Origin of the sequence: Bradyrhizobium liaoningense (assembly GCF_018130785.1) — a bacterium.
GTDB classification, from domain to species: domain Bacteria; phylum Pseudomonadota; class Alphaproteobacteria; order Rhizobiales; family Xanthobacteraceae; genus Bradyrhizobium; species Bradyrhizobium liaoningense_A.
Genome location: NZ_JAFCJT010000015.1, coordinates 112,863 through 163,169 on the forward strand (window position 1 = coordinate 112,863; position 50,307 = coordinate 163,169).

Consider the following 50,307-nt stretch of genomic DNA (forward strand, 5'->3'; position numbering starts at 1 on the left):
AGCCGACCGAGCCGGCGATCGCGCGGATCAAGCAAACCGGCAGCGAGGTCGTTGCGGTCAAGCGGCTGTAGGGCGTGGACTCATCATTCGCCGCGTCCGCTTGACTCCCGGAAGGCGGCGTTGAAATCGAGGTCGCCGCATGTCGGCCTTGGGCCCGAAGCGGATTCGCATCTGATGGATGTCAGAGGTCGCCATGTTGCTTGGGCACATTGCCGGCGCCGGCCTTCGGCTTGGAAATCGGAGGGATGCAGCTACCGAAGCATGGATCGAGCGGATCGTAACGCGACCTCGTTCTCGCGACGATATACAGCGCCGCCAGTGCGAAGGAACCGAGCAGCAGCAATATCCACGCAGGTGGCTGACTTGCGATCAAAAGCACTGTTGCTCCAACCAGGAGCAAGGCAACCGTGCCAGAAGACAGCTTTGCAGCCATCGCCGACTCCGCGGTAAGCTCTTGGGGCGGATATTACCGTGGATATCGATATATTTGCGCGAAGCCGACTGCGACACTCCAGCACAGATGAAGCCGGAAGCCTCGTTCGTTCCCGAGGCTCATTTTCAAGGGAACATACGCACGATCATTCGGGCAACCCGTCACTCGAAAAGGCAACGCGCCCCGGGCTAGCAGGCATCTCGCAGCGCAACTACGGAACAACGTTACAACTGAGGGATTTGCGGAACGAAACGCGTCGTCAGTCTTTCTCTGCCTTTGGGAGGTGCCCATGAATTCTCAGGCCAGAGAAGGCGCATGTGCGTTCGCTTGGCGGAACTACTTGCTGCTCCACAGTGGCATCGGCGAGAATGATAGCAGGCGCGCCGCCCTCTACCGCTACATCACCAATCTTCGCGATACCGGCGAAGATGATTTCGATCTCTTGCAAATTGCCGCAGTCACCTATTTGAAAAAAATGGATGAATTGCATGACGACCAGTGTGCGCGACTCGCGGCAGATCAAATTTTGGCCGGGTGTTTGGAAGCACGCAATTCACAACCCGAGAGGTGACTTTAGACCATCACGCCAGAGCGAAGGAGCGAGCGCCATGGTAGACAAGACCGGTACTGCAAACCATCTCGCACACGACCCGCAACGGCGCATCGCCGCAGCGACAGCAATCGGCATGAACGCCTTGAAACCGATGATCCACTTTCAGGTCTCAATGCTGAGGATGTGGGCCGATGGTATTGAGAGGCTCGCGGGCAATTACGAAAAGAGGTTGGAAGAAACAGCGACCACGGTCGAGGAACAGTCGGACAAGGAACGCGCCGCGTAGATTAGCGCGACCGGCTGATGCAAGCGCGCTTTGGCCGCAAGCAGAAGCGTCCCGGGGTTCGCACTATCGCGCGCCCGGGAACGACGGATCAGGTCGCCACCGACCCGTTCCCCGCCGTCTCCAGCCGGAACGCCGCCGCGAACAGCGCGCGCGTGTAATCCGTCTTCGGGCTCTTGAACAGCTCGGCGGCCTGTCCCTCCTCGACCACCTTGCCGCCGCGCATGACGATGAGATGGCTGGCGAGCGAGGCGACGACGCGTAAATCGTGCGAGATGAACATGTAGGTGAGATCGCGCCTGCGCTGGAGCTCCCGCAGGAGGTCGACCATCTGCGCCTGGATAAGCATGTCGAGCGCGCTGGTCGGCTCGTCCAGCACGACGAAATCCGGCTCCAGTACCACCGCCCGCGCGATGCTGATGCGCTGGCGCTGGCCACCGGAGAATTCATGCGGATAGCGGTATCGGGTGTCCGCCTTCAGTCCGACGTCTTCCAGCGCCTTGACGACACGCGCCTCACGCTCCTCACGCGACAGCTTTGGCTGATGCACGGACAGGCCTTCGGCGATGATGTCCGCGACCGACATGCGTGGACTGAGCGAGCCGAACGGGTCCTGGAACACGATCTGCATATCGCGCCGGTACGGCCGCATCTCCTTGAAACGCAGGCCCTGGATGTCCTTGCCGAGGAACACGATGCGGCCGTTCGAGGAAATCAGCCGCAGCAGAGCGAGCCCCAGCGTGGTCTTGCCCGAGCCGGATTCGCCGACGACCCCAAGCGTCTCGCCCTTGCGCACGGCGACGCTGACGCCGTCGACCGCCTTGATGTGGCCGACCGTCTTGCGCATCAGGCCGCGCTTGATCGGAAACCAGACCTTCAAATCGTCGGCGGACATCACCACCGGTGCATTCGGCTGCGGCGGCGCCGGATCGGGCTTCGGCTCCGCCGCGAGCAGGTCGCGGGTATAGGGATGGTTCGGGGTCCTGAAGACCTGCTCGACCGGCCCCTGCTCGACGATCTCGCCGCCCTTCATGACACAGACCTGGTCCGCGATGCGGCGCACGATGCCGAGATCATGGGTAATGAAGAGCAGGCTCATGCCGAGCCGGGCGCGGATCTCGGCGAGCAGCGCCAGGATCTGCGCCTGCACGGTGACGTCGAGCGCCGTGGTCGGCTCGTCCGCGATCAACAGGTCCGGCTCGTTGGCGAGCGCCATCGCGATCATGACGCGCTGGCGCTGGCCGCCGGAGAGCTGGTGCGGATAGCTCTTCAGCCGCGTTTCGGGCTCGGGAATGCCGACCTGCGTCAACAATTCCAGCGTCCGCTTGCGCGCCTCGGCATTGCTGGTCGGATTGTGGAGCTGAATGATCTCGCCGATCTGCGCCTCGATTGTATGCAGTGGATTGAGCGAGGTCATCGGTTCCTGGAAGATGATGGAGATATCGCTGCCGCGAATCTCCCGCATCTGCTGCTCGGACTGGTTGATCAGCTCCTGTCCCTTGAAGCGGATGCTGCCCGAGGGATGCGAGGCATTCGGATAGGGCAAGAGCTTCAGGATCGAGAGCGCGCTGACCGATTTGCCGGAACCGGACTCGCCGACCAGCGCCACGCATTCGCCGCGCTTGATCTGGAACGAGACCTTGTCGACCGCGAGCGTGGTGGCGCCGCCCTGGTGGAAAGCCACCGAGAGGTCGCGCACGGCAAGCAGGGGCTGGTTGATCGCGTCCATCACGCCCTCACTTGAACGTCTTGCGCGGATCGAAGGCGTCGCGCACGGCTTCGCCGATGAAGATCAAGAGTGACAGCATGATCGCGACCGAGAAGAAGCCGGTGAAGCCGAGCCACGGCGCCTGTACGTTCGACTTGCCCTGCGACAGGAGCTCGCCGAGCGAGGGCGAACCGGGCGGCAGGCCGAAGCCGAGGAAGTCCAGCGCCGTCAGCGTCATCACCGAGGACGACACGATGAACGGCAGGAAGGTCATGGTCGCGACCATGGCGTTCGGCAAGAGATGCCGGAACATGATCACCGCGTTCGACACGCCGAGCGCGCGCGCCGCCTGGATGTATTCGAAGTTGCGCCCCCGCAGGAATTCGGCGCGCACGAGACCGACCAGCGAAACCCATGAGAACAGCAGCAGGATCCCGAGCAGCACGAAGAAGCCGGGCACCAGCACCGACGACAGGATCAGCAGCAGATAGAGCGAGGGGATCGCCGTCCATATCTCGATGAAACGTTGGAATCCAAGATCGATCCAGCCGCCGAAATACCCCTGGATACCGCCGGCGGCAACGCCGACGACGGAGGAGACGATGGTGAGGCAGAGGCCGAACAGCACCGAGATACGGAAGCCGTAGATCAGCCGCGCCACCACATCGCGGCCCTGATCATCGGTACCGAGCCAGTTGTATTCGAGATCGCGGCAGCTCTTCAGGCCCTTCTTCTCGACCACCGGCTTGCACTGCGCCTCCGTCAACATCCAGGTCGGCGGCGACGGCGCCGGCGTCGGCAGATCGAGATTGTGGGTGTCGTAGGAGTAGCGGATCAGCGGCCAGACGATGCTGCCACCCTTGTCCTTGATCAACTTCTGCAAATAGGGATCGCGGTAGTCGGCCGCCGTCTCGAAGTCGCCGCCGAAGGTCGTCTCCGAATAGGTGACGAAGGCCGGCCAATAGAGATGCCCGTCATATTTTATCATGAACGGCCGGTCGTTGGCGATCAGCTCGGCAAACAGCGACACCACGAACAGGACCAAGAAGATCCAGAACGACCAGTAGCCGCGCCGGTTGGCCTTGAAGTTCTCCCAGCGCCGCCTGTTGAGTGGCGATGGCGCGAACGGCTTGCGTGTGGCCGGGACGGCTTCGCCGAGCGGCGACGTCGTCGTGGTCTCGATCGGGGTTGGGGCGGTCAGCGTCATCAGACCTCCCGTGCCTCGAAGTCGATCCGCGGGTCGATCCACATATAGGTCAGATCGGAGACCAGATTGACCACGAGGCCAACGAGCGAAAAGATATAAAGCGTGCCGAACACCACGGGATAGTCGCGGTTGAGCACGCTCTCGAAACTGAGCAGCCCGAGCCCGTCCAGCGAGAAGATGGTCTCGATCAGGAGCGAGCCGGAGAAGAAGGCGTGGATGAAGGCGCCCGGGAAGCCCGCGATCACGATCAGCATCGCGTTGCGGAAGATGTGGCCGTAGAGCACCTGCCCCTCGCTGCAGCCCTTGGCGCGCGCGGTCATGACATACTGCTTGCGGATCTCGTCCAGGAACGAGTTCTTGGTGAGCAGCGTCATGGTCGCGAATGCGCTCAGGCCCATCGAGAGCAGCGGCAAGGTCAGGTGCCAGAAATAGTCGATGATCTTCCAGTACCAGGGAAACTGCGACCAGCCGTCCGAGGTCAGGCCACGCAACGGGAACAGATTCAAGAATGAGCCGCCGGCGAACAGGATGATCAGGAGGATTGCGAACAGGAAGCCCGGGATCGCGAAGCCGATGATGATCACCGCCGAGGTCCAGGTGTCGAAGCGCGTGCCGTCCTTCACTGCCTTGCGGATGCCAAGCGGGATCGAGATCAGATAGGTGATCAGCGTGAGCCAGATGCCGAGCGAAATCGAAACCGGCAGCTTCTCCTTGATCAACTGGATCACGCTGACGTCGCGAAAATAGCTCTTGCCGAAATCGAAGCGGGCGAAGTTCCACACCATCAGAGCGAAGCGTTCCGGCGCCGGCTTGTCAAAGCCGAACTGCACCTCCAGCTTCTTGATGAAATCAGGGTCGAGCCCCTGCGCGCCGCGATATTTCGAGTTGATGGCATCGCCGCCGGCGCCAACCTGCCCGGGCGCGCGCTGCGCGAAATCGTTGCCACCGGAGATGCGCGAGGTCCCACCGGTGTCGGCGCCCGAGAGCTGCGCGATCACGCGCTCGACCGGACCGCCCGGCGCGAACTGCACGACGACGAAAGACACAAAGAGGATCCCGAGCAGGGTCGGGATCATCAGGAGAATGCGACGGGCGATATAGGCGCTCATGGCTATTTCGCCTGCTCGAGCTTGGCCGCCTTGGCGTGGTCGGACCACCAGATGTCGGGAGCGCCGACGCCGTTGGCATAACGTGGCAGCTTCTGCGGATGAGCGAATTGGTCCCAATAAGCGAGCCGGTGCGTCTTGTTATACCATTGCGGCACCCAATAGCGGCCGGCGCGGAACAGGCGGTCGAAGGCGCGGCAGGCGACGGTCAAATCCTCGCGGTTGTCGGCCGCCATGATCTTCTCGATCATGGCATCGATCGCTGGGCTGGCGACGCCCGCAAGGTTGTACGAGCCCTTGGTTGCCGCGACCTGTGAAGAGAAAAATGCGCGCATGGCGTCGCCCGGGGTCGCCGACATGCTGAAGCGCTGGATCGTCACGTCGAAGTCGAAATCTTCCTGCCGCGCCTTGTGTTGCACGGCATCAACGAGGCGCACGCTCGCTTCGATGCCGAGCGTCGCAAGATTCTTGATGTAGGGCGCATGGTGCGGCTGGAACGAAGGCTCGTCCAACAGGAACTCGATCCTGAAGACGTCGCCATTCGGCAGCACCCGTTTGCCGTCCTTGATCGGCACGCCAGCCTCGTTCAGCAGCTGCTGGGCCTTGCGCAGCAAGCTGCGATCCTGGCCGGAGCCGTCCGAGACCGGAGGCGTGAACGGCGCGGCGAACACTTCGTCGGGCACCTGGCCGCGAAACGGCTCCAACAGCTTCAGTTCGTCCGGCGGAGGAGGACCTTCGCTCGCCATCAGGTCCGAGTTCTGGAACGGCGACACTGTACGGGCATAAGCGCCGTACATGATGGTCTTGTTCGTCCACTCGAAGTCGAAGGCATCGATCAGGGCCTCGCGCACGCGGGGATCCCTGAACTTGTCGCGCCGCGTGTTGATGAACCAGCCCTGCGCACCGGACGGCGTGTCGTCGGGCACGACCTCCAGCCTGACGCGACCATCCTTCGCGGCGGAAAAATCATAGCGTGTCGCCCAGATGCGTGAGGTGAATTCCTCCCGGTAGAGGTAATTCTTGCTGGTGAACCCCTCGAACGCGACATCGCGGTCGCGATAGAATTCGTAGCGCACGATATCGAAATTGTAGCTGCCGCGGCAGGGCGGCAGATCGGCGGCCCACCAATCCTTGACGCGCTCGAACTCAATGTAGCGATTGACCTCGAACTTGCCGACCTTGTACGGCCCCGAGCCGAGCGGAGTCTCCAGAGACGATTCATCGAACGGCCGAGACACGTAGTACGCTTTCGAGAAGATCGGCAGGCTAGCGACATAGAGCGGCACGTCGCGCGCCCGCCCCTTGGCGAAGGTGACGACGAGCGTCGCGTCGTCGACGGCTTCCGCACTGACCATGTCGCGCATCTGCACGACGATCAGCGGATGTCCCTTGGTCTTCAGCGATGTCAGCGAAAACGCTGCATCGTGGGCAGTGAGCTTGCTGCCGTCATGGAATTTCGCTTCGGGCCGCATGGTGAAGCGATAGACCAGCCTGTCCGGCGATATCCGCACGGATTTGGCGGCAAGGCCGTACATTCCATCAGGTTCGTCATTTGCGCGCGCCATCAGCGGCACAAACGTCATGTCCATGCCCTGCGCGCCGTCACCCTTCAGGATGAAGGCGTTGAGCGAGTTGAAGGTCTGGTAGGACTGGTTATAGGCGCGCACCGAGGGAATGAGCGAGAACGTGCCGCCCTTCGGCGCATCGACATTCACGTAGTCGAAGTGGTGGAAGTCGGCGGGGTATTTGAGATCGCCGAACGCCGAGATGCCGTGCGCCTCGGTCCCCGCTTCCGATGCACGAGCGCTGCGCAACAGCGGTGCGCCGAGGGAGGCACCGAGAGTGCTGCCGACACCAAGGGCCAGCACATGGCGGCGTGACATCTGCGTCATGCGGGGGATGTCCTTCACGACTTCTTTGCGATCCGTGCCGCCTTGTCTGCGTCGTACCACCAGATGAACGGGAAGCCGGACTGACCGTATTTGGGCAATTCCGCCGGTCGGCCGAAGCGATCCCAGCGCGCGGTGCGGACCTTCGAATAGGTCCATTGCGGAACGACGTAGTGATTCCACAGCAGTACACGGTCAAGCGCTTTGGTCGCCGCGACGAGATCGTCGCGACCCGTGGCGTAGATCAGCCGCTCGATCAGCTTGTCGATCGCCGGATTCTTGATGCCGGCAATATTGCGCGAACCAGCGATGTCGGCCGTCTTGGACGACCAGAACTCGCGCTGCTCGTTGCCCGGCGACTGCGACTCGCCCCATGAGTTGGTGACGACGTCGAAATCCCAGTCCCTGGTCCTGTTCTCGTATTGAGTCGGGTCGACCGTGCGCACGCTGACCGCGATGCCGAGCCGTTCCAGAGACGGCTTGTAGAACAGCGTGACCCGCTCGAAGCTTGGATCCTGGTTCAGGAGCTCCAGGGAGAACTGGGCGCCGGTCTTGACGTCGACCAGCTTGCGGTCGCGCACCTCGTAGCCGGCCTCCTTGAACAGGCGCAACGCCTCGCGCAGATTGTCGCGCACGGCTTCCGGACTGCCGCCGACCGGATTGGTGTAGGCCGTCGTGAAGACTTCGGGCGGGACCTGGGCGCGGACGGTCTCGAGGATCTCGAGCTCTTTCCCCTGCGGCAACCCGGTCGCCATGAGCTCGTCGATGCCATCGAAATAGCTGCTGATGCGCTTGTACTGACCGTAGAAGATCTGCTTGTTCATCTCCTCGAAGTCGAACGCATAGTTGAGCGCACGACGCACGCGAGGATCGCTGAACTTGGCGCGGCGCAGGTTCGGCACGAAAGCCTGCATCACACCCGAGCTGCGATTGGCGAACTCCTCGAGGATCACCCGCTTTTCAGTCACGGCCGGGAAGTCGTAGGCGGTCGCCCAGTTCTTCGCACTGTTCTCGGTGCGCCAGTCCACCTGATCGGCCTTGAAGGCCTCGATCGCCACGGTGGCATCGCGGAAATACTCGTAGCGCATCTCGTCGAAATTGTTGCGGCCCACATTGACGGCGAAATCGCGCCCCCAATAATCCTTGACGCGCTCCAGCGCGATCGACCGTCCTGCAACGAATTCCTTGACCTTGTAGGGGCCGGAACCGAGCGGTATTTCGAGCGTGGTGGCGGAGACATCGCGCTTGCGGCCCTGCGCGTCGGTCCCCTCCCACCAATGCTTCGGCAAAACCGTGAGCTGCCCGACGATCTGCGGCAGTTCTCGGTTGCCCGGTGCGTCGAACACGAACTTCACCTCGCGCTCGCCGACCTTCTCGGCCTTCACCACATGGCTGTAATACGCCGAGTACATCGGGTGATGCTTCTTGAAGGAATCCAGCGAGAAGATCACGTCGTCCGCAGTGACCGGCTTGCCGTCATGCCATTTGGCTTGCGGCCGCAAACGATAGGTCACGAAGGAAAAGTCGTCCGGGTGGCTGACGGCTTCGGCCAGCGCGCCGTATTCGGTCGAGACCTCGTCGAGCGACGGCGTCGTGAGGGATTCGTAGATGAACGCGACGGCACCGGCGACCTGTCCCTTCACCCCGGCCACCACGATATTGAAATTATCGAAGGTGCCAACGGCGATCTGGCGCGCAACACCGCCTTTGGGCGCTTCCGGATTGACGTAATCGAAGCGCTTGAAGTCGGCGGGGTACTTGACCTGCCCGAACAGCGACAGCGCATGGCGCCAGGGCGCCTCACTGGCAGACTGCGCGTGCACGGTGCCGATGACGGAAATGTTGCCCAGGGAACCGAGGGCGGGGAGCGCTACGGCTGCAGTGCCGGAGAGCAGGAGATCGCGTCGGGTAATGGCCAAATCAACATTCCTCGTCTTGAAGGAGGTTACCCCTTTAAGTGCTCAATATAGGCGAGGTTTCGACGGAATATGTTGCTTTTTCCTCATGTTGGAAGCCCGGACGGCCTGTCGGATGCGGCCAAACGCCCCGATAAACTCACCGCGAGGCCCGGATAAGGAAACGGCCAGGCTTTTCAGCCTGGCCGCATATTCCAAGATCGGTTTTTGACGCCTTACTTCGAGGCCGTCGGGATCGGCTGAGGATGCTCTGACAGCGAATTCAGATAGGCGATGACGTCGGCGCGCTCGGAGTCCTTCGGGATGCCGGCGAAGCCCATCGCGGTGCCCGGGATGAAGCCCTTCGGGTTGGCAATGAACTTGTTGAGGTCGTCGAACGACCAGGTGCCGCCCTTGGCCTTCATGGCAGCCGAGAAGTTGAAGCCGCCACGGCCCTCACCCCTGGCTTCGCCGACGACGCCATAGAGGTTCGGACCGACGCGATTCGGGCCGCCCTTCTCGAAGGTGTGGCAGGCGCCGCACTTCTTGGCGGCGGCCGCGCCCTTCTCGACGGACGCGGTCTGGAGCAGCTTTTCGATCGGCTCGGAGGCTGCGGCAGCAGCGCCGCCTTCCTTGCCGTGGCCGGCGTCTTCCTTCACGGCAATCTCGAAACCCGGCTTCTCCAGCGGCCTCGGCGTGAACAGCGCCTGGGCGGTGAAGCTCGTCACCAGCATGATGAGACAGGTGCCGAGCACGGCACCGAGAATCTTATTGAGTTCGAAAGAGTCCATTTCCGGCCAGGCCCCACACCGCAGTAACGAAATAGCGGCCGGGCGGCCGCCAGGACGAGCCTCGGGAGAATCAAACGTTCCTTGTTGTTTCCCCGAGTTTTGCCATTGAGATATCGGTTTGCCCGGGGTCTGGCAACCCGTATAAGCGACCCGGCTTTAAGCCCGTCCCCACCCCATTTCTCGACGCGGAAAACGTACCCTTTCCAGGCCCTTGACCCGATGATCGATCCTCGCATCCTGGTGCTGATCCCGGCCCGCATGGCCGCCACCCGCCTGCCCGGCAAGCCGCTCGCGGACATCGCGGGCCTACCGATGATTGTGCATGTGCTGCGGCGGGCAGAGGCTGCCGGCATCGGCCGGGTCGCGGTCGCAACCGATACGGACGAGATCGCGTCCGTCGTGACCGCCCATGGTGGCGAGGCCGTGATGACCCGCCCCGAGCACCCCTCCGGCTCGGACCGCATCCACGAGGCCATGCAGAAGCTCGATCCCGACGGGAAGGCCGAGATCGTGGTCAATCTCCAGGGCGATTTCCCGACCATCACGATCGACAACATCCGCGAGGTGCTGCCGCCGCTGCAAGATCCGGCCGTGGACATCGCGACGCTGGCCTCGCAGATCCACACCCAGGAGGAAGACCTCGCGCCGAGCGTCGTGAAGGCGATCGGAACCTCGCTCGGCGGCCGGCGCATGCGCGCGCTTTATTTCACCCGCGCGACCGCGCCGACCGGCGACGGACCGCGCTACCACCATATCGGCCTCTACGCCTATCGCCGCGCCGCGCTGGAGCGGTACGTCTCGCTGCCGCCCTCGCCGCTGGAATTGCAGGAGAAGCTCGAGCAGCTCCGGGCGCTTGAGGCCGGGATGCGCATCGACTTCACCATCGTCGATACCGTGCCCCGCGGGGTCGATACGCCGGCGGACCTCGAGACCGCTCGCAGCATCCTTTCCAAATCCTGAGCCGCTGTTACAAGGCCGATCATGAGCAAGCTGAAAATCGCATTCCAGGGCGAATCTGGGGCAAATTCCCACATCGCCATCGTCGAGGCCTATCCCGACGCCGAGCCGATGCCCTGCGCCACCTTCGAGGACGCGCTGTCGGCGATCTCGTCAGGCGAGGCCGACCTTGGCATGATCCCGATCGAAAATTCGGTCGCGGGCCGCGTCGCTGACATTCATCATCTGCTACCGGCCTCCGGCCTCTTCATCATCGGCGAATGGTTTCTGCCGGTCCGCCATCAGTTGATGGCGGTGAAGGGGACCAAGATCGAAGACATCAAGAGCGTTGAGAGCCATGTCCATGCGCTCGGCCAGTGCCGGCGCATCATCCGCAAGCTCGGCATCAAGCCGATCGTGCACGCCGACACCGCCGGCAGCGCCCGCGACATTTCCGAGCGCAACGACAAGTCCGTCGCCGCGATCGCCTCGCGGCTTGCGGCAAAAATCTACGGCCTCGACATTCTGGCCGAGGACATCGAGGACGAGGCCCACAACACCACGCGCTTCGTGGTGCTGGCACGCGAGCCGAAATGGGCCGCGCAAGGCTCCGGCCCGCTGGTCACGACTTTTGTCTTCCGGGTGCGCAACTTGCCGGCCGCGCTTTACAAGGCGCTTGGCGGCTTCGCCACCAACGGCGTCAACATGACCAAGCTCGAAAGCTACATGGTCGACGGCAATTTCTTCGCCACGCAATTTTATGCCGACGTCGACGGCCATCCTGACGACAAGGGCTTGGCGTTCGCGATCGAGGAGCTGAAGTTCTTCTCCCGCGAATTCCGCATCGTCGGCGTGTATCCGGGGCATCCCTTCCGCGCGACGTTCAGCGAGACGCAGCAGGATTGATTGGCCACCCTCCCTGGAGGGGGAGGGTAAGCTACGCCGCGGCCGCTTTCAGCCCGAATGCCTCTGCCAACAGCGAATACGACTTCTTCCGCGCGTCGTGATCGTAGACCGCCGTGATCACCATCAACTCGTCCGGCTTGCTCGCATCGATCAGCGGCTGAAGCTTTTTCTGCACCGTCGCCGGATTGCCGACGAACAGCCGCGAACGGTTGCGCGAGATCGAGGTGCGCTCGGAATCCGTATAGGGATAGGCCAGCGCCTCCTCGACACTCGGCAGCGGCAGATATTGCCCGCGGTCACGGCGCAGGCGGTTGAGATCGAACGAGGTGGCGAGCTTTTCGGCCTCCTCATCCGTGTCGGCCGCGATGACGGCGACGGCGAGAATCGCGTGCGGGCTCGCGCTCCAGGCCGAGGGCTGGAAACGATTGCGGTAATGCACCATCGCATCGATCGCGTCATGGGACGCGAAATGATGCGCGAAGGCGAAACCCATGCCGACTTGAGCTGCGAGCTCCGAGGAATAGTCGCTGGAGCCGAGCAGCCAGATCGGCGGCAGCTTGGTGTCGTCGGGCATCGCGACAACATTGTGATAGGGGTGGCCTGAGGGGAATTCGCGGGTCTCCCACAGGATCAGTTCGTGGAGCCGCTCCAGGAAGTCGTCGCCCTCCCGGCGGTCGAGCCGGCTGCGCAGCGCGTAGGCGGTGGCGCCGTCGGTGCCGGGGGCGCGGCCGAGACCGAGATCGATGCGGCCCGGAAACAGCGCTTCCAGCATCTTGAAGCGCTCGGCCACCACGAGCGGGGCGTGGTTGGGTAGCATCACCCCGCCGGAGCCGACGCGGATGTGCTTCGTCACCGCTGCGATCTGCCCGATCATTACGTCGGGCGCGGGGCTCGCCACCGAGGCGAGGTTGTGGTGCTCGGCGAGCCAGTAGCGAACATAGCCGAGACCATCGACATGCCGCGCGAGGTCGATGCTGTTACGCAGCGCCGCGGCGGGTTTTGTACCTGTTGTGACGACGGAGAGGTCGAGGACTGAGAGCGGGGTCATGGCGCGCTAACGTAGTGAAGGCCGGCGCGGCGGCAATGGGCAGACTGCGCAGGTCTGGCGTGTGCGGGCCGCGAGCCCACGCGGCAAGGCCAGATGAGATGTTGGGACAATACCTGTCGTAGCAACACCATATTCATACTGCCCACTCGATTTACTCGCTTCAGCCGGCTACTAAAATCGCCATAAAATACTGATTTTTTTGCATATTTATCAAAATATCGAACTTCCCACTTGCCCCTCTAGCTGCGCAATAATTCTACTGCTACTGGTGAAAGTGGGCCATTTCCCATTCCCGATGGGCTGTCGAGTGCAGCCGCTTTGGCTTATCTTGGCCATATCCAATCGAGACCTGACCTTCGGCCGCCAAAAACCTGACGAGCCCCTGGAGTGAGTGGTGCCATGACCGATCTGACAACGCCTGCCCGAGCTGAAGGGCAAGACGGGCACCTCCAAAACGGGCACCTGTCCGCGAAGCGGCCGGCGATCTCCTTCGAGTTCTTTCCGCCCAAGACGGAAGACATGGAGCGCAATCTCTGGGAGACCATCAACCGGCTCGCCCCGCTCGACCCGAAGTTTGTCTCGGTCACCTACGGCGCAGGCGGCTCGACCCGCGAGCGCACCCACTCGACCATCGCCCGCATCCTCAAGGAGACCGCCCTGCTGCCGGCCGCGCATCTGACCTGCGTCGGCGCTTCGCGCGGCGAGATCGACGAGATCGTCGATCGCTATCACGAGGTCGGCGTCCGCCACATTGTCGGCCTGCGCGGCGATCCGGCCGGCGGCATCGGCACGCCCTATTCCAGCCATCCCGACGGCTACCAGAGCTCCGCCGACCTCGTCGCGGGCATCAAGAAGCGGCACGGCGACATCGAAGTGTCCGTGTCCGCCTATCCCGAGAAGCACCCTGAAGCGCGCGACTTCGACGCCGATATCGACACACTGAAGGCCAAGGTCGATGCGGGTGCGACGCGCGCGATCACGCAGGTGTTCTTCGATAACGACCTCTACTTCCGCTATCTCGATCGCGTACGCGCGCGCGGTATCGACATCCCGATCGTGCCGGGCATCATGCCCATGCACAATTTCAAGCAGGCCCGCAATTTCGTCACCCGCGCCGGCACGTCCGTGCCGGACTGGTTCGCCGCGAAATTCGAAGGCCTCGACGATGACGCCGAGACCCGCAAGCTGGTGGCCGCCACCGTTGCGGCCGGCCAGGTGCAGAAGCTGGCAAAGCACGGCGTCGACACCTTCCATTTCTACACCATGAACCGCGCCGATCTCGTGTTCGCGATCAGCCATTTGCTCGGCATTCGCGCCAAGAGCGCGCAGAAGGCGGCGTAAGAAGACAATGACCGTATCCACCTCACCGAAGCGAACTGCCCTGCTCAATGCCGCGCGCGAGCGCATCCTGGTGCTCGACGGCGCCATGGGCACGATGATCCAGAACCTCCAGTTCGACGAGGCCGCCTTCCGCGGCGAGCGCTTCAAGGATTTCCATCGCGACCTGCGCGGCAACAACGATCTGTTGATCCTGACCCAGCCGCAGGCGATCGAGGACATCCACGCCGCCTATTTGCGCGCCGGCGCCGACATCGTCGCGACCAACACCTTCTCGACGACCTCGATCGCGCAGGCCGATTACGACCTCACCGACATCGTCTACGAGATGGCGCGCGAAGGCGCCCGCCTCGCCGGCAATGCGGCAAGGCGCGTCGAGGCCGAGGACGGCAAGCCGCGCTTCGTTGCGGGGGCCATCGGCCCGACCAACCGCACCGCCTCGATCTCGCCCGACGTTTCCAATCCCGGCTACCGCGCCGTCACCTTCGACGATCTGCGCAAATCCTATGGCGAACAGATCAACGGCATGCTCGACGGCGGTGTCGATCTGCTGCTGGTCGAAACCATCTTCGACACGCTGAACGCCAAGGCGGCGCTCTATGCGATTGCCGAGATCACCGAAGAGCGCGGCATCGACGTGCCCGTGATGGTGTCAGGTACCATCACCGACAAATCCGGCCGCCTGCTCTCCGGCCAGATGCCGGAAGCGTTCTGGAATTCGGTGCGTCACGCAAAACCCGTCACCATCGGCTTCAACTGCGCGCTCGGCGCGGAAGACCTGCGCGCGCACATCGCCGACATCGGCCGCGTCGCCGACACGCTGGTGTGTGCCTATCCCAATGCCGGCCTGCCCAACGAATTCGGCCAGTATGACGAGACCCCGGAGTACATGGCGCGCCTGGTCGGCGAGTTCGCGCGCGATGGTCTGGTCAACATCGTCGGCGGCTGCTGCGGCACCACGCCGGACCATATCGCGGCGATCGCCGCAGCCGTCGCCCCGCACAAGCCGCGCATCGTGCCGGAGATCGCACCAAAGCTGCGCCTCTCCGGCCTCGAGCCCTTCATCCTGACCGACGCCATTCCCTTCGTGAACGTCGGCGAGCGCACCAACGTCACCGGCTCCGCCCGCTTCCGCAAGCTGATCACCGCCGGCGACTACACCGCCGCGCTGCAGGTCGCCCGCGACCAGGTCGAGAACGGTGCGCAGATCATCGACGTCAACATGGACGAGGGGCTTCTGGATTCGGAAGCCGCGATGGTGACCTTCCTCAACCTCGTCGCCGCCGAGCCCGACATCGCCCGCGTGCCTGTCATGGTCGATTCCTCGAAATTCTCGGTGATCGAAGCCGGCCTGAAATGCGTGCAGGGCAAGCCGGTCGTCAACTCGATCTCGATGAAGGAGGGCGAGGAGAAGTTCATTCACGAAGCCAAGATCGCCCGGCGCCATGGCGCAGCCGTGGTGGTGATGGCGTTCGACGAGGTCGGCCAGGCCGACACGTTCGCGCGCAAGACCGAGATCTGCAAGCGCGCCTACGACATCCTGGTCGACCGCGTCGGCTTCCCGCCGGAAGACATCATCTTCGATCCGAACATCTTCGCGATCGCGACCGGCATCGAGGAGCACAACAATTACGGCGTCGACTTCATCGAGGCGACGCGCTGGATCCGCCAGAACCTGCCGGGCGCGCACATCTCGGGCGGCGTCTCGAACCTCTCCTTCTCGTTCCGCGGCAACGAGCCGGTGCGCGAGGCGATGCACTCCGTGTTCCTGTATCACGCCATCAAGGCCGGCATGGACATGGGCATCGTCAATGCCGGGCAGATGATCGTCTATGACGACATCGATGCCGAGCTGCGCCAGGTGTGCGAGGACGTCGTCCTCAATCGCGACCCCGGCGCCTCCGAGCGCCTGCTGGCACTTGCGGAGAAATTCCGCGGCAACAAGACCCAGGCCAAGGAAGCCGACCTCGCCTGGCGCGAATGGCCGGTGGAGAAGCGGCTGTCGCATTCGCTGGTGCATGGGATCACCGAGTTCATCGAAGTGGACACCGAGGAGGCCCGCAAGAATTCGTCGCGTCCGCTCGACGTGATCGAGGGACCGTTGATGGCCGGCATGAACGTGGTCGGCGACCTCTTCGGCGACGGCAAGATGTTCTTGCCGCAGGTGGTGAAGTCCGCCCGCGTGATGAAGCAGGCGGTGGCGTGGCTAATGCCCTTCATGGAGGAAGAGAAGGCGCGCAACCTCGCCAACGGCATCGGCACCGAAGGCTCCTCGTCCGCCGGCAAGATCGTGCTCGCGACCGTCAAGGGCGACGTCCACGACATCGGCAAGAACATCGTCGGCATCGTGCTCCAGTGCAACAATTTCGAGGTCATCGACCTCGGCGTGATGGTGCCGGCCGCCAAGATCGTCGAGACCGTGAAGGCGGAGAAGGCCGACATCGTCGGCCTGTCCGGCCTGATCACGCCCTCGCTCGACGAGATGGCATTCTTCGCCGGTGAGTTGCAGCGTGAAGGCCTCAACCTGCCGCTGCTGATCGGCGGCGCGACGACGAGCCGCGTGCACACGGCGGTCAAGATCGACCCGAGCTATCGCGCCGGTCCCGTCGTGCATGTGAATGACGCCAGCCGCGCCGTCGGCGTTGCCTCCTCGCTGCTGAGCCCTGAGAAGCGCGAGGCCTACGCCGCCGAGGTGCGCGCCGAATACGCAAAAATCTCGGATGCGCATCTGCGCGCCCAGGCCGACAAGAAGCGCCTGAAGCTCGCGGCCGCGCGTGCCAACCGCGTGCCGGTGGACTTCGCCGCCAACAAGCCGGTGAAGCCGACCTTCTTGGGCATCCGCAGCTTCGACGAATACGATCTCGCCGAACTCGTGCCCTATATCGACTGGACGCCGTTCTTCCAGACCTGGGAGCTCGCCGGCCGCTTCCCCGCCATCCTCGACGATTCCAAGGTCGGCGAGGTCGCGCGCTCGCTCTATGACGATGCGCGCAAGATGCTCGACACCATCGTCAAGGAAAAATGGTTCCGGGCGCGCGCGACGGTCGGCTTCTGGCCGGCGAACGCTGAAGGCGACGACATCGTGCTCTATGCCGACGAGAACCGGACCAAGCGAATCGCGACGCTGCACACGCTGCGCCAGCAGCTCGAGAAGCGTGAAGGCCGTTTCAACGCGGCGCTCGCCGACTTCATCGCGCCCGCAGGTAGCGGCGTGCCCGACTATGTCGGCGGCTTCGTCGTCACGGCCGGCATCGGCGAGGACGCGGTCGCCGACCGCTTCAAGATGGCCAATGACGACTACTCCTCGATCCTGTGCAAGGCCTTGGCCGATCGCCTTGCGGAGGCCTTCGCCGAGCGCATGCATGCCCGCGTGCGCCGCGAGTTCTGGGCTTATGCACCGGACGAGGCGCTCTCCAGCGAGGACCTGATCCTCGAGAAGTACCAGGGCATCCGCCCCGCCCCCGGCTATCCCGCGCAGCCCGATCACACCGAGAAGGCGACGCTGTTCGAGCTGCTCGACGCGGAAGCAACTGCCGGCGTGAAGCTGACCGAGAGCTTTGCGATGTGGCCGGGCTCTTCCGTGTCCGGGCTCTATTTCGCGAACCCCGAGAGCTATTATTTCGGCGTCGGCAAGATCGAGCGTGACCAGGTCGAGGACTATGCCGCGCGCAAGGGCATGACGGTGGCCGAGACCGAGCGCTGGCTCGCGCCGGTGCTGAACTACATCCCGTCGCGGGAGGATACCGACAAGGCGTTCGCGGCAACGCCCGCGAACGACGAGACGTCGAAGGACCTCGCCTCGCATCCGCCCGGCTGCACCTGCGCGGTGCATCTGGTCTGGCAAAAGAAGCGCGCGGGGGCGGGTTAGGCCCTCCCCTTCGCCCCCAAAACCAAAAAAGTGAAAAACAACCCCATGCACAGTAGAGATGGGGTTGAAAAGGCTTGAGAAATTTCGGTCTTGCCGAAACGGCTTGCTCCGTCGGGCAAAACACCCGGTAACATTCGATCATCGCCTGCCATGCCGATGGATGCCACACGCGCGTCCCCATCCTCCCCCTCCAGGGAAGGGTAAGAGGCATCCGGGCTACAGCAGGCGAACGTGCAACCGTTGCGAAAGCGACGCCGCCCTGCAACTCGGCTCACCGGCTTTTCGCGCGGGAACCTGACACTGTGAACTCGTTCACTTGTCCACTCAACCTTGATTCGCTACTCTATCGGCCTACTACCTTCAAACCGATGGTTTGCTTGGGATCGAACATATGACGCAGTTCATTGCACTGTTCGTCGCCGCGATCGCCCTTGTCGTGCTGCCTACGATTGCCGCGGCTGACTGCCCGAAAGGCTACGTGCCATGCGGCGAGCGAAATCAGTTGTGCTGCCCGCGAAAGTAGCAAGCCGCAAATGGCTTTGGCTTGGTAGCGGCGTCTTTCTCGCGATAGGCCTGGTGATGGTTGCGGCCTGGGTCGGGTTCCCGCGAAAGAAGCAGACGATCACGGCCATCCTCTCCGAGACCGGATATTTCGAGGTGGTGCCGCCGAGCACGTTCGGCGGTCCCGGTACGATCAACACGATCGAGTATCTCAGCAATGGGCGGCTGGAGCTGCATCCGACCTGCGAAGTCGACCCTGCCCTCCTGACCGGCAAGATTCAGAAATCCCGGACCATGGACCGGGACTTGAAGCAGTCGCTGGAGAAGAATCTCGACGTGTCCGCACAGGTCAGGGACAAGCTCTCCGCCGTCGCCGGGATGGAGCAGGTCGATTCAATTCACCTCAAGCTCGAGAACGCCAACATTCTGCTGATTTCCGACGAATTGCTGATGTCGACCCGGAATGCATTGCTGAAGGCCGACTGCGAGGACGCGGTCACCCAGAACATTTCGAGCGGCAGCCTCGTGTGCCAGACAAGGTCCGTGTTGGAGGCCGATGTTGTCTACGAGATCAAATACCACAACAAGATTTCGATGGAGGAGCGGGCCAAGCTGACATCCGAGATCGCAGCGAAGCTCGAGCTGGAGGCACACGAGGGATCGGACGACAAGGTGTCCGGCTCTCAATTGTTCTTCGGCATCAGGCTGTCGCCGAATCCGATTGTCCTGAAGACTGCGGCGGGCGAGATCAAGCCCTGTAACAGGAGATAGGAACGCCGCTTTCAGCCCTTCGGCGGGGCGAGCGGCTGCACGATCTCCCTGAACGGCGCCAGCGCCTCGCAGCGTTCGGCGTGTGCCGACAGCGCCGGATAGCGCGATAGCTTGAACAGAAGCGGATGCGCTTCGCGGGTGAAGCGGACGACGCAGGCAACCGCAACGTCGGCGTGGCCGATCCGGTCGCCCAGCCAATACGGCGTCGTCACCCCGGCGCGTTCGGCTTCGAGCACCGTCAGCACGTCGGCGATCTGCGCCTGGCAGCGCTCGACCCACAGCGCAAGCTGCTCCTTCCGGAGCACGCGCTCATACAATAGGCTCACCGCCTTGTCGCCGAGACCGGAGGCGAGCGCGCAGATCCGCAGGTGCTTCCGTCGCTCGGCGCCGCCGCGCGGCAGCATCGCCTTCTCCGGCCCGACCAACTCGTCAAGATAGTCCAGAATGATCGTGCTCTCGATCAGCGCCTCGCCGTCGTCGAGCACCAGCGTCGGCACGCGCCGCAGCGGATTGTACGGCGCGATCTTGTCGGCATCGCCGAACGTCGACCACGGCCGGTGCTCGAAGGCGAGCCCGTAAAGCCGCAGCGCGATCGCGACGCGGCGGACGAAGGGAGAGTCGTATTGGCCGATCAGGAACATGGTCTCGCTCGTCTGTTGGATTAGCTAGTAGCTAGCGACGTAATGAAGCGGAAATGCGGGGACTTCTTTTGAGCGCTTCCCCGGATATCGCTTCGCTCATCCGCGCTACGACACCGTCGCGCATTGACGTGCCGATTCGAAGAGCGACGGCAGCGCCACATTCCGTCATTGCGAGCGCAGCGAAGCAATCCAGGATCTTTCCGCAGAGACAGCCTGGATTGCTTCGTCGCAAGGGCTCCTCGCAATGACGATGGGGAGGCAGCCGCGTACTATTCAATGATCGGCACATGCCTCGCCACGTCGCGCGGCGCCGTGCCGTCGAGGCGCGGATCGTCCGCAACCTCGATCTGCCGACGGAACGGACGAAATCCCGAGCGCTGGTAGAACGCGACGGCCGAGGGATGGTCGAAGGTGCAGGTGTGCACCCAGACCCGGCGAACGTCACGCGGCCACGCAATCTCCAGCGCGCGGTTCATCAGGAAGCGGGCGGCGCCCGTGCCGATCAATCCGGCGGTGACACCGAAATAGACCAGCTCGCACTGGCCGGCTTCGCGGAAATCCAGCTCCAGCAGGCCTTCGTCGCGGCCGTCCACGACCAATGCGTAGGCTTCCACCCCCGGCGCGTGGATGATCGCAGCAAGCTCCTCATCATTCATGCGCGCACGCGAGAACCACAGCCACTCCTCGCCGACGCGGCGATGGAGATCGCGATACCAATGAAGCGCGGGCGCGTCGACCTTGCGCAGGGACCACGCGCCTGGAGGATCGCCGCGGCGCGCGGGAGGTGCGGTCATCTCCAGATGGGTGACGACCGCCGCGATCTTGCCGGCGGGGATGTCGGAATAGCCGTCGGGGATGATCATCGCGGCGTCAACATGATCGCTTCCGCGGTCGCGGCTTCGACGGCCGGGCGGCTGTAGAGCAGCGGGACATATTGGCCCGTGGCCCAGAGCGGCGCGAGGTCGCGATAATGGGCGCTGAAGGGATCGCCGGATTGGCCGGGCGTGTTGATGGTGCGGCTCGCATCCCAATTGCCGACGTCCAACACCATGCGGAACGAAGCGCCCGCGAACAGCTGGTAATCGGCGCGGCGATAGGTCGCCGCGCGCGGCACGTTGGCGGCACCGCCATAGGCGAGCGGGCCGACCGAGAGCTGCGCCGCGGTCGCCTTGTCGGCGAGCGGCATCAAGGCATGATCGAATTTCGCGACATGCAGCCGGCCCCAGCGCCAGGTCGAGGCATCAGGCCCGAGCTTGCCCGTGACGTCGGCCACCGCGGCGCCGAGGCTGTCGCGCAGGATCTGGTCGCGCGCCGCAGCGGGATCGGCGCCGAATGACGCATCCGGAGATTCCAGATAGGCAACCAGCGCCGAAATGCTCGACGCCTCCGGCGCGATCAGATCGGCGGCCTTGGGCGCGGTGGTCTTCAGCAGCACCGGCCCAAGATGATTGGCGATCCAGACCTCGAACACGGCGGCCGCCGCGCTGTCGGCGGCATCGCGCGCGTCCCACGGCTTGAGCAGATCGAGACCCTTCTTCACATTGGGATCGTCGGAGGTGAGCGGCTGCAACAGCTTGACGAGGCGCCGCCCCAGCATCGCGGTGTCGTCGTTCTGCAGATCCATGGCATCGGCGAGCGTCACCTTGCTGTTGGCCGCGAGCACCTCGGTGATGCGCTGCCAGCGCGCGCTGTCGGACCATTCGAATCCGACCTTGCGTTCGCCTATCGGGTAGTCGGCCGGCAGGTTCATCTGGTTGGCCGTGGCGAGAAACCCCTGCTTGGGCTGATAGGCCTTCGGCAATTCGTCGAGCGAGAGAAAGCCCTGCCACTCGTAGCGGCCGTCGCCCGGCACCGGCATCAGGCCGTCGAAGTTGGCGCGGCGCGGCGTCTTGCCGGCGGCGACCCAGCCGATATTGCCGCGGGTGTCGGCATAGACCTGGTTCTCCGACGGCGCGCCCCAGCGCCGCATGGCGGCGAGGAAGCCGTTCCAGTCCTTCGCGGTCATGTAATCGGACGAGCCGAATAGGCTGACGTGCCGGGCTCGAACCAGATCGAGCGCACCGCGAAGGCGCGCTTGTTGCCATCGTCGACATAGATCACCGGACCGTGCCGGGTGAATTTCAGCTCGAGGTCGCGATCGGCCTCGCCCTTGACCTGTTCGGTCTCATGGACGATGCGCATGTCTTCCCAGCCATTGCCGTAGCGGTACTGGTTGGGGTTTTGCGGATTGAGCTCGTAGACGTAGAGGTCTTCCTGGTCGACGTTGAAGATGGTGAGGCCGAAGGCGATGGTGCCGTTGTGGCCGATCGAGATGCCGGGCAGCGCCGGCTCGCCGGCACCGATCACCGAGAGGCCGGGCGCATTGAGGCCGACGATGTAGCGCAGCGAGGGCACGCTGTGCTCGCGATGCGGATCGTTGGCGAGGATCGGGCGGCCCGTCGCCGTGCGCGAGGCCGCGATCACCCAATTGTTGGAGCCGATGGTGTCGCGCTGCTGGTCGGCCTCGGTGAGGTATTTGTCGGGATCGTGCGTGAGTGCGGCCTGCTTGTCCCTCGGTGCCGCGAAGGCCACCGGGCGCGTCGCGAGATCGTAGGCCGCGAGCACGGCCTTCGGCACGCTGCAGGGGTCGAGACCATCTGGGACTTTCGTTGTCCATGCCGGCTCGAGCTTGACGCGGAAACGATCGGCATCGAGGCCGGCCGCGCAGGCGACCAGCGAGCGCTTGACCTCGGAGGCGACATTGCGCGTCAGGCCGTGGCTGCGGATGCGGACGACGTCATCCGCCGTCCACGGATCAGGCATGGTGCCGGCGATCCTGAACTCGATCGGCAGCGGACGCTTGCCCGCGCGCACATCGGCGACATAGGCATTGACGCCTGCGACGAACGCGTCCGCATAGGTCTTCGCCTTGGGACCGTAGGCCGCCCACTCCGCGTTCATGTCGCCGCGATAGAGGAACAGCCGCAGCGCCTTGTCCTGCTCGGCATAGGCAGGGCCGAAATCCCTTGCGAGCTGGCCGAGGCCGCGCTTGCGCCAGAGATCGATCTGCCAGAGCCGGTCGCGCGCGGCGTTGAAACCTTGCAGGAAGAACAGGTCGTGCTCGTTGCCGGCATAGATGTGCGGGATGCCCCAGACGTCGACCAGGATCTGGGCGGGGGCGTCGAGGCCGGCGACGTCGGTCTTGAGCTGCCGTGCGCTTCCGAGCGGATTTGGCTTGTCGCGCGCGATGGCTGTCGAGGTCAGCAGTACGGCGCAGATCGCTGCGCCGCAGAGTTTTTGGATGACCCGGTTGATATCCGCGTTCATTGTCTTCTCCCGTTGTTGTTGATTGGGCGCGTTGGCGCGCCTGTTATTCGCCCTCGTCGCTCGCGAGCACGCCTTTCACCGCGCGCGCCCAGCCCGCGAGCTTCCGCTCCCGCGTGGCCTGGCTCATGTTCGGCTTGAAGCGGTGCTCGAGCCGCCAGTTGTCGGCAAACTTCGTCGGCTCGGGATAGACGCCGGCCTGGAGGCCGGCGAGATAGGCGGCGCCCAGCGCCGTGGTCTCCTGGATCACGGGGCGATCGACCGGAGCGTCCAAGAGATCGGCGAGGCGCTGCATGGTCCAGTCGGAGGCGGTCATGCCGCCGTCGACGCGCAGCACGACGCTCGCGACTTCCGAGCTCGGCCAGTCCGCGCGCATCGCGGCCCAGAGGTCGAAGGTCTGGTAACAGACGCTCTCCAGCGCGGCGTGGGCGAGCTCGGCCGGGCCGGTGTTGCGGGTGAGGCCGAACAGCGCGCCGCGCACGCGCGGATTCCAGTAGGGCGCGCCCATACCGACGAAGGCGGGGACCAGATAGACGCTCTGCATGGAGTCCGATTGATCGGCGAGAGGTCCGGTCTCGGCGGCGTGCTTGATGATGCCAAGGCCGTCGCGCAGCCACTGCACCGCCGAGCCGGCGACGAAGATCGAGCCTTCCAGCGCGTAGGTGCGCTTGCCGTCGAGCTGGTAGGCGACGGTGGTGAGCAGCTTGTTCTTCGACACCACAGGCGTGGTGCCGGTGTTGAGCAGGGCAAAACAGCCGGTGCCGTAGGTCGACTTCATCATGCCCGGGCGGAAGCAGGCCTGGCCGATGGTCGCGGCCTGCTGGTCGCCGGCAATGCCTGATATCGCGATCGCGCCGCCGAACAGGTCCGGCGTGCTCTCGCCGAAGCGGGCGGAGGAATCCTTCACCTCGGGCAGCATCGAGCGTGGCACGCCGATGATCTCCAAGAGCTCGTCGTCCCACTGGCCGGTGTGGATGTTGAACAGCAGCGTGCGCGAGGCGTTTGTGGCGTCGGTGGCGTGCACCTTGCCGCCGGTGAGGCGCCAGAGCAAATAGCAGTCGATGGTGCCGAACATCAGCTCGCCGCGCGCGGCACGCGCCCGCGCGCCGGGGACGTGGTCGAGGATCCAGGCGACCTTGGTGCCGGAGAAATAGGGATCGATGATCAGGCCGGTCTTTTGCGAGATCACGGGCTCGCGGCCCTCTGCTTTCAATTTAGCGCAGATGTCGGCGGTGCGGCGGTCCTGCCAGACGATGGCACGGTGCACGGCCTGGCCGGTGGCGCGGTCCCACACCACGGTCGTCTCGCGCTGGTTGGTGATGCCGATCGCGGCGATGTCCTTTGCGGTGATGCCGGCCTGCTCGATCGCGTCGCGGCAGACCATGACGGTCGAGGTCCAGATGTCCTCCGGCTCGTGCTCGACCCAGCCCGAGGCCGGAAAATGCTGCGGAAACTCGGCTTGCGCCTTCGCCGCGATGGAAATATCGCCGCGAAACACGATCGCGCGCGAAGAGGTGGTGCCCTGGTCGATGGCGAGGACGAAAGACATGGAAGCTACCTTGGCGTTTCCCGAGAGGGATCATTGTGTCGCGCCAAAGGGAGCGGATTGGAGGCGGAAGGTCAAGGTTGGATGCGGGGGACTGGTGCCCCTTCCTTCTCCTCTTGTGGGAGAAGGTGGCGCGCGAGAAGCGCGCCGGATGAGGGGTTCTATCGGCGAAGAATAATGCGAGGGTGGGTCACGCGCGGAGGCATATCCCTCACCCGTCTCGCCGCTACGCGGCGATCCACCCTCTCCCACAGGGGGAGAGGGGAAGAAAGCTACACCGCCGCGGTCGTTACACCGCCGTCGATGACAATCGTCTGCCCCGTCATGAAGCTCGACGCATCCGAGGCGAGATAAGCCACCGCACCCGCGATCTCGTCGGGTTCGCCGATGCGGCGGAGGGGCGTGGTGGCGGTGCGGCGCTTGAGGTTGGCTTCGTCTTCCCACAGCGCGCGGGCGAAATCGGTCTTGACGAGGCCGGGCGCGATGCAGTTGACGCGGACGCCCTTCGGGCCCCATTCGCCGGCGAGCGAGCGGCACAGCGCGAAGTCTGCCGCCTTGGAGATGCCGTAGGCGCCGATCACGGTGGAGCCGCGCAAGCCGCCGATCGAGGAGATGATGACGACGGAGCCGTTGCCGCGCTCGGCCATTTGCGGGATCGCCAACGCCGAGAGCCAGATGTTGCTCTTGACGTTGCTGCCCATGATCTTGTCGAAGGCCTCGTCGGTGATGTCGAGCAGCGGACCGTAGTAAGGATTGACGGCGGCGTTGCAGACGAGGATGTCGATCTTGCCGTAATGCTTGATCGTGCCCGAGATCAGCGCCTCGACCTCGGCTCTGCGCGCGATGTTGCAGGGGATGACGGTTGCATCGCCGCCGGCCGCGATGATGCCGTCGGCGACTTCCTTGCAGGCGTCGGCCTTGCGTGAGGACACCACGACCCTGGCGCCGAGCTTTGCGAGCAGCTCCGCGGAAGAACGGCCGATGCCGCGACTGGAGCCGGTGACGATTGCGACCTTGCCGGTGAGATCGAACGGTGTGTTTTTCATTGTTGTTGCTCCGCTACGTCCACTTGTTCGGTGTCATCGCCCGGCTTGACCGGGCGATCCAGTACTCTGCGGCTGAAGTTGCGTGAACGAACTGCCGCCGCAGAGTACTGGATGCCCCGGTCAAGCCGGGGCATGACAGTCTTCCTATGGCCCGATCAACTCAGATCAACCCGCCACCATCCGCCACCCGGCGCTGGTGGTAGTCGGTATCACCAAGACTGTTCTCGATCATGGTGAGGCGCTTGAAGTAGTGGCCGATCTTGGCCTCCATGGTCATGCCGATGCCGCCGTGGAGCTGGATCGCCTGCTGTCCGACGAACTTCAGCGACTTGCCGATCTGCACCTTGGCTGCGGCGATGGCGTTGGAGCGCTCCCTGGCGTCCTCGAAATCACCGGCCATGGTCGCGAACATCGACATCGATCGCGCCTGCTCCGCGGCGACGAACATGTCGGAAGCGCGGTGCTGCAACGACTGGAACGAGCCGATCGCAACGCCGAACTGTTTTCGGGTCTTGATGTACTCGACGGTGGTCTTGAGCGACTCGTCCATCAGCCCGACCGCCTCGGCGCAGAGCGCGATGCGGGCTTCGTCCACGACGCGCTCGATGAGGGCCAGACCGTCCTCAGGATTGCCAAGCGCGGCATCGCTACCCACCTCGACACCCGTAAAAGTGATGTCGGCGGCGTGCAGGCCGTCCTGCGTCGGGTACGACTTCTTGGTCACGCCCCTGGCGTTGGCCGGGACCAGGAACACGCCGATGCCGGACTTGTCGCGGCGGTCGCCCTTGGTGCGCGCGGTGACGATCAGCGTCTCGGCGTTCTCGCCGTTGAGCACGACGAACTTCTCGCCGTCGATAACCCAGCCGTCGCCCTTCTTCTTCGCGGTCGTCGAGACGTCGAAGAGATCGTAGCGCGAGTTCTTCTCGAGCTGGGCAAACGCCAGCGTCTTGCTGCCGTCGATGATCCCGGGCACGTGCGCGGCCTTCTGCGCATCGGATCCCGCGTGGCGCAGGAAGCCGCCGCCGATCACGACCGTTGCGAGATACGGCTCGAGCACCAGCGCCTTGCCGAGCGCTTCCATCACGATCATGGTCTCGACGCCGCCGCCGCCGAAGCCGCCATCGGCCTCCGCGAAGGGCAGGCCGAGCAGGCCCTGCTCGGCGAGCTTGCCCCAGACGGCCTGGCTCCAGCCGCCCTTCTCCTTCATGTACTTCTTGCGGCTCTCGAAATCGTAGGAATCGGTCAGCAGGCCGTCGATGCTTTCCTTGAGAAGCCGCTGCTCCTCGTTCAGGTCAAAATCCATGTCTCTCTCCAAATCGGCGGGAATTGCCCTACCGTCGCCTCACCCTCAGACGTCATCCCCGCGAAAGCGGGGATCCAGTAAACGCAGCCGCCTGCCGTACTCACGACCGCCGCGGCGTACTGGGTCCCCCGCCTTCGCGGGGGACGACACCGTCATTGTCGACTCACAGCCCCAGCACCGCCTTGGCGATGATGTTGCGCTGGATCTCGTTGGAGCCGCCGTAGATCGAGACCTTGCGGTTGTTGAAATAGCTCGGTGCGATCTGGGCGGTCCACTCCATGGCTTCGTTCGAGCCGTCGTCGCCGTGCACGTCGTAGGGCGCGGCGAACGGACCGATCACCTCCATCAGCAGCTCGGTGGTGGTCTGCTGGATCTCCGAGCCCTTGATCTTCAGCACCGAGGAGGCCGGATTGGGCTTGCCCTTGCCGTGCTTGCCTTCGTCGGCGACGACGCGGAGCTGGGTCAGTTCCAACGCCTTCAGCTCGATCTCGCAGGCCGCCAGCTTCTCGCGGAACGCCGCGTCCTGGATGATCGGCTTGCCGCCGGACTCGACCTTGGAGGCGAGATCGCGGATGCGGCGCAGCCGCTCCTTGGAGACGCCGACCCGCGCAATGCCGGTGCGTTCATTGCCGAGCAGGAATTTGGCGTAGTCCCAGCCCTTGTTCTCCTCGCCGATCAGGTTCTCGATGGGCACCTCGACGTCGTCGAAGAACACCTCGTTGACCTCGACGCCGCCGTCGATGGTCTGGATCGGACGCACGGTGACGCCCTTCGACTTCATGCTGAAGACGATGAAGGAGATGCCCATCTGCTTCTTGGCGGAGGGGTCGGTGCGGCAGAGGCAGAAGATCATGTCGGCGTGCTGGGCGAGCGTGGTCCAGGTCTTCTGGCCGTTGATGATCCACTTGTCGCCCTTGCGCTCGGCCTTGGTCTTGAGCGAGGCGAGGTCGGAGCCGGAGCCGGGCTCGGAGAAGCCCTGGCACCACCAGTCGTCGACATTGGCGATGCGCGGCAAATACTGCTTCTTCTGCTCCTCGTTGCCGAAGGTGTAGATGACGGGGCCGACCATGCTGACGCCGAAGGCGAGCGGCTGCGGCGCCGGATAGGACTGCAGCTCCTCGTTGAAGATGTAGTGCTGCACGGAGGTCCACCCCGTCCCGCCATATTGCTTGGGCCAGTGGCTGACGCCCCAGCCCTTCTTGTTGAGGATGCGCCACCACGTCACCATCTCGTCCTTCGAGAGGTGACGGCCCTCGACCAGCTTGCGCCGCGTATCGGGCGGCACGTTGTCGCGGAAGAATGATCGCACTTCCTCGCGAAATGCCTGCTCTTCTTTCGTGAATGCGAGATCCATCGGATCCTCCTGTGAATTACTGCAAAACCTCGAACAAGCCGGCAGCGCCCATGCCGCCGCCGACGCACATGGTGACGACCGCGTACTTCGCCTTGCGGCGGCGGCCTTCGATCAGGGCGTGGCCGGTCAGGCGCGCGCCCGACATGCCGTAGGGATGGCCGACCGAGATCGCGCCGCCGTCGACGTTGATCTTCTCGGGGTCGATGCCGAGCTTGTCGCGGCAATACAGCACCTGCACCGCGAAGGCTTCGTTCAGCTCCCACAGGCCGATGTCGTCGACGGTGAGGCCATGGCGCTTCAAGAGGCGCGGCACGGCGAAGACCGGGCCGATGCCCATCTCGTCCGGCTCGCAGCCGGCGGAGACGAAGCCGCGGAAGATGCCGAGCGGCTTGAGGCCGCGCTTGGCGGCTTCCTTGTCGCTCATGATCACGGAGGCGCTGGCGCCGTCGGAGAGCTGGCTGGCATTGCCGGCGGTGATCGAAAAACCCTCGCCGCGCACCGGCTTGAGGCCGGCAAGGCCTTCAGCCGTGGTCTCCGGGCGCGGGCCCTCGTCCTGCGACAGCGTCACCTCCTTGAAGGAAACGGCGCCGGTCGCCTTGTCGGTGACCGCCATCTGCGTGGTGATCGGCGCGAGCTCGTCCCTGAACTTGCCGCCCTGCTGGGCAGCGGCGGTGCGGCGCTGGCTCTCCAGCGAATATTCGTCCTGCTTCTCGCGCGAGATGCCGTAGCGCTTGGCAACGACCTCGGCCGTGTCGATCATGGGCATGTAGACCTCGCCCTTGATCTTGAGCAGCGCCGGGTCCTGGGCGTGGAAGCCATTCATCTTGTCGTTCTGCACGAGCGAGATCGACTCGCCGCCGCCGCCGACCGCGATCTCGACGCCGTCGAAGATCACCGAGCGCGCAGCGAGCGCGATCGCCTGAAGGCCCGAGGCGCATTGGCGATCGATGGTGGTGCCGGCGACGGTCACGGGCAAGCCGGCGCGGAGCAGCGCCTTGCGCGCGATGTTGCCGCCGGTCGCCCCCTGCTGAAGCGCGGCGCCCATCACGACGTCCTCGACTTCCTTCGGATCGACTTTTGCGCGGGCGACGGCTTCGCCGATGGCATGGCCGAGCAGCGTTGCGCCCTCGGTGGCGTTGAGCATGCCGCGATAGGCCTTGCCGATCGGGGTGCGGGCGGTGGAAACGATGACGGCGTCGGTCAAGAGCGACCTCCTGATGCGTGTTGGGTGGATTGTGATGGCTTCTGCTGCTGGCGCAATTCGTGGCGCGACAGCTTTCCGACCGGCGTGCGCGGCAGATCGTCGACGAACTCGACCTCGGCCGGCAGTTCGTGCTTGCCGACCTTGCCGGCGAGCTGCGCGCGCAGCTCGTCGAGCGAGAACGGCTTTGCATCCGGCTTGAGCTTGATGAAGGCCTTGGCGGCCTCGCCGCGATACTGGTCGGGAATGCCGAGCACGATCACCTCGTGCACGCCGGGAATGGTGTAGATCGCCTGCTCGATCATCTGCGGATAGACGTTGAAGCCGCCGGAGATGATCATGTCCTTCTTGCGGTCCACCAGGAAGAAATAGCCGTCGGTATCGACATAGCCGATGTCGCCGGTGAGGAAACGGCCGTCGGCGAAGGATTCCGCCGATTCCTTCGGCTTGTTCCAGTAGCCCCTGGTGACGTTCGGGCCCTTGATGCGGATCTCGCCGACTTCGCCGGGCGGCAGCACCTTTGTCGAGTTGTCGAGCGAGACGACGTCGAGTTCGATGCCGGGCAGCATCAGGCCGATCGAGCCGGGCTTGTCGGGGCCGACAGGCGGATGGCCGGTGCCGGGCGAGCAGGTCTCGGTCATGCCCCAGCCGCTGCGCAGCTTCTTGCCGACCTTGCGCTCGAAGAAGCTCGCGATCTCCACCGGCAGCGGCGCGCCGCCGGAGCCGATGGTGGCGAGCGAGGAGAAGTCGCGCTTGTCGAGATCGGGAAGTGCTGCGATCGCGATCCACATCGTCGGCACGCCCGGGAAGTACGTCGCGCGCTTGATTTCGATGTCGCGCATCACCGCTTCGACATCAAAACGCTGGTGGAGCGAGATCAGATTGCCGCGGCTGAGCGAGGACAGCAGCACGACGGTGAGCGCATAGATGTGGAACAGCGGCAGCACGCAGATCACGCGCTCGACGACGTCGCCGCGCGCCGCACGCGACGGCTTGCCCCAGACGTCGTAGATCGACACCGCGGAGGTGAGGTTGCCGTGGGTGAGCATCGCGCCCTTGGGCAGGCCGGTGGTGCCGCCGGTATATTGCAGCAGCGCGACGTCGTCGGCCGTCACGGACGGCCACTCTGCCGGCGCGGTCGCGTCCTCGACGAAGGTCTTGAAGGTGACGATGCGGGGATCATCGGGGATCGGGGCCTGCGGCGTGCCGACCTTGCCCCAATTGTCGTCCTCGCAGACGACGAGGCGATCGATCAGGCCCTTCTCCAGGAACTTCAGCGCGGTCGGCAGCAGCGCCGCGAGGTTGGAGGTGACGAGCAGGCGCGAGCCGGAATCCGAGACCTTGTGCGTCAGCGCGATCTCACCGTCGAGCGGGGAAAGATGCGCGACGCGGCTACCAGCCTTCAGCGCGCCGAAGAAATTGACCGGATGGTCCGGCGTATTGCCGAGGAACAGCGCGACGGAGCTGTCCTTGCCGCAGCCGGCGCGCAGGAACGCCGCCGCGGCACGCTCGGCCATCGCGGCGAGCCCGGTGTAGGTGATCGGACGATCGCGGAATTCCAGCGCGGTGCGCGGCCCGAAATCGGCGGCGGCTTTCGACAGCAGGTCGGGCAGCGAGCCCTGGACGATGGTGTCGTCCCAACGCACGCCCTCGGGATAAAACTGTTCGCCAGGATGGGTCATTTGGGTTCGTTGCTCTTCATTGCCTGCGCAGCAATTCGACGTAAGGCGGGCACGGACGGACGGGCTCCCTTCCCCCTTGCGGGGAAGGGTTGGGGAAAGGGGTGGCCACAAACGCTGACCTCACCCGGGGCTACCCCCCTCCCTGCCCCTCCCCCGCAAGGGGGGAGGGAACGGAGAGAGCTTTGCCTGGAGCGCGACATCGCGGCCACAGCCAATCCGATCACGCCGCCTTCGACGCCGCCGCGAGCGAGGCGAACGTCTTGCCCTCGGCCGCGAGCTTCTTCAGCAGCGGCGCGGGCTCGAGGCTCGGATCGTTGGTCTCCTTGGCGTAGAAGGAGAGCCGATCGGCGATGTGCTTGAGGCCGACGGTGTCGGCCCAGAACATCGGGCCGCCGCGGTAGATCGGCCAGCCGTAGCCGTAGAGCCAGACCACGTCGATGTCGGACGGACGCGCCGCGATGCCCTCTTCGAGGATCTTCGCGCCCTCGTTGATCATCGGGTACATCATGCGCTCGAGGATCTCGTCGTCGCTGACGACGCGCTTCTTGCGGCCGAGACGGAGCAGCGTCTCGTCGATCAGCTTCTCGACCTCCGGATCGGGCAGCGCCGCGCGACTGCCTGCTTCATACTTGTAGTAGCCCTTGCCGGTCTTCTGGCCGAAGCGGCCGGCTTCGCAGAGCGCGTCCGCGATCTCCGACTTGATGCCGCGGTCCTTGCGCGAGCGCCAGCCGATGTCGAGGCCGGCGAGATCGCCCATCGCGAACGGCCCCATCGGCATGCCGAATTTCGTCACGACGGCATCGACCTGCTGCGGCAAGGCGCCTTCGAACAGCAGCTTCTCCGACTGCTTGCCACGCTGCGCCAGCATGCGGTTGCCGACAAAGCCGTCGCAGACGCCGACCACCGCCGGCACCTTGGCGATCTTGCGCGCGATGGTCACGGCGGTGACCAGCGCATCCGGCGCGGTCTTGTCGGCGCGCACGATCTCGCACAGCTTCATGACGTTGGCGGGCGAGAAGAAGTGCATGCCGAGCACGTCCTGCGGCCGCTTGGTCGACTTCGCGATCTCGTCGATGTTGAGGTAGGAGGTGTTGGAGGCAAGCACGGCGCCGGGCTTGACGTATTGGTCGAGCTTGCCGAACACTTCCTTCTTGACCGCCATGGTCTCGAACACGGCCTCGATCACCAGGTCGGCGTCGCCGACATTCTCGATGCCGACGACGCCGTTGATCAGCGCCATGCGCTTGGCGGGCGCATCCGCCGGGATGCCGCCGCGCGCGGCGGTCGCCTCCCAGTTCTTCTGCATGATGCCCATGCCGCGCTTGAGCTGCTCCTCGCCGGTCTCGATCAGGGTGACGGGCACGCCGGCATTGGCAAAGGACATCGCGATGCCGCCGCCCATGGTGCCGGCACCGAGGATGGCGACGCGGTTCACGGGCCGCGACTTGGTGCCTTCAGGGACGCCGGCGATCTTGCTGGCCTCGCGCTCGGCGAAGAAGGCATAGCGCTGCGCCTTGGACTGGTCGCTGGCCACGAGCTTGAGGAAACCCTCGCGCTCCTTCTTCAGCCCCTCGTCGAACGGCAGGTCGATGGCGTAGCCGACGGCGTCAGCGGCGGCGAACGGAGCCTCCAGGCCGCGCGACTTCTTGGTCATGGCAGCGACCGCATTGGTGAAGATCGAGCGGTCGGCCTTGGCCGCCGCGATCTTGGAATCGTCGTCGCGCAGGCGGCGCAGCGGACGCTTCTCGGCCAGCAGCTTGCGCACGAAGGCTTCGCCGCCGGACGCCGGACCTTCGACGATCTCCTCGATCAGGCCGGCCTTGAGCGCTTCGGCAGCACCGATCGGATCGCCGCCGACGATCATCTTGACCGCGAGTTCCGGCCCGACCGCGCGCGGCAGGCGCTGGGTGCCGCCGGCGCCCGGCAGCAGGCCGAGCTTCACCTCGGGCAGGCCGAGCTTGGCTTCCTTCACGGCCACGCGGAAATGACAGGCCAGCGCGACCTCGAGGCCACCGCCGAGCGCGGTGCCATGGATCGCGGCGACGACCGGCTTTGGCGAGTTCTCGATCTCGGCGAGCACGTCGTTGAGCGCGGGGGGCTTCGGCGGCTTGCCGAATTCGGTGATGTCGGCGCCGGCAATGAAGGTCCGGCCGGCACAGGTGAGCACGATGCCCTTGATCGCGGGATCGGCAATCGCGGCCTTGATGCATTCCAGAATACCACCGCGCACTGCGGCACTCAGCGCATTGACCGGAGGACTGTTGACCGTGACGATCCCGACTTCGTCATGACGCTCAAGCTTGACCACTTCGCTCACGGCTTCCCTCCTTGGTGGGGATTTACTTTTGTTCGATTTCGCGGTGCGGAATTTAATTCCGCATCTTGACGGCAGGGTTATTTTGAAGCACGGACGTTGTCAACGACTCCGCGCAAGAAGCAGATCAGGGATGAAGCGTACAGGAAAGAAGACAGCGACCGATCGGAATTTCGTCGTCGCGCTTTCCCGCGGACTAGATGTATTGCGCGCATTCCAACCCAGCGACGGACTTCTTGGCAACCAGGAAATAGCTGCACGCACGAACCTGCCGAAGCCGACCGTTTCGCGGCTGACCTACACCTTGACCAGGCTCGGTTATCTGACGCCGGTTCCCCGTTTCGAGAAATATCAGCTCGCACCCGCCGCAATGGCGCTCGGTTACGCCGCGCTGGCCAATCTCGGCGTTCGGCATTTGTCCGAACCGTTCCGCGAAGAAATGATGCGCGCGACCGGCGGCGCCGTCGCAATCGGCGGCCGCGACCGTCACAGCATGATCTATTTCGGGCAAAGCCGCGGCAGCGAGACGGTCGGCGTTCAACTTGACGTCGGCTCCCGCGTGCCGATTGCAACCAGCGCGATGGGCCGCGCCTATTTCTGGGCGCTCGACGACGAGGGCCGCGCTGAAGTCTCCCGCATCCTGCGCGAACATTACGGCAGCCGCTGGCCGAAGATGCGCGACGGATTGGAACGTTCCGGCGAGACCGTCGCGAAATACGGTTTCGCGATGTCGGTCGGCGACTGGCACGACGACATCGGCGCTGCCGGCGTCGCGCTCAAGCTCAACGACGGAACCGGACCTTATGCGTTCAACTGCGGCGCACCCGCATTCCGCTTCACGGAAGAGCGTTTGATCAACGACATTGGACCGCGTCTGCTTGCGATGGTAAGGAACATCGAAGCGGCACTCGGGGGACTGATGCCGCAATCCAAAAAAGAAGTCAGCAAAAAGCTGAAATCAGGAGGGAAAGTTGCTCGTGTGGCCGAGGGGTTCAGATAGCCTTTGTCGTAACCGGGAGCGGTTCGCATCGCCCCTTCGCCCATTGACGTGTGTGGGCGAGACGAGATGACGCAGGCACAGCTCGCGCAGGGGACATCGCCCCTGCTCGCGGTTCGCGACGTCAGCGTCGTGTTCGGCGGCATCATCGCGCTCAATGGCGTGTCCTTTGACATGCGCAAGGGCCAGATCCTCGGATTGATCGGCCCCAACGGCGCCGGCAAGACCACGCTCTTCAACTGCCTCTCGCGGCTCTATCAGCCGTCGTCCGGCGACATCCTGATGGAAGGCGTAAGCATCCTGTCGCGGCCTCCGCACCGGATCGCCGAGATCGGCATCGGCCGTACCTTCCAGAACGTGGCGCTGTTCCCGAACCTCACGGTGATGGACAACGTCCGCGTCGGCGCCCATTCGAAGACCTCCAGCGACATCATCAGCGACTCGCTTCGGCTCGCCTGGGTCCGGCGCAGCGAGACCGAGGTCAACAAGAAGGTGCAGGAGATCCTCGCCTATCTCAAGCTCGAGGACGTCGCCCACACCGTCGTGTCCGGTCTGCCCTTCGGCACGCAGAAGCGCGTCGAGCTGGCGCGCGCGCTCGCGGCGGATCCGAAGATCCTGCTGCTCGACGAGCCCGCCGGCGGCCTCAACCACGAGGAAGTCTATGTGCTCGGCGACCTCATCCGCCGCATCCGCGACGACCGCCACATGACCGTGCTGCTGGTCGAGCATCACATGGGCCTCGTGATGTCGATCGCCGACCACGTCGTCGCGCTGAATTTCGGCAAGAAGCTCGCGGAAGGCACGCCGGCCCAGGTGCAGGCAGACCCCGACGTCATCAAGGCCTATCTCGGGAGCAAGGACCAATGACGACGCTGCTCAACGTCAAGGACCTGCGCGCCTATTACGGCCAGGTCCAGGCTCTCCACGGCCTGTCCTTCTCGCTCAACGAAGGATCGCTGACGACGCTGCTCGGCGCCAACGGCGCCGGCAAGACCACCACCTTGCGCGCGATCTGCAACATGGTGCGTTCCACCGGTGCGATCGAGTTCGAAGGCAAGCCGCTGAGCAACCGTTCCACCGAGAGCATCGTGCGGTTCGGCATCGCCCACGTGCCGCAGGGCCGCGGCACCTTCACGACCATGACGGTCGAGGAGAACCTCCAGCTCGGGGCCATCACCCGCAAGGACAGCGCCGGCATCGTTTCCGACGTCGAGCGCATGTACGCGCATTTCCCGGTGCTGAAGCAGCGCCACACTCAGCAGGCCGGCACGCTCTCGGGCGGCGAGCAGCAGATGCTCGCGGTCGCACGCGCGCTGATGCTGCGGCCGCGGCTGATGCTGCTCGACGAGCCGTCCTTCGGACTGGCGCCGCTGGTGGTGCGCGACCTGTTCGGCATCCTCGGCAAGATCAATCGCGAGGACAAGGTGTCGATCCTGGTTGTCGAGCAGAACGCCCAGCTCGCGCTCGAGCTCGCCGACCAGGCCTATGTGATCGAAACCGGACGCATCGTGATGTCGGGCAATGCCAAGGACATCGCGAACAACGAAGAAATCCGCAAATCCTATCTGGGTTACTGAGGAGCCGGCACAATGGAGCTTTTCACCAACCAAGTGCTGGCCGGCATCGCCACGGGCGCGATCTACGCCTGCATGGCGCTCGCCGTGGTCATGATCTACCAGGCGATCGACCATCTCAACTTCGCGCAGGGCGAGATGGCGATGTTCTCGACCTTCATCTCCTGGCAGCTGATGCAGTGGGGCGTGTCCTACTGGCTCGCCTTCCTGATCACGCTGGCATTCTCCTTCGTCGCCGGCATCGCGATCGAGCGCATCCTGTTCAAGCCGCTGGCGAAGGCGCCGGTGCTGACCAACGTCGCCGGCTTCATCGCGCTGTTTGCGATCATCAACTCCTCGGCCGGCCTGATCTGGGACTTCACGATCAAGCAGTACCCGACCCCGTTCGGCTCCGCGCCGTTCCTGGGCAGCCAGCTGATCTCGACCCACCAGGCCGGCATGATCGGCGTCACGGTGCTGCTGCTGCTCGGCCTCTACTTCTTCTTCCAGTACACGCGCATCGGCCTTGCGATGCGTGCGGCCGCCTCGGTGCCTGAATCGGCCCGCCTCGTCGGCATCAACACGAGCTGGATGATCGCGCTCGGCTGGGGCATGGCGACCGCGATCGGCGCGATCGCCGGCATGCTGATTGCTCCCGTGGTGTTCCTCGAACCGAATATGATGGGCGGCGTGCTGATCTACGGCTTCGCGGCCGCCGTGCTCGGCGGTCTCACCAGCCCGTTCGGCGCCGTGGTCGGCGGCTTCCTTGTCGGCATCTTCGAGAACCTCGCGGGCACCTACATCCCCGGCGTCGGCAATGAACTGAAGCTCCCGATCGCGCTCGCGCTGATCATCTCCGTCCTGGTCGTCAAACCCGCTGGCCTGTTCGGCCGGCACATCGTCAAGCGAGTTTGATCATGAGCGCTGCAGAAGAAGTCGTCGAAGGCCACCAGGCGGTCGAGGCCGTTCCGAAGCGGGCCATGACGCTGGGCACCGGCACCTCGCTGGTGGTGCTCGCGGCACTGCTGATCGCGCCCGTCTTCGTCAAGAACTTCATCATCTTCCAGATGACGATGCTTCTGATCTACGGGCTCGCGGTGCTGGCGCTGAACATCCTGACCGGCGGCTCCGGCCAGTTCTCGCTCGGCCAGAGCGCGTTCTATGCGGTCGGCGCCTATACGACAGCGGTGCTGATGGAGCACTTCAACGTCAATTACGCGTTGACGCTGCCGATCGCCGGCATCGTCTGTTTCGGCTTCGGCTTCCTGTTCGGGCAGCCGGCGCTGCGGCTCTCCGGTGTCTACCTCGCGCTCGCGACCTTCGCGCTGGCCACCGCCATGCCGCAGCTCCTCAAGCTGAACTTCCTCGAGCACTGGACCGGCGGCGTGCAGGGCCTCGTCGTCACCAAGCCGGACGCGCCGTTCGGGCTGCCGATGTCGCAGGACATGTGGCTGTACTACTTCACGCTCGTGGTCGTGATTGCGATCTACATCTTCTCGGTAAACCTGCTGCGTTCCCGCTCGGGCCGCGCCTTCATGGCAATCCGCGACAACGAGATCGCGGCCTCCGCGATGGGCGTGGACGTCGCGCTGTACAAGACGCTGGCCTTCGGCGTGTCCGCCGCCATCACCGGCATCGCCGGCTCGCTCGGCGCCATCGCAGTGCAGTTCGTCGCGCCCGACAGCTACACCATCACGCTCGCGATCTCGCTATTCCTCGGCATGGTCGTCGGCGGCGTAGGCTGGCTCCCCGGCTCGATCGTCGGCGCCGCCTTCATCATCTTCGTGCCGAACATCGCGGAGGGCATCTCCAAGGGCCTCTCCGGCGCGGTGTTCGGCGTGCTCCTGTTCCTCGTCATCTACCTCGTGCCGCATGGCGCAAGGCAGGTCGCGATCCTGGGCCAGCAACTCGCCGGTAAGCTCAGAAAGAACTGAAACTTCCAACAAGACTGTTGTTTAACCAAGGAGACCCAATTGCTTTTCGGAAGAACACTGCGAACCACCGCGCTCGTAACGGCGGTCGCGACCCTCACCTCGGGCGCAGCACTTGCCCAGAAGAAATACGACACCGGCGCGTCCGATACCGAGATCAAGATCGGCAACATCATGCCGTACAGCGGTCCGGCGTCGGCCTATGGCATCATCGGCAAGACCGAAGAAGCCTATTTCAAGATGATCAACGACAAGGGCGGCATCAACGGCCGCAAGATCAACTTCGTCACCTATGACGACGCCTATTCGCCGCCGAAGGCCGTCGAGCAGGTCCGCAAGCTCGTCGAGAGCGACGAGGTGCTGGCCGTGTACAATCCGCTCGGCACGCCCTCGAACACAGCGATCCAGAAGTACCTGAACGCCAAGAAGATCCCGCAGCTCTTCGTCGCCACCGGCGCCACCAAGTGGAACGACCCGAAGAACTTCCCCTGGACCATCGGCTGGCAGCCCTCCTACCAGAGCGAAGCGCAGATCTACGCGAAATGGCTGATGAAGGAAAAGCCGAACGCCAAGGTCGCGATCCTCTACCAGAACGACGATTTCGGCAAAGACTACCTCAAGGGCACCAAGGACGGTCTCGGCGCCAAGGGCGCGTCCATGATCATCATGGAAGAGAGCTATGAGATCTCCGAGCCGTCGATCGACGGCCACATCGTCAAGATCAAGGCGGCCAATCCCGACGTGCTGCTGATCTACGCGACGCCGAAGTTCGCGGCCCAGACCATCAAGAAGACCGCCGAGCTGAGCTGGAAGCCGCTCCAGATCCTCACCAACGTGTCGATCTCGGTCGGCAGCGTGATGAAGCCGGCCGGCTTCGAGGCCTCGCAGGACGTGCTGTCGGCGGCCTATGCCAAGGACTCCACCGACCCGCAGTGGAACAACGACCCCGGCATGAAGAAGTGGAACGAGTTCGTCGACAAGTACATGCCTGGCGCCGACAAGACCGACACCGGCATGGTCTACGGCTATGGCGCGGCGTCGACCCTGGTCAAGACGCTGGAAATGTGCGGTGACGACCTCACCCGCGCCAACCTCATGAAGCAGGCCGCATCGTTGAAGGACTTCGCACCGGACACCCTGCTTCCCGGCGTCAAGATCAACACCAGCGCCACCGACTTCGCCCCGATTTCGCAGCTCCAGATGCAGCGCTTCAAGGGCGAGAAGTGGGAACTGTTCGGCGAAATCATCAGCGGCGACGTTCCTTCCGAGTGACGCTGGCGCAATAGTTCAAATCTAGTCAAATCTGACAAAGCCCCCGCGGACGACCGCGGGGGCTTTTTGTTGACGTCAGGCGTCAATCTTGTTCAATGCGGCGCCGATCCATTCCGGGTGGAGAAAGATGACTGTCGCTCGATTTCAGGTTGCGGCCGTTTCGGCCGCGCTCGCGTTGTGCACTGCGATGAGCAGCCCGGCACTGGCGCAAAAGAAATACGACAGCGGCGCTTCCGATACCGAGATCAAGATCGGCAACATCATGCCCTATAGCGGCCCGGCCTCCGCCTATGCCGCGATCGGCAAGGCCGAGGAAGCCTATTTCAACAAGGTCAATGCCGAGGGCGGCATCAACGGCCGCAAGATCAAGTTCATCTCCTACGACGACGGCTATTCGCCGCCGAAGACTGTGGAACAGGCGCGCAAGCTGGTCGAGAGCGACGGCGTGCTGCTGATCTTCGGCTCGCTCGGCACCTCCACCAACGGCGCCATCCGCAAATACATGAACGACAAGAAGGTGCCGCAGCTGTTCGTGGCGAGCGGCGCCTCCAAGTGGAACGATCCGAAGCAATATCCGTGGACCATGGGCTGGCAGCCGAGCTACGCCAGCGAGGCGCGCATCTACGCCAAATTCGTCATGAAGGAGAAGCCGGACGCGAAGATCGGCGTGCTTTACCAGAACGACGATTTCGGCAAGGACTATCTGAAGGGGCTGAAGGACGGCTTAGGGGCCAAGGCGTCGATGATCGTGCTCGAAGACGGCTACGACACTTCGGAGCCCGCGATCGACGAGCACGTCGTGAAGCTGAAGGCCTCGGGCGCCGACGTCTTCCTCAGCATCACCACGCCGAAATTCGCCGCGCAGGCGATCAAGAAGGCGGCCGAGATCAACTGGCATCCGGTCCACATCATCTCCAACGTCTCGGCTTCTGTCGGCGGCGTGCTCGAGCCGGCGGGACTCGAGGTCTCGCAAGGCATCCTGTCGGCGAGCTACGCCAAGGACGGCTCCGACCCGCAATGGAATGCCGATGACGGCATGAAGAAGTTCTATAACTTCCTCGCGCAGTACGACCCCAAGGCCAACAAGCTCGATGCCGGCGTGGTGTTCGGCTATGCCGCAGCCCAGACCATGGTGAAGGTGCTGCAAATGTGCGGCGACGAGCTCACCCGTGAGAATGTGATGAAGCAGGCCGCTTCCTTGAAGGACTTCGAGCCCGACACGCTGCTGCCCGGCATCAAGATCAACACCGCAGCCGACAATTTCGCCCCGATCGAGCAGCTCCAGATGATGCGGTTCAAGGGCAGGAAATGGGAGCTGTTCGGCGACATCATCTCGAGCGACCTCGGTCACTGAAGCCGCGCAACTCAAAATCGCCTCTAGCCGGTTAATCAACCCAAGACAGCTGCGGCCTTCTCGCAACCGCACACGAGCGCGCGCCCGCCCTTGACTACTAAAGAAGCAGCCCCTGCGACGCCGTCGCAGGGGCTTTCTGTTGAAGGCTCCCGGTAAATCGTATTGAATTGCGACCGCGTCGCCAAAAACAATCAAGACAAGAAAAGGAAACGCACACACACCAAGAAAATAGGGAGATAGGAATGCCCGCTGTCACCGGCAAACTTGCGGCCGCGTCACTGGCGCTTGCGCTCATTGCGGCGTCGGCCTCAACCGCATCGGCCCAGAAGAAGTACGATACCGGCGCGACCGATACCGAAATCAAGATCGGCAACATCATGCCATACAGCGGACCGGCCTCCGCCTACGGCATCATCGGGCGGACCGAAGCCGCCTACTTCAAGAAGATCAACGAAGAGGGCGGCATCAACGGCCGCAAGATCAATTACATCTCCTATGACGACGCCTATTCGCCGCCGAAGACGGTGGAGCAGGCACGCAAGCTGGTCGAGAGCGACGAGGTGCTGTTCATCTTCAACTCGCTCGGCACGCCGCCGAACTCGGCGATCCACAAATACATGAACTCGAAGAAGGTGCCGCAGCTGTTCGTCGCGACCGGCGCCACCAAGTGGAACGATCCGCAGAACTTCCCCTGGACCATGGGCTGGCAGCCCAATTACCAGAGCGAGACGCAGATCTATGCGAAGTGGCTGCTCAAGAACAAGCCGGATGCCAAGATCGCCGTGCTGTTCCAGAACGACGATTACGGCAAGGACTATCTCAAGGGCCTCAAGGACGGCCTCGGCTCGAAAGCCGCCTCGATGATCGTGATCGAAGAGAGCTACGAAACATCCGAGCCGACCATCGACAACCACATCGTGAAGCTGAAGTCGACCGGCGCCGACGTCTTCATGAACATCACGACGCCGAAATTCGCGGCCCAGGCCATCAAGAAGAACGCCGAGATCGGCTGGAAGCCGCTGCACTTCCTCAACAACGTCTCGGCCTCCGTCGGCAGCGTGATGAAGCCGGCCGGCTTCGAGAACGGCCAGGACATCATCTCGGCCGACTATCTCAAGGACGTGTCGGATCCCGCGTGGAACAACGATCCCGGCATGAAGGACTTTCTGGCGTTCATGACCAAATACTTCCCCGAGGGCGACAAGCTCGATAAGGGCACGATGGTCGGCTATGCCGTGGCACAGACGCTGGTCCAGGTCCTGAAGCAGTGCGGTGACAATCTCACGCGCGAGAACATCATGAAGCAGGCGGCGAGCCTGAAGGACTTCCGGACCGAGGCGCTATTGCCGGGTGTCAAGATCAACACCTCGCCGACCGATTTCGCGCCGATCAGCCAGCTTCAACTCGAGAAGTTCAAGGGCGAGAAGTGGGAACTGTTCGGCGACGTGATCAGCGCCGACGTCGGCGGCTAGCTGCCTGAAACCTGCGATCATGAAGCCCCCTGCGCTGGTCACGCAGGGGGTTCTTGCTTGCGCGCCGATTATGATCACGCGATTGCACAATCGAATGATGGTAAAGCCCGCTTACGCTTGGGCGTCTGATGCGGTAGGCATGTGACCGGCGGCGTTTGCCGCCGCTCTTTTCTGTCCGCCTAGGGCTTTTTCGTCATGACCGACCGACGTCCCCTGCTCCGCGCGCTGTACGACGCCGCCGTTGCCGCCGCCCATCCCAATACAATTCTGGCGCCGCATCTGCGGCCCGCGCCTAAAGGGCGCGTGATCTGCCTCGCCGCCGGCAAGGGCGCGGGGGCGATGGCTGCGGCCGCCGAACGGCATTATCTCGACACGCTCAAGCTCGCGCCGGAGCGCCTCGTCGGCATCGCCACCACGCGCCACGGCTACGGCGTTCCGACGCGCCGCATCCGCGTGGTCGAGGCCGGCCATCCCGTACCCGACGAAGCCGGCCTGAAGGGCGCCGCCGATACGCTCGCGCTTGCAAGCGAGGCCGGCCCTGACGATCTGCTGCTGGTGCTGCTCACCGGCGGCGGCTCGGCGAACTGGATCGCACCTGTGGACGGCATCAGCTTTGCGCAGAAGCAGGCGGTCAACAAGGCGCTGTTGCGCTCCGGCGCGCCGATCGGCGAGATGAACGTCGTGCGCAAGCATCTCTCGCGCATCAAGGGCGGCCGGCTCGCGCGCGCCGGCAAGAATGCCGCCGAGATCGTGACGCTCGCGATCTCGGACGTGCCGCATGACGATCCTTCCGCGATCGCCTCCGGTCCCACCGTGCCCGATCCGACCACGCTGGCCGACGCGCGCGCGATCGTCGCGAAGTACAAGCTCGCCATCGACGATGCCGTCCGCCGCGCGCTCGACGATCCCGCCAACGAAAGCTGCAAGCCGGGCGATGCCGCCTTTGCGCGCGCGACGTTCGAGCTGATCGCGCGGCCGAAGCAATCGCTCGACGCCGCGGTGAAGCTCGCGAGGGAAGCCGGCTACGAGACCATCGATCTCGGCGCCGATCTCGAAGGCGAGGCCCGCGAGGTCGCAGCCGATCACGCGAAACTCGCGCTTCAGGCGCGCGCGCAAGGCAAGCGCCTCGCCATCCTCTCCGGCGGCGAGCTCACGGTCACGGTACGCGGCAATGGCCGTGGCGGCCCGAACCAGGAATACGCGCTGGCGCTGGCCTCCCTGCTGAAAGACACGCCTGGTATCTCCGCTCTCGCCGGCGACACCGACGGCGCCGACGGCGGCGCCGGCCACCCCACCGATCCCGCCGGCGCTCTGATCGACGCGGCGACCTTCACCAAGATGAAGGCGCAGGGGCTTCAGCCGCAGGCCTACCTGGACAACAACGACGCGACGACGTTCTTCGAGGCGACCGGCGATCTGCTGATGCCGGGGCCGACGCTGACGAACGTGAACGATATCAGGGTGATCTTGGTGGATTGAGGCGCCTGCCCAGGTCTCACTGTCATTCCGCGCGAAGGCGGGGAATCCAGTACGCCGCGGCCTATCGATTCGATCACAAACGTCTCGGAGTACTGGATCGCCCGGTCAAGCCGGGCGATGACAGCCGGGCCTCAAAACTCGTTGGCGATCTTCGAGAGCATTTCCAGCAGGGCTTCGCGGTTGGCTTGCCCCAGAAGTTCGTTCAGCCGCGACTCGTGCTTGGTGGCGACGAGCTTTTTCGCCCGCGTCAGCACGGCCTTGCCCTTGTCGGTCAAGACCAGGATGTGCGAGCGGCGGTCGTTGGTGGAGCGGATCCGCGCGCAGAGGTCGCGGCTCTCCAGATTGTCGAGCATCGCCACGAAGTTCGGGCGCAGGATGCCCAGCGTCGAGGCGATCTCGGTCTGGTTACGGCCCGGATTCTTCTCGACCAGCAGCAGCACGGAAAACTGCGCGGGCGTGAGCTGGAGTGAGGCCATGCAGCGCAAAAAGTTCTCGAACACCTTGAGCTGCGCCCGCTTCAGCACGTAACCGAGCTGCTCGGAGAGCTCGCCAAGCTGGAGGGCTTCAGGCTGCGCCTCAGCCGCGTCCTTGCGGCCCTTGGCCGCGTCGCCGGGCTTTTCAGAAGACTTTTCAGCGGTTTTGGAAACGGTCATCGCCTCGTGCTCGTGATCCCGCTAAATTCGGGGCGGGTCGTCCACCCACCCTTGAAGTTATATTTGATAATTGTTATGGACCATATCAAATATCGTCAGCGTTTCAATGGCTGTGAGCGGACCGTCCACCGCAATTGCGGAGACCGGTCCCGATCTTTGAGGGGGAGCGTCCGGTCTTGAATACCACCATCATGCTGTTCCTGGTACAGGACGGCATCACCAATGGCGCGATCTATGCGCTACTCGGCCTGGCGCTGGTGCTGGTGTTCGCCGTCACCCGCGTGATCCTCATTCCCCAGGGCGAGTTCGTCACCTACGGCGCGCTGACCTATGCCTCGCTGGCCGCGGGCCAGATGCCCGGCACGGCAAAGCTCGCGCTTGCGCTCGGCATCGGCGCCTTCGTGTTCGACCTGTTCGTGGCGCGCAAGGCGCTGCACGGCCGCCTGATCGTGCGCAGCCTCGTCACCAACGTCGTGCTGCCGGCCATCGTGCTGGCGCTGACCATCTACTTCGCCGCCCAGAAGCCGCCGGTGGCGGTCTGCATCGCGCTGTCGCTGGTGATCGTCGCGATGATCGGCCTCTATCTCTACCGCATCGCGTTCCAGCCGCTGGCGCACACCTCTGTGCTGGTGCTGCTGATCGCTTCGGTGGGCGTCCATCTCGCGCTGCAGGGCCTCGGCCTGCTGTTCTTCGGCGCCGAAGGCCAGCGCGGACCTGCCGTGCTGTCCGGTGCGTTCACCGCCGGCGCACTGCGTTTCACCGGCCAGAGCATCACCGTCTACGCCATCACCATCGCCTTCATCGTCGGGCTCTGGCTGTTCTTCGGGCTGACCCTCTACGGCAAGGCGCTGCGCGCGACCGCCGTGAACCGGCTCGGCGCCCGCCTTGCCGGCATCCGCACCACCCTGTCCGGCCAGATCGCCTTCCTGCTGGCGTCCGTCATCGGCGCGCTGTCGGGCATCATGATCGTGCCGATCACGACGCTCTATTACGACTCCGGGTTCCTGATCGGCCTCAAGGGCTTCGTCGCCGCGATCATCGGCGGCCTCGTCAGCTATCCGCTCACCGCCGTCGCGGCGCTGGTCGTCGGCATCGTCGAGGCGTTCTCGTCCTTCTACGCCTCAAACTACAAGGAAGTGATCGTCTTCATGCTGCTGATTCCCGTGCTGCTGCTGCGCTCGCTCGCCGCGCCCGCGGTCGAGGAAGAGAAGGACTGACGCGCATGCAGAGCCGGCTTCCCATCCTCATCTTCGCGCTTCTCATGGCGGCGATCCCGCATCTCCCGGGCATGCCGCCGTTCTGGATCGTGCTGCTCGACAATATCGGCCTCGCGGCTCTCGTCGCGATGGGCCTGGTGCTGCTCACCGGCGTCGGCGGCCTGACCTCGTTCGGCCAGGCAGCCTTCGTCGGCTTCGGCGCCTACACCACCGCGGTGCTGTCGACGTCCTATGGCCTGTCGCCGTGGCTGACCTTGCCGCTGTCGCTGTTGGTCAGCGGATCGTTGGCGGTGCTGCTCGGGCTGGTGACCGTCCGTCTCTCCGGGCACTATCTCCCGCTCGGCACGCTCGCCTGGGGGCTGGGCCTGTTCTATCTCTTCAGCAAGCTGGAATTTTTGGGGAGAAACGACGGCATCTCGGCGATCCCGCCACTGTCGATCGGCGCGTTCAAGATGCTCTCGCCCGGCTCGATCTATTACGCGATCTGGGTCGCCGTGATCCTCTCGGCCCTGCTCACGATGAACCTGCTGGATTCCCGCACCGGCCGCGCCATCCGCGCGCTCCGGCGCGGCCACGTCGCAGCCGAAGCGTTCGGCGTGCACACGCCGCGCGCTAAGCTCCTGGTGTTCATCCATGCCGCCGTGCTCGCCGGCCTCTCCGGCTGGCTCTACGCGCACCTCCAGCGCGCGGTGAACCCGACGCCGTTCGGCGCGCAGGCCGGCATCGAATATCTCTTCATCGCGGTGGTCGGCGGCGCCGGTTATGTCTGGGGCGGCGTGCTGGGCGCGGCGATCGTCGTGGTCCTGAAGGAGGTGCTGCAAAGCTATCTGCCGCTGCTCCTGCCGGGTTCCGGACAGGTCGAGACCATCGTATTCGGCATCATGCTGGTGGCATTGCTCCAGCTTGCGCCCGGCGGCGTCTGGCCCTGGCTGATGTCGTTCCTGCCGGAGCGCACCAGCGGCAAGAAGCCGGACACCTCGCTGAAACTGGAGCAGCGCACCCGCTCGCCCGCCCAGTCCGGTGTCCTGCTCCAGGTCGAGAAGGCGCGCAAGCAGTTCGGTGGCGTGATCGCGGTCAACAACGTCTCCTTCGACGTGCAGGCCCGCGAGATCGTCGCGCTGATCGGACCGAACGGCGCCGGCAAGAGCACGACGTTCAACCTGATCACCGGCGTGCTGTCGGCGACGTCAGGCTCGATCTCGGTGCTCGGCAAGAAGGTCGACAGGGCGCCACCGCAGGAGATCGTCAAGCTCGGCATCTCCCGCACCTTCCAGCATGTGAAGCTCGTCCCTGACATGACCGTGCTGGAGAATGTCGCGATCGGCGCGCATCTGCGCGGCCATTCCGGCCCGATCTCCTCGATGCTGCGGCTCGACCGCGCCGACGAAGCCAAGCTCCTCGCCGAGGCCGCGCGGCAGATCGAGCGCGTTGGGCTTGCCGAGCAGATGCACCAGCTCGCAGGCAGCCTCTCGCTCGGCCAGCAACGCATCGTCGAGATCGCGCGCGCGCTGTGCGTCGATCCGATGCTGCTGCTGCTCGACGAGCCGGCCGCGGGCCTGCGCCACATGGAGAAGCAGCGCCTGGCCGCGCTGCTCCGCGAGCTGCGCGACGGCGGCATGAGCGTTCTCCTGGTCGAGCATGACATGGGCTTCGTGATGAACCTCGCCGACCGCATCGTGGTGCTCGATTTCGGCACCAAGATCGCGGAGGGCACCCCCGCCACGATCAAGACCAATCCCGAAGTGATCAAGGCCTATCTCGGAGTGGCGGCATGAGCGCACTGTTGTCCGTCGCCGACGCACATGTCGCCTATGGCAAGGTGGAGGCCGTGCGTTCGGTCTCGCTCGAGGTCGGCGCCAACCAGATCGTCACCATCGTCGGGGCCAATGGCGCCGGCAAGACCACGCTGCTCTCCGCCATCATGGGCATTTTGCCGCTGAAAGGCCGCGTCGCCTTTGCAGGGCAAGATCTGTCACGGCTCGACATCGAGGACCGCGTCGCGATGGGGCTCGGCCTCGTCCCCGAGCACCGCGAGTTGTTCGTGACCATGAATGTCGAGGATAATCTCGAGCTGGGGGCCTTCCGCATCGAGCGCAGCAAGGCGAAAGCCTCGATGGAGCGCGTCTACACGCTGTTCCCGCGGCTGAAGGAGCGGCGCAAGCAGTTGGCGGGCACCCTCTCCGGCGGCGAGCAGCAAATGCTCGCGATGGGCCGCGCGCTGATGGGCGAGCCGAAACTCCTGATGCTGGACGAGCCGAGCCTCGGCCTCGCCCCGATCATCGTCGCCGACATCTTCCGCATCGTCACCGAGCTCCGCGCCGGCGGCGTCTCCGTGCTGCTGGTCGAGCAGAACGCGCAGGCCGCGCTGAAGATCGCGGACCAGGCCTATGTGATGGAGCTCGGCGAGTTCGTGCTCAGCGGCAAGGCCAGCGATATCGCGGCGAACGAGCGCGTGGCGGCCAGCTATCTCGGCTTCCAGCACGAAGGCGCGAGTGTGCTTTAGCGTCGCCGCGAACTCTTCTTCCCGGCGGAAATCTGCTAATGATTATAATGGCCTATGCGTCCCCCGTTGTGTCCCGATCCGCCGGACCCTCTGGGAAGGCCGCTGAATGCGCCCGAACTCCGGGCCGCGGTCTGGGCACAGGCATCGGGAAAACTCATGGGGCGGGCGGTGCGGCCCTGTGCGCGCCTGTTCTGTGGCCGGGCGCTGGCCACGCCCTGTAGCCCGTCCTAATGGCTCGCCGATGGCGCCTGCGCTCCCGGTGTCGCTCCCGAGAAGGGGCGGCGCCGAGCAGTGACCTTCATGGATTGGAACGCCGGGACCGGCACGAGGTTTAGATGGATTGCGCACCATCGCGGCGCTGACCGCGCGCTGGATTGGAGGCAGCACATGAAAATCGTGGACGAAGACGGCGAGATCATCGCCACAGCATCCGATGACCATACTCTAATCGGCGGCCACCACCGCCTCGCGGTGGCGGCCAGCATTGGTAAAAAACTGTTCTGGCGAGATACCGGCGAACCAGTGAAGCTTGATAATTTCTTCAAGCATTATGGAAGTTCTCTTCGACATACAGCCTAAGCCGCTCGCCGAGCGTATCGTTGTTTGGATCAGCAGCAGACAAACGCTGCCGAGCCTATGTTCGTTTGGTGCCACTACCGGAAGTGACCCGCTTCGGGTCATCAGTGCTGTCGTTAAAGGGGGCCTTGGCAGGACGACGGGCGATAATGTCTCGCTCACTTACCTGCTGCTTGACCGCCCACAACCGGTAGGCTTCGTCCGCTGGCGCGACCGTCGCAGGACGGCGGATGGGAGTGCAACCGTCCAATGACACAGATCAAGACGGGGGCGGGCAGAGCGAGTAAACTATTAAGTCTTGGGGCAGTCCAGCAAGGGAGGTAGTCATGATCTCTCGGCGGAAGCTTCTTTCTTCTTTGGGCTTGGCGACTGCAATAGCCGCGTTCCCGACCATGCTGATGGTCCCCGACGCGGAGGCGCAGACCGCTGGCATGGAAAGGCGTCAAGATCGACGTGAGGGGCGACGCGAGCGCCGCGAGGATCGCCGTGACGCGCGCCAAGTGCGCCGCGAGGGTCGCCGTGAAGCGCGCCAAGTGCGGCGCGGAGTTACGACGGAGCCAGGAGTTACGACGGGGACAGCTAAGTAGCTCGGCTGGAGCGTAGTGGGTCGATAGGTCCTCAGCTCGGCTCATCATCCCGGTGCAGCGCTTGCAGTAAGCTCCGGCCTATGCGGCGCTGCCACGAAACCGAATGTGAAGTCCGCTTTCGGGAGGCGGAGCAGACGAATTGTGCTCCAAGCGAGTTCTTCGGATGTTGACCCGGAGCGATCATCGCCGTGTCAGATTTCGCCGTATCGCACAACACCGATGCCGTCCCACGACGCTAAAGGCCCCATTCCGGGGGCGCATTCGAAGTTGGTGCCTATTGATCCAGATCAACGGCGAGACGCAAGGCGGCATGTCACGTTGTGTTTGATCATCGCCCGACAGGGAGAGAACAACATGACAAGAAATGCCAAGCTTCTTGGATTGATCGTGACTGCTGCGCTCTTCACGGCAGCTCCGTTGTCGTTCCATTACTCACCGGCGAACGTGCTATCCGTATCCCTTGACCGTGCCGAAGCGCGAGTTGGGCGACCACTGACACCGATGAGCGTGGCAGGCGTTAATCGCAGGGTGCATCGGCGAGCTTACTATGGTGCAGCGGCGGGAGCTGCGGCGGCGGGAGCTGCGGCTTACGGAGCGTATGGCTACCGCAGGGCTTGTGGATACGCTCCCTATCCGCCCTGCTATTGAACCTCTCGGCATGTCCGCTTCTGCGCCGCTACCGGGGGACAAGCGGACATCAAGCGCTCCGACCAACTGGAGCAGCCCATTGCCGCGCTGCTTGATCGCCCACAGCCGGTAGGCTTCGTCCTCGCAGGGATCGTCCGCCGTCGGCGGCGGGATCAGCTTCGCGCCTTTCCTGCGGAAGTGCTCCAGCCCGCGCGCCATCTCGCGGCCCTTGTGCGTGTGCTGGTCGAACGCCCAATCCGGTATCTCCGGCGCGTAGTTTTCCAGCAGCGAGCGGAGCCCGACCGCGGCGCCGAAGTGGCAGCCTGCACGGCTCTTCGGCGGCGAGCAGCAGACCAGGCCTATGTCATGGAGCTCGGCGAGTTCGTGCTCAGCGGCAAGGCCAGCGATATCGCGGCGAACGAGCGCGTGGCGGCCAGCTATCTCGGCTTCCAGCACGAAGGCG

Annotated in this window: 39 protein-coding genes and 2 pseudogenes (1 of these 41 cut by a window edge); 22 read left to right on the forward strand and 19 right to left on the reverse strand. The window is 64.2% G+C overall.

Annotated features, from left to right (window positions below; genetic code table 11):
- On the forward strand, positions 1-71 hold the 3' portion of the coding sequence (locus JQ627_RS25990; RefSeq protein ID WP_212486930.1) for a C40 family peptidase. The gene continues 796 nt to the left of window position 1, outside the view; 71 of the gene's 867 nt are visible here — the last part of the coding sequence; the start codon falls outside the window, past its left edge; the stop codon is at positions 69-71.
- A gap of 110 nt (positions 72-181) precedes the next feature.
- Here JQ627_RS25990 and JQ627_RS25995 read toward each other — a convergent pair whose 3' ends face one another.
- A complete protein-coding gene (locus JQ627_RS25995) occupies positions 182-433 on the reverse strand; it encodes a hypothetical protein (protein WP_212486972.1) in 252 nt (83 codons plus the stop codon).
- 289 nt (positions 434-722) lie between these two features.
- On the opposite strand from JQ627_RS25995, the gene JQ627_RS26000 reads away from it, so the two are divergent.
- On the forward strand, positions 723-1,004 hold the full coding sequence (locus JQ627_RS26000) for a hypothetical protein (RefSeq protein WP_212486931.1): 282 nt from the start codon (positions 723-725) through the stop codon (positions 1,002-1,004).
- A gap of 37 nt (positions 1,005-1,041) precedes the next feature.
- Positions 1,042-1,272 (forward strand): hypothetical protein, encoded by a 231-nt coding sequence (locus JQ627_RS26005; RefSeq protein ID WP_212486932.1) that lies wholly within the window; start codon positions 1,042-1,044, stop codon positions 1,270-1,272.
- Between the two features lie 88 nt (positions 1,273-1,360).
- On the opposite strand, the gene JQ627_RS26010 is transcribed toward JQ627_RS26005, so the two are convergent.
- From JQ627_RS26010 to JQ627_RS26035, 6 genes are all read right to left on the reverse strand, one after another.
- Entirely contained in the window at positions 1,361-2,998 is a 1,638-nt protein-coding gene (locus JQ627_RS26010; RefSeq protein ID WP_212486933.1) for an ABC transporter ATP-binding protein, read from the reverse strand.
- Between the two features lie 7 nt (positions 2,999-3,005).
- The gene (locus JQ627_RS26015) at positions 3,006-4,184 is read right to left on the reverse strand and encodes an ABC transporter permease (protein WP_212486934.1); all 1,179 of its coding nucleotides are present in this window, start codon (positions 4,182-4,184) and stop codon (positions 3,006-3,008) included.
- Positions 4,184-5,293 (reverse strand): microcin C ABC transporter permease YejB, encoded by a 1,110-nt coding sequence (locus JQ627_RS26020; protein ID WP_212486935.1) that lies wholly within the window; start codon positions 5,291-5,293, stop codon positions 4,184-4,186. Before JQ627_RS26020 ends, JQ627_RS26015 begins: the two co-directional genes overlap by 1 nt.
- A 2-nt stretch (positions 5,294-5,295) precedes the next feature.
- Positions 5,296-7,182 carry an extracellular solute-binding protein gene (locus JQ627_RS26025; protein WP_212486936.1) on the reverse strand — a complete coding sequence of 629 codons (1,887 nt, stop codon included), beginning with the start codon at positions 7,180-7,182 and terminating at the stop codon, positions 5,296-5,298.
- Positions 7,183-7,196: 14 nt separating this feature from the next.
- Positions 7,197-9,098 carry an extracellular solute-binding protein gene (locus JQ627_RS26030; protein WP_212486937.1) on the reverse strand — a complete coding sequence of 634 codons (1,902 nt, stop codon included), beginning with the start codon at positions 9,096-9,098 and terminating at the stop codon, positions 7,197-7,199.
- 212 nt (positions 9,099-9,310) lie between these two features.
- Positions 9,311-9,865 (reverse strand): cytochrome c family protein, encoded by a 555-nt coding sequence (locus tag JQ627_RS26035; RefSeq protein ID WP_212486938.1) that lies wholly within the window; start codon positions 9,863-9,865, stop codon positions 9,311-9,313.
- 219 nt (positions 9,866-10,084) lie between these two features.
- On the opposite strand from JQ627_RS26035, the gene JQ627_RS26040 reads away from it, so the two are divergent.
- Entirely contained in the window at positions 10,085-10,825 is a 741-nt protein-coding gene (locus JQ627_RS26040) for a 3-deoxy-manno-octulosonate cytidylyltransferase (RefSeq protein ID WP_212486939.1), read from the forward strand.
- A gap of 21 nt (positions 10,826-10,846) precedes the next feature.
- Entirely contained in the window at positions 10,847-11,707 is an 861-nt protein-coding gene (locus JQ627_RS26045) for a prephenate dehydratase (RefSeq protein ID WP_212486940.1), read from the forward strand.
- A 31-nt stretch (positions 11,708-11,738) separates the two neighbouring features.
- Here JQ627_RS26045 and JQ627_RS26050 read toward each other — a convergent pair whose 3' ends face one another.
- A complete protein-coding gene (locus JQ627_RS26050; protein WP_212486941.1) occupies positions 11,739-12,755 on the reverse strand; it encodes an LLM class flavin-dependent oxidoreductase in 1,017 nt (338 codons plus the stop codon).
- Between the two features lie 399 nt (positions 12,756-13,154).
- Here JQ627_RS26050 and metF point away from each other — a divergent pair, with 399 nt between their 5' ends.
- The 3 genes from metF (at position 13,155) to JQ627_RS26065 (ending at position 19,233) form a co-directional block, all read left to right on the forward strand.
- On the forward strand, positions 13,155-14,096 hold the full coding sequence (metF, locus tag JQ627_RS26055; RefSeq protein ID WP_212486942.1) for a methylenetetrahydrofolate reductase [NAD(P)H]: 942 nt from the start codon (positions 13,155-13,157) through the stop codon (positions 14,094-14,096).
- 7 nt (positions 14,097-14,103) lie between these two features.
- Positions 14,104-17,961 (forward strand): methionine synthase, encoded by a 3,858-nt coding sequence (gene metH, locus JQ627_RS26060; RefSeq protein WP_212486943.1) that lies wholly within the window; start codon positions 14,104-14,106, stop codon positions 17,959-17,961.
- A gap of 483 nt (positions 17,962-18,444) precedes the next feature.
- Positions 18,445-19,233: a hypothetical protein gene (locus tag JQ627_RS26065; protein WP_212486944.1), complete on the forward strand. Its 789-nt coding sequence runs from the start codon at positions 18,445-18,447 to the stop codon at positions 19,231-19,233.
- A gap of 11 nt (positions 19,234-19,244) precedes the next feature.
- Here JQ627_RS26065 and JQ627_RS26070 read toward each other — a convergent pair whose 3' ends face one another.
- The 10 genes and pseudogenes from JQ627_RS26070 to JQ627_RS26115 all read right to left on the reverse strand — a co-directional run bounded on the left by JQ627_RS26070 (position 19,245) and on the right by JQ627_RS26115 (position 33,626).
- Entirely contained in the window at positions 19,245-19,874 is a 630-nt protein-coding gene (locus JQ627_RS26070) for a glutathione S-transferase family protein (protein WP_212486945.1), read from the reverse strand.
- Between the two features lie 269 nt (positions 19,875-20,143).
- A complete protein-coding gene (locus tag JQ627_RS26075) occupies positions 20,144-20,737 on the reverse strand; it encodes an N-acetyltransferase (RefSeq protein ID WP_212486946.1) in 594 nt (197 codons plus the stop codon).
- Positions 20,734-23,180 (reverse strand): annotated as a pseudogene (locus JQ627_RS26080) (penicillin acylase family protein). Before JQ627_RS26080 ends, JQ627_RS26075 begins: the two are co-directional and overlap by 4 nt.
- 43 nt (positions 23,181-23,223) lie before the next feature.
- Positions 23,224-24,726, reverse strand: coding sequence for a glycerol kinase GlpK (gene glpK, locus JQ627_RS26085; protein WP_212486947.1), 1,503 nt, complete (start codon positions 24,724-24,726; stop codon positions 23,224-23,226).
- Positions 24,727-24,995: 269 nt separating this feature from the next.
- The gene (locus JQ627_RS26090) at positions 24,996-25,769 is read right to left on the reverse strand and encodes an SDR family NAD(P)-dependent oxidoreductase (RefSeq protein WP_212486948.1); all 774 of its coding nucleotides are present in this window, start codon (positions 25,767-25,769) and stop codon (positions 24,996-24,998) included.
- A gap of 160 nt (positions 25,770-25,929) precedes the next feature.
- On the reverse strand, positions 25,930-27,072 hold the full coding sequence (gene pimD / locus JQ627_RS26095; protein WP_212486949.1) for a pimeloyl-CoA dehydrogenase small subunit: 1,143 nt from the start codon (positions 27,070-27,072) through the stop codon (positions 25,930-25,932).
- Positions 27,073-27,235: 163 nt separating this feature from the next.
- A complete protein-coding gene (pimC, locus tag JQ627_RS26100; RefSeq protein WP_028151933.1) occupies positions 27,236-28,426 on the reverse strand; it encodes a pimeloyl-CoA dehydrogenase large subunit in 1,191 nt (396 codons plus the stop codon).
- Positions 28,427-28,442: 16 nt separating this feature from the next.
- A complete protein-coding gene (locus JQ627_RS26105) occupies positions 28,443-29,630 on the reverse strand; it encodes an acetyl-CoA C-acyltransferase (protein ID WP_212486950.1) in 1,188 nt (395 codons plus the stop codon).
- On the reverse strand, positions 29,627-31,309 hold the full coding sequence (pimA, locus tag JQ627_RS26110; protein WP_212486951.1) for a dicarboxylate--CoA ligase PimA: 1,683 nt from the start codon (positions 31,307-31,309) through the stop codon (positions 29,627-29,629). The genes JQ627_RS26105 and pimA overlap by 4 nt, the downstream gene beginning before the upstream one ends.
- Before the next feature lie 220 nt (positions 31,310-31,529).
- On the reverse strand, positions 31,530-33,626 hold the full coding sequence (locus tag JQ627_RS26115) for a 3-hydroxyacyl-CoA dehydrogenase NAD-binding domain-containing protein (protein WP_212486952.1): 2,097 nt from the start codon (positions 33,624-33,626) through the stop codon (positions 31,530-31,532).
- 130 nt (positions 33,627-33,756) lie between these two features.
- On the opposite strand from JQ627_RS26115, the gene JQ627_RS26120 reads away from it, so the two are divergent.
- From JQ627_RS26120 to JQ627_RS26160, 9 genes are all read left to right on the forward strand, one after another.
- Positions 33,757-34,623, forward strand: a complete 867-nt coding sequence (locus JQ627_RS26120; protein WP_212486970.1) for an IclR family transcriptional regulator — start codon at positions 33,757-33,759, stop codon at positions 34,621-34,623.
- A gap of 66 nt (positions 34,624-34,689) precedes the next feature.
- Positions 34,690-35,487 carry an ABC transporter ATP-binding protein gene (locus tag JQ627_RS26125; RefSeq protein ID WP_212486953.1) on the forward strand — a complete coding sequence of 266 codons (798 nt, stop codon included), beginning with the start codon at positions 34,690-34,692 and terminating at the stop codon, positions 35,485-35,487.
- Complete coding sequence (locus JQ627_RS26130) at positions 35,484-36,197, forward strand: ABC transporter ATP-binding protein (RefSeq protein WP_212486954.1); 714 nt, start codon at positions 35,484-35,486, stop codon at positions 36,195-36,197. Before JQ627_RS26125 ends, JQ627_RS26130 begins: the two co-directional genes overlap by 4 nt.
- A 12-nt stretch (positions 36,198-36,209) precedes the next feature.
- Positions 36,210-37,088: a branched-chain amino acid ABC transporter permease gene (locus tag JQ627_RS26135; protein WP_212486955.1), complete on the forward strand. Its 879-nt coding sequence runs from the start codon at positions 36,210-36,212 to the stop codon at positions 37,086-37,088.
- A gap of 2 nt (positions 37,089-37,090) precedes the next feature.
- Positions 37,091-38,107, forward strand: a complete 1,017-nt coding sequence (locus tag JQ627_RS26140; protein ID WP_212486956.1) for a branched-chain amino acid ABC transporter permease — start codon at positions 37,091-37,093, stop codon at positions 38,105-38,107.
- A 39-nt stretch (positions 38,108-38,146) separates the two neighbouring features.
- On the forward strand, positions 38,147-39,376 hold the full coding sequence (locus JQ627_RS26145) for an ABC transporter substrate-binding protein (RefSeq protein ID WP_212486957.1): 1,230 nt from the start codon (positions 38,147-38,149) through the stop codon (positions 39,374-39,376).
- A gap of 127 nt (positions 39,377-39,503) precedes the next feature.
- Complete coding sequence (locus JQ627_RS26150) at positions 39,504-40,730, forward strand: ABC transporter substrate-binding protein (RefSeq protein WP_212486958.1); 1,227 nt, start codon at positions 39,504-39,506, stop codon at positions 40,728-40,730.
- Positions 40,731-40,972: 242 nt separating this feature from the next.
- A complete protein-coding gene (locus JQ627_RS26155; RefSeq protein ID WP_212486959.1) occupies positions 40,973-42,202 on the forward strand; it encodes an ABC transporter substrate-binding protein in 1,230 nt (409 codons plus the stop codon).
- 195 nt (positions 42,203-42,397) lie between these two features.
- Positions 42,398-43,681: a glycerate kinase gene (locus JQ627_RS26160; RefSeq protein WP_212486960.1), complete on the forward strand. Its 1,284-nt coding sequence runs from the start codon at positions 42,398-42,400 to the stop codon at positions 43,679-43,681.
- Between the two features lie 131 nt (positions 43,682-43,812).
- Here JQ627_RS26160 and JQ627_RS26165 read toward each other — a convergent pair whose 3' ends face one another.
- Positions 43,813-44,334, reverse strand: coding sequence for a MarR family winged helix-turn-helix transcriptional regulator (locus JQ627_RS26165; protein WP_212486961.1), 522 nt, complete (start codon positions 44,332-44,334; stop codon positions 43,813-43,815).
- Between the two features lie 176 nt (positions 44,335-44,510).
- Here JQ627_RS26165 and JQ627_RS26170 point away from each other — a divergent pair, with 176 nt between their 5' ends.
- The 5 genes and pseudogenes from JQ627_RS26170 to JQ627_RS39170 all read left to right on the forward strand — a co-directional run.
- On the forward strand, positions 44,511-45,551 hold the full coding sequence (locus JQ627_RS26170; protein ID WP_028157356.1) for a branched-chain amino acid ABC transporter permease: 1,041 nt from the start codon (positions 44,511-44,513) through the stop codon (positions 45,549-45,551).
- 5 nt (positions 45,552-45,556) lie between these two features.
- The gene (locus JQ627_RS26175; RefSeq protein ID WP_212486962.1) at positions 45,557-47,326 is read left to right on the forward strand and encodes an ABC transporter permease subunit; all 1,770 of its coding nucleotides are present in this window, start codon (positions 45,557-45,559) and stop codon (positions 47,324-47,326) included.
- Positions 47,323-48,054, forward strand: a complete 732-nt coding sequence (locus JQ627_RS26180; protein WP_212486963.1) for an ABC transporter ATP-binding protein — start codon at positions 47,323-47,325, stop codon at positions 48,052-48,054. The genes JQ627_RS26175 and JQ627_RS26180 overlap by 4 nt, the downstream gene beginning before the upstream one ends.
- A gap of 387 nt (positions 48,055-48,441) precedes the next feature.
- Positions 48,442-48,633, forward strand: a complete 192-nt coding sequence (locus tag JQ627_RS26185; protein ID WP_212486964.1) for a hypothetical protein — start codon at positions 48,442-48,444, stop codon at positions 48,631-48,633.
- 1,553 nt (positions 48,634-50,186) lie between these two features.
- Positions 50,187-50,307 (forward strand): annotated as a pseudogene (locus JQ627_RS39170) (ABC transporter ATP-binding protein); the annotation flags it as partial.

What these genes read in the sequence shown, in the direction of transcription:
- JQ627_RS26185 (WP_212486964.1), top strand. Translation starts at nt 48,442, where the DNA reads ATGAAAATCGTGGACGAAGACGGCGAGATCATCGCCACAGCATCCGAT.
- pimA (WP_212486951.1), bottom strand. Translation starts at nt 31,309, where the DNA reads ATGACCCATCCTGGCGAACAGTTTTATCCCGAGGGCGTGCGTTGGGAC.
- metF (WP_212486942.1), top strand. Translation starts at nt 13,155, where the DNA reads ATGACCGATCTGACAACGCCTGCCCGAGCTGAAGGGCAAGACGGGCAC.
- JQ627_RS26175 (WP_212486962.1), top strand. Translation starts at nt 45,557, where the DNA reads ATGCAGAGCCGGCTTCCCATCCTCATCTTCGCGCTTCTCATGGCGGCG.
- JQ627_RS26180 (WP_212486963.1), top strand. Translation starts at nt 47,323, where the DNA reads ATGAGCGCACTGTTGTCCGTCGCCGACGCACATGTCGCCTATGGCAAG.
- JQ627_RS26125 (WP_212486953.1), top strand. Translation starts at nt 34,690, where the DNA reads ATGACGCAGGCACAGCTCGCGCAGGGGACATCGCCCCTGCTCGCGGTT.
- JQ627_RS26010 (WP_212486933.1), bottom strand. Translation starts at nt 2,998, where the DNA reads ATGGACGCGATCAACCAGCCCCTGCTTGCCGTGCGCGACCTCTCGGTG.
- JQ627_RS26070 (WP_212486945.1), bottom strand. Translation starts at nt 19,874, where the DNA reads ATGTTCCTGATCGGCCAATACGACTCTCCCTTCGTCCGCCGCGTCGCG.
- JQ627_RS26035 (WP_212486938.1), bottom strand. Translation starts at nt 9,865, where the DNA reads ATGGACTCTTTCGAACTCAATAAGATTCTCGGTGCCGTGCTCGGCACC.
- JQ627_RS26000 (WP_212486931.1), top strand. Translation starts at nt 723, where the DNA reads ATGAATTCTCAGGCCAGAGAAGGCGCATGTGCGTTCGCTTGGCGGAAC.
- pimD (WP_212486949.1), bottom strand. Translation starts at nt 27,072, where the DNA reads ATGGATTTTGACCTGAACGAGGAGCAGCGGCTTCTCAAGGAAAGCATC.
- JQ627_RS26165 (WP_212486961.1), bottom strand. Translation starts at nt 44,334, where the DNA reads ATGACCGTTTCCAAAACCGCTGAAAAGTCTTCTGAAAAGCCCGGCGAC.
- glpK (WP_212486947.1), bottom strand. Translation starts at nt 24,726, where the DNA reads ATGTCTTTCGTCCTCGCCATCGACCAGGGCACCACCTCTTCGCGCGCG.
- JQ627_RS26020 (WP_212486935.1), bottom strand. Translation starts at nt 5,293, where the DNA reads ATGAGCGCCTATATCGCCCGTCGCATTCTCCTGATGATCCCGACCCTG.
- JQ627_RS25995 (WP_212486972.1), bottom strand. Translation starts at nt 433, where the DNA reads ATGGCTGCAAAGCTGTCTTCTGGCACGGTTGCCTTGCTCCTGGTTGGA.
- JQ627_RS26045 (WP_212486940.1), top strand. Translation starts at nt 10,847, where the DNA reads ATGAGCAAGCTGAAAATCGCATTCCAGGGCGAATCTGGGGCAAATTCC.
- JQ627_RS26135 (WP_212486955.1), top strand. Translation starts at nt 36,210, where the DNA reads ATGGAGCTTTTCACCAACCAAGTGCTGGCCGGCATCGCCACGGGCGCG.
- pimC (WP_028151933.1), bottom strand. Translation starts at nt 28,426, where the DNA reads ATGGATCTCGCATTCACGAAAGAAGAGCAGGCATTTCGCGAGGAAGTG.
- JQ627_RS26155 (WP_212486959.1), top strand. Translation starts at nt 40,973, where the DNA reads ATGCCCGCTGTCACCGGCAAACTTGCGGCCGCGTCACTGGCGCTTGCG.
- JQ627_RS26130 (WP_212486954.1), top strand. Translation starts at nt 35,484, where the DNA reads ATGACGACGCTGCTCAACGTCAAGGACCTGCGCGCCTATTACGGCCAG.
- JQ627_RS26120 (WP_212486970.1), top strand. Translation starts at nt 33,757, where the DNA reads ATGAAGCGTACAGGAAAGAAGACAGCGACCGATCGGAATTTCGTCGTC.
- JQ627_RS26160 (WP_212486960.1), top strand. Translation starts at nt 42,398, where the DNA reads ATGACCGACCGACGTCCCCTGCTCCGCGCGCTGTACGACGCCGCCGTT.
- JQ627_RS26025 (WP_212486936.1), bottom strand. Translation starts at nt 7,182, where the DNA reads ATGACGCAGATGTCACGCCGCCATGTGCTGGCCCTTGGTGTCGGCAGC.
- JQ627_RS26150 (WP_212486958.1), top strand. Translation starts at nt 39,504, where the DNA reads ATGACTGTCGCTCGATTTCAGGTTGCGGCCGTTTCGGCCGCGCTCGCG.
- JQ627_RS26050 (WP_212486941.1), bottom strand. Translation starts at nt 12,755, where the DNA reads ATGACCCCGCTCTCAGTCCTCGACCTCTCCGTCGTCACAACAGGTACA.
- JQ627_RS26090 (WP_212486948.1), bottom strand. Translation starts at nt 25,769, where the DNA reads ATGAAAAACACACCGTTCGATCTCACCGGCAAGGTCGCAATCGTCACC.
- JQ627_RS26140 (WP_212486956.1), top strand. Translation starts at nt 37,091, where the DNA reads ATGAGCGCTGCAGAAGAAGTCGTCGAAGGCCACCAGGCGGTCGAGGCC.
- JQ627_RS26075 (WP_212486946.1), bottom strand. Translation starts at nt 20,737, where the DNA reads ATGATCATCCCCGACGGCTATTCCGACATCCCCGCCGGCAAGATCGCG.
- JQ627_RS26065 (WP_212486944.1), top strand. Translation starts at nt 18,445, where the DNA reads ATGCGGCGAGCGAAATCAGTTGTGCTGCCCGCGAAAGTAGCAAGCCGC.
- JQ627_RS26005 (WP_212486932.1), top strand. Translation starts at nt 1,042, where the DNA reads ATGGTAGACAAGACCGGTACTGCAAACCATCTCGCACACGACCCGCAA.
- metH (WP_212486943.1), top strand. Translation starts at nt 14,104, where the DNA reads ATGACCGTATCCACCTCACCGAAGCGAACTGCCCTGCTCAATGCCGCG.
- JQ627_RS26040 (WP_212486939.1), top strand. Translation starts at nt 10,085, where the DNA reads ATGATCGATCCTCGCATCCTGGTGCTGATCCCGGCCCGCATGGCCGCC.
- JQ627_RS26015 (WP_212486934.1), bottom strand. Translation starts at nt 4,184, where the DNA reads ATGACGCTGACCGCCCCAACCCCGATCGAGACCACGACGACGTCGCCG.